The organism is Streptomyces sp. NPDC007025 (genome assembly GCF_042869455.1).
GTDB lineage: Bacteria > Actinomycetota > Actinomycetes > Streptomycetales > Streptomycetaceae > Streptomyces.
On record NZ_JBIAFT010000006.1, the window covers coordinates 114,063 to 165,802 of the forward strand.

Annotated in this window: 5 protein-coding genes (1 of these 5 only partly in view); all 5 read left to right on the top strand. The window is 77.0% G+C overall.

Features of this window, described 5'->3' with window-relative positions; translation table 11 throughout:
- Positions 1-1,154: the 3' portion of a nitric oxide synthase oxygenase gene (locus tag ACFYMO_RS13705; protein WP_388546311.1), read on the top strand. It extends 163 nt beyond the left edge of the window; only the last 1,154 of its 1,317 coding nucleotides appear in the window; the start codon falls outside the window, past its left edge; its stop codon occupies positions 1,152-1,154.
- The gene (locus ACFYMO_RS13710; protein WP_388546314.1) at positions 1,151-8,650 is read left to right on the top strand and encodes an SDR family NAD(P)-dependent oxidoreductase; all 7,500 of its coding nucleotides are present in this window, start codon (positions 1,151-1,153) and stop codon (positions 8,648-8,650) included. The genes ACFYMO_RS13705 and ACFYMO_RS13710 overlap by 4 nt, the downstream gene beginning before the upstream one ends.
- Positions 8,640-23,804: an SDR family NAD(P)-dependent oxidoreductase gene (locus ACFYMO_RS13715; RefSeq protein WP_388546317.1), complete on the top strand. Its 15,165-nt coding sequence runs from the start codon at positions 8,640-8,642 to the stop codon at positions 23,802-23,804. Before ACFYMO_RS13710 ends, ACFYMO_RS13715 begins: the two co-directional genes overlap by 11 nt.
- Positions 23,801-48,589: an amino acid adenylation domain-containing protein gene (locus ACFYMO_RS13720; protein WP_388546320.1), complete on the top strand. Its 24,789-nt coding sequence runs from the start codon at positions 23,801-23,803 to the stop codon at positions 48,587-48,589. Before ACFYMO_RS13715 ends, ACFYMO_RS13720 begins: the two co-directional genes overlap by 4 nt.
- Positions 48,586-51,740: beta-ketoacyl synthase N-terminal-like domain-containing protein (locus tag ACFYMO_RS13725; RefSeq protein WP_388546323.1), on the top strand; the 3,155-nt coding region annotated here is incomplete at its 3' end. The genes ACFYMO_RS13720 and ACFYMO_RS13725, both read left to right, overlap by 4 nt.

Here is a 51,740-nt window from a genome sequence, read left to right on the forward strand (position 1 = left end):
GCGGTTCGGCCGCCCGGCGGCTGGCCGACATCCGCGCCGAGGTGGACGCCACCGGCACATACACCCACACCCAGGCGGAACTCGCCTTCGGGGCGCGGGTGGCCTGGCGCAACAGCAACCGCTGCATCGGCAGGCTGTACTGGCGCAGCCTGCGGGTGCGCGACCGGCGCGCCACCCGGGACGCGGCGGACATCGCGGCCGAGTCGGTCAAGCATCTGACGGAGGCGGGCGGCGGCGGCCGGATCCGGCCCACCATCACCGTGTTCGCCCCGGACGGGCCCGAAGCGCCCGGACCGCGCTTCCACAACGAGCAGCTCATCCGGTACGCCGGATACCGGCAGCCGGACGGCACGGTCCTCGGCGACCCGATGAACACCGGCCTGACCGAACTGGCGCTGCGGCACGGCTGGCCCGGCGGCCCCGGCACCCGGTTCGACGTGCTGCCGCTGGTCATCGAGACCCCGCAGGACGGGGTCGAGGTGTTCGAACTCCCCCCGGAGGCGGTGCTGGAGGTCGAGCTGTCCCACCCGCGGTACCCCTGGTTCGCCGGGCTGGGGCTGCGCTGGCACGCGGTGCCCGTGATCTCCGCCATGGACCTGGAGATCGGCGGCATCCGCTACCCGGCGGCGCCGTTCAACGGCTGGTACATGGGCACCGAGATCGGCGCACGCAACTTCGGGGACACCGACCGCTACGACATGCTGCCCGTCGTCGCGGCGAAGATGGCGCTGGACACCAGTTCCGACACCTCGCTGTGGCGGGACCGGGCGATGGTCGAGCTGAACGTCGCCGTCCTGCACTCCTTCGCCCGGGCCGGCGTCAAGATCACCGACCACCACACCGAGGCCAAGCGCTTCCTCACCCACGTCGAGCGCGAGGAGGAGGCGGGCCGCAGCTGCCCGGCGGACTGGTCGTGGATCGTGCCGCCGCTCTCCGGCTCGGCCACCCTCGTCTTCCACCGCTACTACGACGAGGGCGATCTGCGCCCCAACTACCTGCACCGGACCTGCCCCGTCACCCAGGAGCAGGCCCCGGCCCCCGGCGGCCGCGCCGACGGTCCGCAGCCGCCCCCCGGCCCGCGCCCGGGGCCGGCCCCGGGCGCCGACCGGGGGGCGGCGGACGGTCCGCCGCACCCAGGAGGGATCACCGGATGACGCGGGAGAACGCACCCGTCGACCGGATCGCGGTCGTCGGGGTGGGGTGCCGTGTGCCCGGAGCCGCCGGCCCGGCACAGTTCTGGGACAACCTGGCGGCCGGAACCGACAGCGTGGCCCGTCCGTCGGCGCGCCGCCGCACCGCGCCGGTCCCGGCCGGGCCCGGGCTGCCGGACGAGGGCGGCTTCCTGGACACCGTCGACGAGTTCGACGCGGACTTCTTCGGGATCCCCGACCGCGAGGCGGCGGCCATGGACCCGCAGCAGCGCCTGGCGCTGGAGCTGGCCTGGGAGGCGATGGAGGACGCCGGGGTCGTGCCCGGCGCACTGCGCCACCGGCCGGTCGGCGTGTTCGTCGGCTCGCTGTCCGACGACTACGCGCTGCTGGCCTCCCGGCACGGCTCGGCGGGGCTGTCCCACCACGCCATGACCGGACTGCAGCGCGGCGTGATCGCCAACCGGATCTCGCACCACCTGGGGGTGCGCGGCCCCAGCCTGCTGGTGGACACCGGGCAGTCCTCCTCGCTGGTCTCGGTCCAGTTGGCGTGCGCGAGTCTGCGCGCCGGGGAGTGCGAACTGGCACTGGCCGGCGGGGTGAACCTGGCCCTGGCGCCGGACACCCAACTGGCGGCCGCCCGGTTGGGCGTGCTCTCCCCGCGGGGCCGCTGCCGGGTCTTCGACCGGGACGCCGACGGGTTCGTCCGCGGCGAGGGCGGCGCACTCGTCGTGCTCAAGCCGCTCGCCGCCGCGCTCGCCGACGGCGACCGGGTGTACTGCGTGATCCGCGCCGCCGCGGTCAACCACGACGGCGCGGGCCGGGAGATGGCCGCGCCCGACCCGCGGGCCCAGGGAGAACTCATCAGGGCCGCGCACCGGGCCGCCGGGACGGACCCCGCGGACGTGCAGTACGTGGAACTGCACGGCACCGGGACACCGGCCGGCGACGCGGCCGAGGCGGACGCGCTCGGCGCGGTCTTCGCCGACCGCCCCGGCGGTCCCCTGGCCGTGGGCTCGGTGAAGACGAACATCGGCCACCTGGAGGGCGCCGCCGGGATCGCGGGGCTGGTCAAGACGGCCCTGGCGCTCCACCACCGAGAACTGCCCGCCAGCCTGCACTTCACCGCGCCCGCCGACCGGCTCCCGCTGGATGCGCACGGCCTGCGGGTGCAGACGGCGACCTCTCAGTGGCCCCGTCCCGAAGCGCCGCTGGTGGCGGGCGTCAGCGCGTTCGGCATGGGCGGCACCAACTGCCATGTCGTCCTCGCCGCGCACGCCGGGGACGCCCCGCCCGTCCCCGGCGGCGACGACGGCGACGCCGCGGAGTCGCTGCCCTTCCCGCTGTCCGCGCGGACGCCCGCGGCCCTTGCCGCCGCGGCCCGCGCACTGCGCGCCCACCTGACCGCCCGCCCCGGGCTGCGCCGGGTGGACGTGGCCGGCACACTCGCCACAGCCCGCACCGCGCACCCCTGCCGCGCGGTCGTCCTCGCCCACGACCGAGCGGCCCTGCTGGCCGGACTGGACGAACTGGCCGGTGCCGCCGACCCGGTCGGTGCCGCCGTCGGCGACGGCGCTCCCGCCGCCCCGCCCGTCCAGGAGTGCGCCGACCGCTTCCTGGCCGGTGAACAGGCCGACTGGCGTGCAGTGTTCGAGCAGTACGCACCGGTCCGGGTGCCGCTGCCGGGCTATCCGTTCCAGCGCCGCCGCCACTGGCCCGCCGGGCTGGGCGCAACCGTGCCCGGAGCCGAGGACGCCACGGCGGCGCGGCCCGCGCCGACGCGGGCCGCCGGAGCCGCGTCCGGCGCCCAGGACCCGCCGCTGGCCGCGGTACTGGAGCTGGCAGCCGGAGTGCTGGGCGCGGCGGTCGCGCCCGACATCCCCTTCCGGGACCAGGGCTTCGACTCGATGATGGGCCTGGAGTTGCGCGATCTCGTCGAGGAGCGGATCGGCGCCGACCTGTCAGTCGCCCTGCTCTACGACCACCCCACCCCCGCCGCGCTGGCGGAGCATCTCGCCGGCCCCCCGGACCAGGATCCGGCCGCGGCCGCCCCGGCGACGACGGGACCGACGAGCGGACCGGTGACGGGACCGACGAGCGGACCGGCGGCAGCGGCGGCCGACCCGGCCGCGCCCGAGGAGGTTGCCGACCCGGTGGTGGTCGTCGGCATGGGCTGCCGCTTCCCCGGCGGAGTGGAGAACCCGGAGGACCTGTGGCGGCTGCTGGCCGACCGCGTCGACGCGATCACCCCGCCGCCCGCCGAACGCGGCTGGCAGCGGATGGACGTCAGCGGCCTGCGTCCCGGCGGATTCCTCACCGGCATCGACCGGTTCGACGCGGAGTTCTTCGGCATCTCCCCCCGGGAGGCGGCCGCGATGGACCCGCAGCAGCGGCTGTTCCTCGAAGTGGCCTGGGAGGCCGTCGAACGCGCGGGCCTCGTCCCCGGTACGCTGCGCGCCACCCGCACCGCGGTCTTCGCGGGCGCCACGGCCCAGGACTACGGCGCCCGGCTGCACGAACAGGCCGACGCGGCGGGCGGCTTCCTCCTCACCGGCGGCACCCCGAGCGTGCTGTCCGGACGGCTCGCCTATGTGCTCGGCCTCTCGGGCCCCGCGCTCACCGTCGACACCGCCTGCTCCTCGTCGCTGGCCGCGGTTCACCTGGCCTGCCGGTCGCTGCGCACCGGGGAGTCCAGTCTCGCCCTCGCCGGCGGGGTCACCGTGATGCCGCTGCCGGGAATGTTCACCGAGTTCGCCCGCCAGGGCGGGCTGTCGGCGGACGGCCGCTGCCGGGCGTTCGGCGCCGCGGCCGACGGCACCGGCTGGGCCGAGGGCGCGGGAGCCGTGCTGCTGGAGAGGCTCTCCGACGCGCGCCGCAACGGTCACCCGGTACTGGCGGTGGTGCGCGGTACGGCGCTGAACTCCGACGGTGCCAGCAACGGGCTCACCGCCCCCAGCGGACTGGCCCAGCGGCAGGTGATCGCCGACGCGCTCGCCGACGCGGGAGTGCTCCCGCACGAGGTGGACGCCGTCGAGGCGCACGGCACCGGTACCGCGCTCGGCGACCCCGTCGAGGCATCCGCGCTGCTGGCCGCCTACGGGACCGGCCGGCCCGCCGGCCGGCCGCTGCTGCTCGGCTCGGTCAAGTCCAACATCGGGCACACCCAGGCCGCCGCCGGACTGGCCGGGCTGATCAAGATGGTGCTGGCGCTCCGGTACGGCGAACTCCCCGCCACCCTGCACGCCGAGGACCCCTCGCCGCACATCGACTGGACGTCCGGCGGCCTGGAACTGCTCACCCGGGCCGTGCCCTGGCCGTCCGCCGACCGGCCCCGGCGGGCCGGGATCTCGTCCTTCGGCATCAGCGGCACCAACGCGCACATCGTCCTGGAGCAGCCGCCCCGCGCCGAGCCGTCCCCGCCCGACCCGCAGCAGCCCGGCCCCGGCCACCCCGTGGCGTTCGCGCTCTCCGGCCGCACCGAGCAGGCGCTGCGCGACCAGGCCGCCCGGCTGCACACCGAACTGGCCGCCCGCACCGACTGGCGGCCGGCCGATGTCGCCCACTCGCTGCTGACCACCCGCACCCGGTTCCGGCAGCGCGCCGCGGTCACCGGCACCGGCCGGGACGCGCTGCTGCGCGGCCTGACCGCCGTCGCCGAGGGCACCGCCGACCCCTCCGTCGTGCTGGGCAGCGCCACCGAGGAGCACCGTCCCGTCCTCGTCTTCGGCGGCCAGGGCGCGCAGTGGGCCGGCATGGGCCGCGAACTGCTCGACACGAAGCCGCCCTTCGCCGCCTCCATCGCCCGCTGCGAGCAGGCCCTGGCCCCCCATGTGGACTGGAGCCTGACCGGAGTGCTGCGCGGCGAACCGGGGCAGCCCGGACTGGACCGGGTCGACGTGGTGCAGCCCGTGCTGTTCGCCACCATGGTCGCGCTCGCCGAACTGTGGCGCGCGCACGGCGTGGAACCGGCCGCCGTGGTCGGCAACAGCCAGGGCGAGATCGCCGCCGCGTGCACCGCCGGGGCGCTGAGCCTGGAGGACGCCGCGCTGATCGTCGCCCGCCGCTCGCAGGCCCTGGTGGCACTGGCCGGGCGGGGCGCCATGGCCTCCGTAGCGCTGCCGACCGACCGGGTGCGCGCGCTGCTGTCGCCCTGGGGGGAGCGGGTGTCGGTCGCCGTGCGCAACGGTCCCGGCGCCACCACCGTCTCCGGGGAGCCCGAAGCGGTCGCCGAGGTCGTGGAGCGCTGCGTCGCCGACGGCCACCGCGCCAAGCTCGTCGCGGTCGACTATGCCTCGCACTCCGCGCAGGTGGCCGAGTTGGAGGAGCGGCTGCGCACCGACCTGGCCGACATCCGCCCGGCCACCCCCCGGATTCCGCTGATGTCCACCGTGGACGCCGCCTTCGTGCGGGACGCCGGCCTCGACTCCGGCTACTGGTACCGCAATCTGCGCGAGACGGTCCGCTTCGACGAGGCCGTCGGCGCCCTCCTCGACGCCGGGCACCGCGCCTTCGTCGAGGTCAGCCCGCACCCGGTGGCGCTCTCCGGAATCGCCGAGTGCGCCGACGAAGCAGCCGCGGATGTCGCCCTCGTGGAGACGTTGACCCGTGACGAGGGCGGGCCGGAGCGGTTCCTGCGGTCACTGGCCAAGGCGGACGCGCACGGCCTTCCGGTGGACTGGTCCGAGACCGTGCGGGGCACCGCGGTCCCGCTGCCGACCTACCCCTTCCAGCGGGAGTCCCACTGGCTCCCGGTCCCGGCGGGCGCCGGCGACCTGTCGGCCGCCGGACTGGAGCCCGCGGCGCACCCCCTGCTGGGAGCCGCCGTGGAACTCGCCGACAGCGGCACCCTCGTGCTGACCGGGACCCTCTCGGTCGAGGATGCGCCCTGGCTGGCCGACCACGCGGTGCTCGACACCGTGGTGCTGCCCGGTACGGCCTGCCTGGAACTGGTACTGTGCGCCGCCCGCCGCTCCGGCTGCCCCACGGTCACCGAACTGGTCCTGGACCAGCCGGTCGTGCTGCCCGCCGAAGGCGCGCTGACCACCCAGCTGGTGGTGGCCGAGCCCGACGCGGAGGGCCGCCGCCCGGTCACCCTGCACACCCGCGCCGACGCCGCGGGCGCGCAGTGGATCCGGCACGCCACCGCGGTCGCCGCACCGGACACCGCGGACACCCCGGACGCGGCGGCCCCGCCCGCCGCGTGGCCGCCGCCGGAGGCCACCCCGGTACCGGTGGCCGGGCACTACCCGCGGCTCCGAACCCTCGGGCTGGACTACGGACCGGTCTTCCGCGGCCTGCGCTCGGCCTGGTCCCGAGACGGGGACCTGTGGCTGGAGGTCGCCCTGCCCGAGACCCCGCAGGGCGCGCCGCACGGGTTCGCCGTGCACCCGGCGCTGCTGGACGCGGCGCTGCACGGGATCTGGCTGCGCGACGGCGACGAGGGGACCTGCCGGCTGCCCTTCTCCTGGAGCGGGGTGCGACTGTCCACGACCGCCGCCACCACCCTGCGGGTGCGGCTCGCAGCCGCGGACCAGGACGGCGCGGTGGCGCTGTCCGCCTGGGACGAGGACGGGGCCCCGGTGCTCACCGTCGAGGCCCTCGCGCTGCGCCCGGTCTCCCCGGAACTGCTCACCGCGGACGCCGGACTGTACTCCCCGGGCTGGACGCGGGCCGCCGAGCCGGACACCGCCCCCGCCACCGGCGCGGGGGAGGAGGCCCCCGTCGTCCTCGGGGCGGAACTGCCCGCCGCGGCGCCTGCCGTCGCCGTCCTGACCTGCCCGGCCGGGGAGGACCCCGCGGCCGCGGCCGCCCGCGTGCTGGAGCGGGTGCGCGCCTGGACGGGCGACGAACGGTTCGCGGCGTCCCGGCTCGCCGTGCTGACCACCGGCGGCGACGGCGAGCTGTCCGATCCCGGCCACGCCGCCGTGTGGGGACTGATGCGGTCGGCCCAGACCGAACACCCGGGCCGCTTCGTGCTGCTGGACACCCCCCAAGCAGCGCCCGATCCGGCACGGGTCACCGCCGCGCTGGCCACCGGTGAGGCCCAGCTGCGCGACCGCGACGGCCGGTTCGAGACCCCGGTGCTGCGCCGCAGCACGGCGTCGCAGCAGTCGTCCCCGGCCCCGACGCTCGGCGGCACCGCGCTGATCACCGGCGGGACCGGCGGGCTCGGCGCGCTCGTCGCCCGCGAACTCGTCACCGCGCACGGCGTGCACCGGCTCCTGCTGCTCAGCAGGCGCGGCCCGGACGCACCCGGCGCGACCGGACTCGTCGCCGAACTGGCCGCGCTGGGCGCCGACGCCGAGGCGGTGGCCTGCGACGCCGCGGACCGCGACGCGCTGGCCCGGGTGCTGGCAGCCGTCCCGGACGGCTGCCCGCTCACCACGGTGGTGCACGCCGCGGGCGTGCTGGAGGACGGTCTGGTGTCCGCCATGGACACCGACGCACTGCACCGCGTGATGCGGCCCAAGGCGGCGGCAGCGCAGGCCCTGCACGAGCTGACCGCGCAGCTCCCCTCGGTCACCGCGTTCGTGCTGTTCTCCTCGGTCGCGGGCCTGCTGGGCACCGCCGGGCAGGCCAACTACGCGGCGGCCAACGGCGCGCTCGACGCGCTGGCCAGGACCCGGCACGCCGCCGGGCTGCCCGCGACGTCGATCGCCTGGGGGCTGTGGTCCCGGCGCAGCGGCATGACCGGTCAATTGGACGACACCGCCGTGCGCCGGCTGGCGGCCGCGGGCATCGGAGAGCTGGAGACCGACGCCGGACTGCGGCTGTTCGGCGCCGCGCTGCGGGGTTCCGCACCGCTGGTGGTGGCCGCCCGGCTGCACGGCTCGGGCACCTCCGGCCTGCTGCGCGGCATCGCGCCCGCGCGGCCCCGCCCGGCCGCGCGCCAGGAACCGGTCCGCTCGGTCACCGAGGAGCTGGCCGGACTGCCCGCGGCGCAGCGGCGCTCCCGGATGGTGGCGCTCGTCGGCACGCACACCGCTGCGGCGCTCGGGCACAGCGCCTCGCACACCGTCGACGCCGACACCTCGTTCAAGGCGCTCGGCTGCGACTCCCTGATCGCCGTCGAGGTGCGCAACCGGCTCGCCGCGGCGACCGGGCTGCGGCTGCCCGCCACCGTCGTCTTCAGCCACCCCACGCCCGCCCAGCTCGCCGACTGGCTGCTCGACCAGTTGGCGCCACCCGCGGACGACGCACAGCCCGCACGCCCCGCGGAGGACACCCCGCCGGCCCCGGACGCACCGGCCGCCGCACCGGAGGGCACCGCCGGGCCCGGCCCGGCGTCCGCGCCCGGCGGCCCCGCTCCGACCGGCGCGGCCGCGCCGCCGCGCACCGGCGCCGAGGAGATCGCGCACATCCTGACCGACGCCGACGTCGGCGAGCTCTTCGCACTGATCGACGCCGACCCCGACCCCGGGCCCGGCGAACCCGCTGCCCTCGACGACTCCGGCGCCCTCGACGGCGCGGTCTCCCCCGGAAGGAGCCCCGATGGCCGATGAGCAGGAACTCGTCGCCTACCTGCGCCGGGCGACGGCCAAGCTCCAGCAGACCAGGCAGCGGCTGCACGCGGTCACCGAGGCGGCGCACGAGCCCGTCGCGATCGTCTCCATGGGCTGCCGCTACCCCGGCGGGGTGCGCGGTCCCGAGGACCTGTGGCGGCTGGTGGCCGAGGAGAGCGACGCCGTCGGCCCGCTGCCCGACGACCGCGGCTGGGACCTGGACGCGCTGGTCGACCCGGAGCCCGGAACACCCGGCCGGACCTACGCGTCGGCGGGCGGCTTCCTCGACGACCCCTACCTGTTCGACCCGGTGTTCTTCGGCATCAGCCCGCGCGAGGCGGCGGCCATGGACCCGCAGCAGCGGCTGCTGCTGGAAGTCTCCTGGGAGGTCCTGGAACGTGCGGCCGTGGACCCGGACTCGCTGCGCTCCAGCGCCACGGCCGTGTTCGTCGGCGCCATGGGCGGCGAGTACGGGCCGCGGCTGAGCGACGCGGACGGCGACGCCGCCGGATACCTGCTCACCGGCACCTCGCTCAGCATCGCCTCCGGACGGCTGGCGTTCCGCTACGGGCTGCACGGCCAGGCCGTCACCGTGGACACGGCCTGCTCCTCGTCGCTGGTCGCGGTGCACCAGGCGGTACGCGCGCTGCGGCTGGGCGAGTGCGACCTGGCCCTGGCCGGTGGCGCCACGGTGCTGACCTCACCGGGCGTGTTCGTCGAATTCGCCCAGCAGCGGGGCCTGTCCCGGGACGGGCGGTGCAAGTCCTACGCGGCGGCGGCCGACGGCACCGGCTGGGCGGAGGGCGCCGGTCTGCTGCTGCTGGAGCGGCTCTCCGACGCCCGGCAAAACGGCCATCCGGTGCTGGCCGTGGTGCGCGGCGGCGCCGTCAACTCCGACGGCGCCAGCAACGGGCTCACCGCACCGAGCGGACCCGCGCAGCAGCGTCTGATCGCCGACGCGCTCGCCGACGCGCGGCTGGGCCCCGGCGACGTCGAACTGGTCGAGGGGCACGGCACCGGCACCACCCTCGGCGACCCGATCGAAGTGGAGGCGCTGCGCGCCGGATACGCGGACCGCCCCACCGACCGGCCGCTGTGGCTGGGCTCCCTGAAGTCCAACATAGGCCACGCCCAGGCGGCGGCCGGCGTCGGCGGCGTGATCAAGACGGTGATGGCGCTGCGGCACGGAGTGCTGCCGCGCACCCTGCACGTCGACCGGCCCACGCCGGAGGTGGAGTGGGCGGACGGCCCGGTGCGGCTGCTGACCGAGGCGCGGCCGTGGCCGGAGACCGGGGGACCCCGCCGGGCCGCTGTCTCGGCTTTCGGCATCAGCGGCACCAACGCCCATCTGATCCTGGAGCAGGCCGACGAGCAACAGGACGGGCCCGAGGAGGGGCACCCCGACGCGCCGGCGCGGGCGGCCGGGCCGGTGCCGGTCGTGCTGTCCGCCGCGACCCCCTCCGCGCTGCGGCGTACGGCCGCGGACCTCGCCGCGCACCTGCGCAGCCACCCGGAGACCGGCCTGGCCGACACGGCCCGCACCCTGGCCTGCGGCCGGGCCGCGCACCGCAACCGGCGCGCCGTCCTGGCCGCGGACCGCGAGGACCTGCTGCGGCAACTGTCCGCACCGCAGGAGCCGGGCACCGCGGCACCGGTGGTGTTCGCCTTCGACGCCCGCGTCCCGGAGCCGGAGGCGCGGCTGGCCGCGCTGCTGGCGTCCGAGCCCGCCGCCGAGGCGTTCGCCGCCGAATGCGGCGCCGACGCGCCCGCCGCCTTCACCCTGCTGCACACCCTGGCCCGGCTGCGGCTGAGCTGGGGCCTGCTGCCGGAGGCCGGCTACGCGTGCCCCGTCTCGGCCGGCCTCGCCCACGCCGCCGCCGGCGGGTGCGACCTGGCGACGGCGCGCCGGGTGTGGGACGAGCCCGCCGCCGCCGACGGGCTCACCGGTGCGTCCTTCCCCGTCCGTCCGCTGGCCGAACTGCCGCCGGACGCGGTCGCGCTGGCCGACGAGCCGCCGGTGGAGTCGCTGTGCCGTGCCTGGGAGGCCGGGGCCGCCCCGGACTGGACGGCCGTCTTCGCCCAGCGGCCGGGACGCGGCGTCGTCCTGCCGACATACCCGTTCGAGACCGCGCCCTACCGGCTCGACGCCGGCGGCGCCGCCGGGCCGGCACGCCGCGGGGACGCCGGGGAGCCGGGCACGGTCGCCGCGCAGACCCGCGAGATCGCCGTCACCGGTACCGAGCCGTTCCTCGCCGACCATGTGGTCCGGGGGGTGCCGACCCTGTCGGCCGCCGCGGGCAGCCTGCTGGGCCTCGCCGCCCTCCGCGCGCTCGACCCCGGCGTCACCGGACTGCACCGGGTCCGGTTCGACCATCCGTTGGAGGTGCCGGGGCCGCGGACGCTGACGGTGACCGCGCGGGCGGCCGACGGCGGCCGGTTCGCGCTCGGCGCCGACGGCGTCACCTGCAGCGCGGGCAGCGCGCTCACCGGGCCCGCCCCCGCACCGGGGGAACCCGCACGCGCCGACGGCGGGACCGTCCTCGACCACGACCGCTGCTACGCGCTGCTGGGCGCGGGCGGGCTGGAGTACGGTCCCGGACTGCGCGGCCTGCGCACGGTCACCGTCGGGGACGGCACCGCCGTCGCCGGCCTCGCGCCCCCCGCGGGCGCCTCCCGGTTCGACCGCGAGGCGGCCGTGCTGGACCTGGCGATCCAGGCCGCGGCCGTGTCCGTCCTGCACACCGCCGAGCCGGGCACCCTGCTGCTGCCCGTCGCCGTGGACACCCTCGTGATCGAGGCCCCCGTCGCCGCCGCCCGCACCGTGGCCCTGCGCACCACGGAGGACGAGGGACTGGCCCGGGCCGACATCCAAGTGCTGGACCGGCACGGGTCGGCCGTGGCCCGGCTGGGAGGCGTCGCGCTCCGCACCGCACCGAGCCGCGGCGCCGCCCTGGTCGCCCGGCACTGGGAGACCGCTCCGGCGGTGCCGGAGCCCGGACAACTGACCGGCACCTGCCTGCTGTTCGCCGGGTCCGCGGCCGCCGGGGACGCCGCAGCCCTGCGGACGCTGGGCACCCAGGTGGTCACGGTCACCGAAGGCGCCGCCTTCCGGCGGGTGGACCGGCTGCGCTACGAGATCGCACCCGGCCGCGCCGAGCACTGCACCCGGCTGCTGGCCGCCCTCGCCGAGGACGGCCTCACCCCCGACCGGATCCTGCACACCTGGGCGCGGGGCGCGGACCCGGACACCGCCCGGGACGGCGACCTGGACCGCGGCGTCCGCTCGCTGCTGCACCTGTGCCGCGCCCTGCTCGCCACCGCGCCACCCGGACCGATCCGGATCGTGGTGGCGCACGACGGCGCCCCGTCCGCGCTCGGCCTGGACGGACTCGCCCGCACCGCCGCCGCCGAGGACCCCCGGCTGCGGATCAGCCTGGTCGAGGGGCCGGACGCGGTGCTGCCCGCTGAGTTCGCCGCGAGCGACCCGGTGGTGCGCCACCGGGACGGAGTGCGGCAGGTGCGCCGCCACCGGCAGGCCGCGGCGGACGGCACCCCGTGGGCGCCGCGGGACGGTGGGGTGTACCTGATCACCGGCGGCGCGGGCGGTGTCGGACTGCGCATCGCCGCAAGCCTCGCCGAACGGGCCCGCGTCCACCTGGTGCTGACGGGCCGCTCGGCCGAGCCGCGCGCGGAGGCCGGCGCGGCGCTCGACGCGCTGGCGGACAGCGCCCTGTCGGTGACCTACCGGGCCGTCGATGTCACCGACCGGGCCCGGGTGGCGGAACTGGTCGCGCAGGTGCGGGCGGAGCACGGCGGGATCACCGGAGTGGTGCACGCCGCCGGGGTGCTGCGCGACGCACTGCTGGCCGACACCACCGACGCCGATCTCGACGCCGTGCTGGCCCCCAAGGTGCGCGGCGCCGAGGCCCTGCACGCGGCGACGCTGGACGAGCCGCTGGAGTTCTTCGCGCTGTTCACCTCGGTCGCCGGCGTCGTCGGCAACCCCGGCCAGGCCGGCTACGCCTACGCCAACGCGGTGCTGGACGCGCTGGCCGAGCGGCGTGCCGCGACCGGTGCACCCGGCCGCACGGTGGCGCTGGCCTGGCCGCGCTGGCGGGACGCCGGGATGCGGCAGGCGGAGCGGTCCGCCGCGCGGCTGCGGGCGCGCTACGGCCTCGGCGACCTGTCCGGCCGGGAGGCGGCGGCGGCGTTCGCCGCCGCGCTCGACGGTGCTCCCGGCGCGCTGCTGGTGGTACCGGGCGATCCGGCGGCCACCCGCACCGCGCTGGACGCCGTCCGGGTCGAGCCGTCGCCCGCGAGCGGGCAGCACGCACCGGGCGGCGACCCCGCCGGGCTCGCGGACCCGGCGCATCCCGCGGACCCGGCCGGCACGTCCGCCGAGGGGGCCGACGGCGCCGGACGGCACGAAACGGACCGGGACCCGGCGGAAGCGGCCCGGGTGCTGCTGCGCGCCCTGGTCGCCGAGCAGACCAGGCTGGCACCCGACCAGGTCGAGGACACCGTGCCGCTGGAGCGCTACGGGCTGGACTCGCTGATGGTCACCCAGCTCTCCGCCGAACTGGAGATCAGGCTGGCCACCGGGTTCGACAAGACGCTCTTCTACGCGCACCCCACCCTCGCCGAACTCGCCGACCACCTGGCCGTCGCGTACCCGGACGCGCTCACCCGCCTGCGGCCGGAGCCGTCCGAGCACTCCGCCGCCGTCCCCGAACCGCCCGCAGCCGCCGGGCCGATGGAGCCGCTCGCGCCGTCCGAGTCGTCCGCGCCGGGCGGCGGGCACCGGTCCCCGGCGACGACCGCACCGCGCTCCGCGCAGGCCGGGGCCTTCCCCGTCGCGGTCATCGGACTCAGCGGACGCTATCCGGGCGCCGCGGACCTGGACGCCTTCTGGGCCAACCTGGTGGCGGGCCGCGACGCCGTCACCGAGATCCCCGCCCGACGCTGGGACCCGGACCGGGACTTCCACCCCGAGCGGGGCACCCCCGGGGCCAGCTACTCGCGGTGGGGTGCCTTCCTCGACGGCGCCGACCTGTTCGACCCGCTGTTCTTCGACATCTCCCCGCGCGAGGCCGCGCTGATGGATCCGCAGGAGCGGCTGTTCCTGCAGACCGCCTGGCACGCGGTGGAGGAGGCCGGGTACCGGGCGGCCGACCTGGCCCGACGCCCGGTCGGGGTGTTCGCCGGAGTGATGCACGGCCATTACCAGCTCTACGGCGTCGACGCGATGCGCGCGGGCAAGCCCGTGCCGGGCTCCTCGCACGCGGGCGTCGCCAACCGGGTCTCGTACACGCTCGACCTGCGCGGCCCCAGCGTCGGGGTCGACACGATGTGCTCCTCGTCGCTGACCGCGCTCCACCTGGCCTGCGCGTCGCTGCGCTCGGGGGAGTCGGAGCTCGCGCTGGCCGGCGGGGTCAACCTCTCGCCGCACCCGTACAAGTACGTCTTCCTCAGCCAGGGCAGGTTCCTGTCCACCGACGGCAGATGCCGCGCCTTCGGGGCGGGCGGCGACGGCTACGTGCCCGGCGAGGGCGTCGGAGCCGTCCTGCTCAAGCCGCTGGACCGGGCGCTCGCCGACGGGGACCACATCCACGGGGTGATCACCGGGCACGCGGCGGCACACGGCGGCCGCACCAACGGCTACACCGTGCCCAGCCCGGAGGCCCAGCACCGGGTCGTGGCCGCGGCGCTGGAGTCCGCGGGCGTCGACCCCGCCGCCGTCTCCTACGTGGAGGCCCACGGCACCGGTACCGGGCTCGGCGACCCGATCGAGGTCTCCGGCCTGGCCAAGGCGTACGCGGGCGCGGAGAGCATCGCCCTCGGGTCGGTCAAGTCGGGTGTCGGTCACCTGGAGTCCGCCGCCGGGATCGCCGGTCTGACCAAGGTGCTGCTCCAGATGCGGCACCGCAGGCTGGTGCCCTCGCTGCACGCCGATCCCCCCAACCCGGACATCGACCTCTCGCGCACCCCGTTCGCCGTCCAGCGCGCGGCAGCCGAGTGGCCGGCTGCGCAGGACGGGCCGCGCCGGGCCGGGCTCAGCAGCTTCGGCGCGGGCGGCGTCAACTGCCATCTCGTCGTCGAGGAGGCGGACCCGGTACCCGCGGCCGCGGAGCCGGCCGGACGGCAGCGCCGGGAGCCCCTGCTGTTCGTGCTCTCGGCCCGCGAGGAGGACCGGCTGCGCGCCTACGCCGCCCGGCTGGCGGCGTTTCTGCGCACCTCCCGCACCGAACTGGCGGACATCGCCCACACCCTGCGGGCCGGCCGGGAGCCGATGGAGCACCGGCTCGCCGTCGTGACCGGCAGCGGCGCCGAACTGGTCGCCGCACTGGAGGCGTTCGCCGCGAGCCGGGACGGTGCGGACGGGCTGCTGACCGGCCGCGCTCCGCGTACCGGGGCCCCGCGCACGGGTGCCGCCCCGGCCGCCGCAGCCGGACCGGACCCGGGAACCGGACCGGACTCCGCCGCCGAACTGTCCGCGCAGGCCCGCGCCTGGGTCGGCGGGGCCGAACTGCCCGTACGGCGCCCCGGCGGACGCCGGGTGTCGCTGCCGCTGTACCCGTTCGCCGAGGAGCGCTACTGGGTCGACCTGCCGCAGCACGCCGACGCACCGACCGCAGCGCACGGCACCGAGCATGTCGTGCGTACCGACGACCCGCTGCTGCGCGACCACCTCATCCGCGGAGTACGGCTGCTGCCCGGCAGCGCCTGTCTGGAACTGGTGCGCGCCGCAGCCGGGGCGCAACGCCGCGGGCCGGTACGCGGACTGTCCTCGATCACCTGGGGCAGCCCGATCACCGCGGAGGACGGCGAGCACCGGATCCGGGTGGTCCTCGGCGCCGGAACCGGGTCCGGAGCCGAGGAGCGGACGGCTTTCGAAGTCGTCGGCGAGGACGGCGGCGTGCACGTACGCGGCACCGTCGACTTCGGCCCGCCCGAGCCCGCCCCCGCGCCGCTCGACCTCGCTGCGGTCCGCGGCCGCTGCGCCGAGCGCCGGACCCGCTCCGAGGTGCACGCCTGGTACCGGGCCGCCGGGTTCCGCTACGGGCCCGCGTTCGACGTGGTCGAGGAGGTGCGCAGCGGGCCGCACGAGGCACTGCTGCGGCTCGTGGCGCCGGGGGACGGCACGCCCGGGGGTGCCGGGCTGCTGGACCCGGCCCGGCTCGACGGGGCGCTGCGGGTGTGCCACTGGGTCGGCGGCCCGCCCGAGGGCGAGCCCGCCGTCCCGTTCAGCACCGGTGCCGTGCACTTCCGCGGCCCGCTGCCGGAGGTCTGCTGGGCGCACGCGGTCGTGCGGCCGGGTACGGACCCGGCGCAGTTGCGTTACGACGTGACGGTCACCGGCGCGGACGGCCACGAGGTGCTGCACGTGGCGGACTTCGCCCTCCGCACGCTGAACCGGCCGGTGCCGGTGCCGGTGCCGGTGACAGGACCGGACAGCACCGGGCCGGACCTGAGGCAGCCCGCCGTGCGGGAACGCGACCCCCGGGAGAGCGACCGGATGGAACCGGCTCCCGCGGTGAGCGGCCCGCCGGGTGCCGCCGACCGTCCGCGGCCGGCGACCGCCTGGTACCGGCCGGTGTGGCGGCCCGCGGAACCGGCGGCACCCGTGGATCCCGCGCCGACCCTGCTGCTGTGCACCGCCGACCCCGACCGCACCGTCGACGGGCCGTGGCCGCGGGTGGAGCGGGTCGCCGAGCCCGCGGACCTGGCGGCTGCCGTGCGGCACACCGAGGGCCCGCTGGACGTGCTGCTGGCATGGGGGCTGGAGGACGGCTCCGGCGCCGAGCACGGGGCGCTCGCCGCACTCGGACTGGCCCAGGCCGCTGCCGGCCGGCGGGTGCGCTGCCTGGCGGTGGCCCCGGAGGACGGCCGGCCCGAGCAGGAGGCCGTCGCCGGGTTCGCCCGGTCCAGCGGCCGGCACTTCCCCACCTTCCGGCTGGCCACCCTGCGGGTCGGCCCGGGAGTCGACGCCGCCCGGGTCGCCGTCGAGGAGTTCGGCGCTCCGCACGGCGCCGAGCTGCTCCGCCGTACGGACGGTCGGTTCGTGCGGTCCGTGGAGCGGTTGGCCGAACTGCCCGCCGTCCGGCCCGCACCGCTGCGGCCCGGCGGCAGCTATCTGATCACCGGTGCCACCGGGGCGCTCGGCCGCTGGCTGGCCGGCGAGCTCGCCCGGCGGTACGCCGCCCGCCTGGTGCTGGTCTCGCGCGGTGCCGAACGGCACCCCGAACTGGCCCGCCGGGTGGCCGAGCTGGGCGGTGCGGCGGAGCTGGTCTCCGCCGACGTGGGCGACCCGGCGGGAGCACGGCGCGCGGTGGCCGAGGCCACGGCGCGGTTCGGCCCGCCGGACGGGGTCTTCCACCTCGCCGGGGTCTCCGACGGCACGCCGCCCACCGAAGTGGACCCGGGTCGCTTCGCCGCCGGGATGGCGGCCAAGGCCGAGGGGACCGCGCAGCTCGCCGCCGCGACCGCGGACCTGCCGTCCGCGCTGTTCGTCGTCTTCTCCTCGCTGGCCTCGCTGCTGGGCGACTTCGGCGGCGCCGGCTACGGCACCGCCAACCGGTTCGCGGACGCCTGCGCCCTGCGCCGGCCCGGCGCGCTCTCGCTGGCCTGGCCGCTGTGGACGGTCGGCGGGCTGGACGAGCGGCTGGACGAGGCGCAGTGGGCGGCCTACCGGGCGCTGGGCTTCGTCCCGTTCGATCCGGACACCGGCTGGGCGGCGCTGGAGCAGGCGCTGGCCGCCGACGAGCCGTGGCTGGTACCCGCGGTGGGCGACCAGGACCGGATCGCCCGTACCCTGAGCGCCCCCGGCACCACCGCGCCGCCGCCCGAGGCGCCCGCGGGCGCCGGGCCCGCGCCGGACTCCGGGCGCGCGACCACCGGCCCCGAACTGCGCGCCGTCGCGGTCGGGATGCTGCGCACCCGGCTGTCGGCCGTCCTGAAGGTGCCGGCGGAGCGGATCACCGAGACCGAGACCCTGGACCGGTTCGGCATCGACTCCGTGATGATCATGGAGCTGAACGCGGCCCTGGCCGACTCGCTGCCGGACCTGCCGCAGACGCTGTTCTTCGAGCACCGCACCCTCGGCGCACTCGCCGACCACCTGACCGCACACCACTCCGCGGAGCTGCGGCGGCTGCTGCCGACGCCGAGCCCGGCACCGGTCCCGGAGCCGGCGGTGGATCCGGCGGCACCGGACCCGGCCGCGCCCGGCACCCCGGCCCCCACCCCGGTCCCCACGGCAGCCGCCGCGCCCGCGCCGCCGCACTCGTCCGCGCGTGCCGCCGAAGCGGACGACATCGCGATCGTCGGCCTCAGCGGCCGCTATCCCGGCGCCGACGACCTCGACGCGTTCTGGTCCCGGCTGCGGGCCGGATCCGACGAGATCACCGAGATCCCCGGCGACCGCTGGGACGCCTGGGCCCACCACGACCCCGAAGGCCGCGCGCCGGACTCGGTCACCGGCCGCTGGGGCGGTTTCCTGTCCGCCGTCGACACCTTCGACTCGCGGTTCTTCCGGATGTCCCCGCCGCAGGCCCGCGCGATGGACCCCCAGGAGCGGCTGTTCCTGGAGACCGCCTGGGCGGCGCTGGAGGACGCCGGATACCCGCCGAGCCGGCTGCCCGCGGCCCACCACGCGGACTCCGGCCTGGACGTCGGCGTGTTCGCCGGGGTGATGTGGGGCGACTACGCCACCCTCGCCGCCGAGGAGTCCTTCCGCGGCAACCCCGTCTCCGTGCCCGCGAACCGCGCCTCCGTCGCCAACCAGGTCTCCTACTTCGGCGACTTCCGCGGCCCCAGCCTCACCGTCGACACGGCCTGCTCCTCCTCGCTGGTCGCCGTCCATCTGGCGGCGGAGAGCCTGCGCCGCGGCGAGTGCGCCTACGCGCTGGCCGGCGGGGTCAACGTCCTGGCGCACCCGCTGAAATACGTGAACCTCAGCCGGATGAACATGCTCGCCGCCGACGGACGGTGCCGCTCCTTCGGCGCGGGCGGCACCGGATACGTGCCCGGCGAGGGCGTGGGCGCCGTGCTGCTCAAGCCGCTCGCGGCGGCGCGCGCCGACGGCGACCGCATCCACGCGGTCATCCGGGGCGACGCCGTCAACCACGGCGGCCGCACCAACGGCTACACCGTGCCCAACCCGGCCGCCCAGCAGGCGCTGATCGAGCGGGCCTGGCACGCGGCGGGACTCGACCCGGCCGACGCCGGCTACGTCGAGGCGCACGGCACCGGCACCGCGCTCGGCGACCCGATCGAGCACGCGGCGCTGGAGCGCGCCGTCGCCGGGCGCGGACTGGCCCCCGGCAGCCGCGCGCTGGGCTCGGTCAAGTCCAACGTCGGCCACCTGGAGGGCGCTGCGGGCATCGCGGCGCTCACCAAGGTGGTGCTGCAACTGCGGCACCGGACCCTGGTGCCCTCGCTGCACTCGGCCGCCACCAACCCGAACATCGACTTCACCCGGTCGGTGTTCGCCGTGCAGCAGGAGTCGGCGGCCTGGCCGCGGACCGCACCGGGCCGGCCGCGGCGCGCCGGGATCAGCTCCTTCGGCGCGGGCGGCGCCAACGCGCACCTGGTCGTCGAGGAGTACCGCGACGACCGGGTGCCGCCCGCGCCCCGCGACCAGCCCGAGGTCCTGGTGCTCTCCGCACTCACCGAGGAGCGGCTGCGCGTGTACGCCGGGCGGCTGGCAGCCGCGCTGTCCACCGACGACCCGCCCCCGCTCGCGGACGTGGCCCACACCCTGACCGCCGGCCGGACCGCGATGCGCCACCGGTTGGCGCTGACCGCCCGGGACACCGCACGGGCCGCGGCGCTGCTGCGCGCCTTCGCGGCGGGGGAGCAGCCCGAGGACGTCTTCACCGGCGACGCGGACGCGCCGCACGCGCTCGGGGACGTGCTGGCCGGCACCGCGGCCGGAGCGGAGTTCGTCCGGGGGCTGCTGCGCGAGGGGCACCCTGATCGGCTGGCGCGGCTGTGGGCCTCCGGCGCCGACCTGGACTGGTCGGCGCTGCCCACCGGTCCGGTGCCGCCGCGCATCGTGTCGCTGCCGACCTACCCCTTCGAGCCCGAGCGCCACTGGCTGACCACCGCCGCCACCACCGCCGCCACCCCTGCCGACACCGCGCCCCGCGCCGCCGCGCCCGGCTCCCTCGCGCCCCGGGCCGCCGCGGAGGTGCCGCCGCTGGTGGTACCGCCCGCCGAACCGGTCGTCGCCGAGCACGAGGTGGCGGGGGAGCGGGTGCTGCCCGGCGCCGCGCATCTCGCCCTGGCCGCACAGGCCCTCGCGCCGGGCCGGACCGCGTTCGCGGTGAGCGCGGTGCGCTGGCAGGCACCCGTGGTGGTCGGCGACCGGGCCGCGCGGCTGGAGCTGTCGGCCGCGCCCGCGGACGACGGGATCGCCTACGAACTGCGCGAAGGGGACGGCGTCCGCTCCCGCGGCGTGCTGCACACCGAGCCGTCCCCCGAGCCGGCCCGGGTCGACCGCGCGGCGCTCACCGCCCGGTGCGCCACCGAGGTGGACCCGGCGGGGATGTATGCGCGGCTGCGCCGGGACGGGCTGCGCTACGGGCCGTTCTTCCGGCTCGCCGAGTCCGTCCGCACCGGCGACGGCGAAGTGCTGGCCCGGCTGCGCGCCGAGGCGCCGACGCCGCCCGGGTACGCCGTGCACCCCGGGCTGCTGGACGCGGCGCTGCACGTACTGGCCGCGGTGGTGGCCACCGAGGACGCGCCGCCGATGCCGTTCGCCGCCGACCGGGTGACCGTCCACCGGCCGCTGCCGCACGCCTGCCACGTGCACGCGGCCGTGCGCGACGGAAGGTGCGACGTCACAGTGTTCGACGACGAGGGCACCGTCTGCCTGACCGTCGCCGGGCTGGTGCTGCGCGCCCGCGCCGCGGCCGGACCCGACTTCCTGCACGTGCCGGCCTGGACGGTGGCACCGCACGACCCGGCGGCGCAGCACCCGGTGCACGAGGACCCGGCGCACGGGCGGCCGGTGCTGATCGTCGCCGGGGCGGCCGACAACGCGCTCGCCGACCGGATCGCCGCCGCGCACCCGGACGCCGAAGTGCTGCGCCGCGCACCGGGCGAGTCGGCCGCGGACTTCTGCGGACTGCCGGGCGCGCACCGGGGCCTGGTCTACTTCCTCGGCTCGGTGACCGGCCCCGACGACCGGCGGGACGAGTCGGTGCTGGCGCTCTACGGGCTCCTCGCCCAGCTGCACGGCAGCGGCCTGCTGCCGGGGCCGCTGCGGCTGAAGGTGATCACCGGGGACGCCTGCCCGCTGGGCGAGCGGGACGCCGCCCGGCCCGGCGCCGCGGGCCTGGCCGGGCTGGCGATGACCGTGGACAGCGAGTTCGGCGAGCTGGGTACCGCGCTGCTGGACGTGCGCGGCACCGAGGCGGTGGCCGCACCGGAGCGGGTGGCGGCGGCGATCGTCGCCGAACCGTGCGCGCCGCGGGTGCGCCAGGTGCTGCTGCGGGACGGGGTCCGCTGGACCCGCAGGCTGCGCAGGGCCCGGCTGACCGCACCCGAGCGGCCCGCGTTCCGCGAGGGCGGGGTGTATCTGCTGGTGGGCGGGCTCGGCACCGTCGGCTTCGACACCGCCCTGCACCTGGCCGGCCGCTACGCCGCCCGCCTCGTGCTGGTCGGCCGCGGTCCGCTCGACGACCGCAGGCGGGCGCAGCTGGAGCGGATCGCACAGGCCGGTGGCGAAGCGGTGTACCTGACCGCCGACATCACCGACCCCGCGCAGACGGCCGCCGCCGTGGCCGAGGCCAAACGCCGGTTCGGCGCCCTGCACGGCGTGCTCGACGCCGCCATGGTGCTGGTCACCACCCCCTTCGGGGAGCTGGACGCGGAGCGCTTCGGCGCCGCGCTGCGCGTCAAGTCCGAGGGCACCCGGGTGCTGTGCGACGTGATCGCCGGCGAGCCGCTGGACCTGGCGCTCTTCCACTCCTCGGGCATCTCCTTCGGCGGGAACCAGGGCCAGGCCGGGTACGCGGCGGGCAGCGGCTACCAGGACGCGTACGCGCTGGCCTTCGGCCGCACCGCGCCCTTCCCGGTGCGGGTGGTCAACTGGGGCTTCTGGCACGACGGCGGCGACCCGGACCGGCAGCGCGCCCTGGAGCGGCTGTCGGCCTCCGGCGTCACCCCGATCGGCGCCGCCGAGGGCATGCGGGCGCTGGAGCTGGTCGCGGGCGGTTCGCTGCCGCAGGTGGTGGCCAGCAAGGCCGAGCAGCGGGTGCTGGCGGGGATCGGGGTCGAACCCGGCCCGGGCGTGGAGCAGATCGGGCACGCCGAGGCGGCCCCGCTGCCCGTGCCGCCGGTGGCCTCCGACCCGGTCCGGGCCGGGCGGGCCGCGGCGCATCTGCGCGCCGACCGAGCGCTCGACACGCTGGCGGCCCAGCTGCTGACCGGTGCGCTGCGCGACCTCGGCGCCCGCCTCGACCCCGGGCACCCGGAGGACCGGCACGCGCTCGCCGGCCGGCTCGGCGTGGTGCCCGGGCACCACGCGCTGTTCGACGCAGCCCTGGAGATGCTGACCGCGGCGGGCCTCGCCCGGCTGACCGGCGGCCTGTTCGAGGGCACCGCGCAGGCGCAGACCGAGGACGTCGCCGCGGCCTGCGCCGACCCCGACCGGGCCGCCGCTGCCCTGGTGGCCGGTCATCCCGGTGCGCGGCCGGCCGCCGAACTGCTGGTGCGCTGCGTACGGGCGCTGCCCGAGGTGCTCACCGGCCGCCGCGACGGGGTCGACGTGCTCTTCCCCGACGGCTCCTCCGACCTGGTCTCCCGCTTCTACCAGGCGGACCCCGTCATGGAGCAGTACAACGAACTGCTGGGCCTGCTGCTGGCCGAAGTGGTCCGGACCGTACCGCGGGAGCGGGCGGGCGATCCGGTCCGCGTCCTGGAGGTCGGCGCGGGCACCGGTGCCACCACGCGTGCCGCACTGGCCGCGCTGGCACCGTTCGGCGACCGGGTGCACTACACGTTCACCGACCTGTCGTCCGCCTTCGTCCGGCACGGCCGCCGCGTGTTCGGCGACCGGGAGGGCACCTCCTTCCGTGTCCTCGACATCGAACGTCCGCCCGGCGAGCAGGGGTTCGACGACGAGGCGGGCTACGACGTCGTGCTGGCCGCCAACGTGCTGCACGCGACACGGCGGATCGGGACGACCCTCGACCACGTCAAGGACCTGTTGGTGCCCGGTGGTCTGCTCGTGGTCGACGAGGGCGTCCGGCCCGCCGCCTATCTGACCCTCGTCTTCGGTCTGACCAGCGGCTGGTGGCTGCCCGAGGACACCGCGCTGCGGCTGCCCGCCGCGCCCGTGCTCAGCGCGCCCCGCTGGCTGGACGCGCTGACCGCGGCCGGATTCGCGCCCACCGCCGAACTGGCGCTGCCCGACGAACCCGCCGACCAGCGCCTGATCGTCGGCCGCGCCGACGGGCTGCGGACGCGCCCGGCCCCGCCCGATGGAGCCGCGCAGCATACCGGAGCACCGGGGCACACCGGAGCACCGGAGCAGCCCGGGCCGCAGCAGCAGACCGGAGCGGCGGATCACACGGAGCACACCGGACCGCGCCGCGCCGAGGCGTCCGCCGCACCGGCCCGCACGTCGCGGGAGGCGACCGAGCGGCAGGTGACCGAGGTCTTCGCCCGCGTACTGGAACTGCCCCCCGACCGGCTCGCCCCCGACGCGGCCTTCGCCGACCTGGGGGTCGACTCCCTGGTGGCCCTGGAACTCACCAAGGCACTGGAGGCCGACCACGGTTCGCTGCCCGCGACGCTGCTGTTCGAGCGGACGACGATCCGGCGGCTCGCGGACCATCTGCACTCCCGCGCGGGCGGCCCGGCGGCCGCAGCACCGGAGCCGCCCGCGCCCGCACGGCCCGCCCCGGCCGAAACCGCCGCCGCGCCGCCCCGGGCCGCGCACACCGCCGCTCCCGCGCCGGCTGCCGCGCCCCCGCCCGCACCGCGGCCGGACCCGCGGCCCGCCGCCCCGGCAGCGGTCCCCGCGCCGGTGGAGGGCCCGCTGCGGGCCGCCGTTGACCGACTGTCCGACGCCGAGGTCGACCGGATGCTCACGCTCCTGGGCGCTCTCGCCACCACGACCGACGAGAAGGGCGATACCGCATGACAGCGCCGTCCGAGCCCGGCCGCCCCGACACCGGACAGGCCCCGGCCGACCGCCGCGAACTGCTCGCGCGGATCCTCGCCGACCTCGGCCTCGCCGCCGCGCCCGCGACCGAGGTCGCGATCATCGGCGTCGCGGGCCGCTACCCGCTGGCCGACGACCCCGGCCAGTTCTGGCACAACCTGCGCGCCGGACGCGACTGCATACGCGAGGTCCCCGCCGACCGGTGGTCGGCGGCCGACCACTACGACCCGGCGGGCGGGCCCGGCCGCAGCTACAGCAAGTGGGCCGGATTCCTCGACGACGTGGACGCCTTCGACCCGCTGCTGTTCCAGATCTCGCCGAGCGACGCCGAGGACATGGACCCCCAGGAGCGGCTGTTCCTGGAGACCGCCTGGGCCGCCGCCGAGGACGCCGGATACCCGCCGCGGTCCCTGGGGGACGGCGGCCCGGTCGGCGTGTTCGCCGGGGTCATGAACAACGACTACGAGTGGATCGGGGGCGAGGCGGAAGCCCGGGGCGTGTTCACCCACGCGCGCTCCAACCACTGGTCGGTGGCCAACCGGGTGTCCTACACGCTCGACCTGCACGGCCCCAGCCTGACCGTGGACACCGCCTGCTCCTCGTCGCTCACCGCCCTCCACCTCGCCGTGCAGAGCCTGCGCAGCGGCGAGTCGGCGCTCGCCCTCGCGGGCGGCGTCAACCTGATCCTGCACCCCTCCCACCTGTGGCACCTCTCCGACCGGCGGATGATCTCCCCCGGACGGCACAACCGCGCCTTCGGGGCCGGTGCCGACGGCTTCGTCGACGGGGAGGGCGTCGGAGTCGTGCTGCTCAAACCGCTGGCTGCCGCGGTCGCCGACGGCGACCGGGTGCTCGGCGTGATCCGCGGCAGCGCGCTCAACGCCGGGGGACGCACCAGCGGTTACACCGTCCCCGACCCCGGCAGCCAGGCCGCCGTGATCTCCGAGGCGCTGCGCCGCGCCGGGGTGGACCCGGCCGAGGTCGGCTGCCTGGAGGCGCACGGCACCGGCACCCCGCTCGGCGACCCGCTGGAGATCGCCGGACTGCGCGAGGTCTTCGGCGGGCTGCCCGCGGGGAGCTGCGCGCTCGGCTCGGTCAAGTCCACCATCGGCCACCTGGAGTCGGCCGCGGGCATCGCCGCGCTCACCAAGGTGCTGCTCCAGTTCCGGCATCGCACCCTGGCGCCGTCGCCGCACGCCGAACCGCTCAACCCGGAGATCGACCTGCGGGACACCCCCTTCCACATCCCCCGCGAGGCGCAGCCGTGGCCGTCCCCCGTCGTCGGCGGCATCGCCCGGCCCCGGGTGGCCGGGATCAGCTCCTTCGGCGGGGGCGGCGCCAACGCGCACCTCGTCGTGGCCGAGTACGTGCCGGAGCCGGCCGCCGCAGCCGGGGCGCCGCCCGCCGAACGCCCGGACCGCGCCCCGCAGCTCGTGGTGGTCTCCGCACGCACCGGCGAGCAGCTCCGGCAGTCCGCCGGCCGGCTCGCGGACTTCCTCGACGACGGCGAGCCGCACCCCGTCAACGGCGCGGCCGAACGCAGCTGCGCGGCCGCGGTGGCCGAGGTGCTCGGCGTCGCCTCCGAGGACATCGACCCCGGCGCCGAACTGCGCGACCTGGGGCTGACCGCGGCCGAATGGCCGCGGCTGCGCCGGCTGCTGGCCGACCGGCTGCCGCTGCCCGCCGCGCCCCCCGCGGACGGCACCGTCGCCGCACTGGCCGCACAGGCCGCGCGGCAGGCGGACGAGCTGCCGCGCACCAAGGCCGAACTCGCCGACATCGCCCACACCCTGCGGGTCGGCCGCGCCCCGATGGACGTCCGGCTGGCCCTCCTGGTCGCCGACACCGGCGCGCTCTACCGGGCGCTGCGCGCCGCCGCCGAGGGCCGGGAACCCGCCTGCCCGCACTGGTCCGGTGACCGGGCCGCGGCCCTGCACGGTCCGCAGGGCGCGGGCACCGGACCGGGGGCCGGAGACGGTGCCGGACCGGGCGCCGGGGACGACGCCGAGCTGGAACGGGCGCTGGGGGACGCCGACCTGGCCGCGCTGGGCGCGCTGTGGGCCCGCGGAGCGACCGTGGACTGGAGCCGGCTGCCCGGCCCCGCCGCGGGATGCCGGGCACCCCGCCGGATCGCGCTGCCGACCTACCCGTTCGCCCGCAAGCGCTGCTGGATACCCGCCCTCCCCCCGGGGCCGGTGCGCCCCGGAACCGGCCCGGCGGCCGCAGCCGAGCCGTCCGCCGCCGACGGGTCCGCCGCGGAACAGCGCGATCAGCTCGGCCGGTTCGTGCCGCGCTGGCAGCCCGCGGGCCCGGTGTCCGCCGCCGCGCCGCCCGAGGGGCCCGTCCTGGTGCTGGCCACCGAAGCGGCGCGGGACCTCGCCGCCGCCCTCGCGGCGACCGCCGGGGACGTCCGGCTCGTGTGGCTGGACCAGCCGGACCCGCTGCCCGCCCCGCTGCCGGACCGGGCCGGGACCGTGATCCATCTCGGCGGGGTGCGCGACGGCGCGGAACCTCCCGGCGCTGCCGACCTGGAGCGGGGCGCGGCCTCGCTGTTCGACGTACTGACCCGGGTGCGGGCGCACGAGCTGCGCGTGGTCACCTCGGACGTGCACCCCGTCGCCGGCGGCCCCGGCGACAACCCGATGGGGGCCGCGCTGCACGGGCTGGCGCAGGTCGCCTCCGCCGAGTTCCCCGACACCCGGGTGGTCTGCGTGGACGTCGGCCGCCTCGATCCGGTCGCCGACCGGGCCGCCGCGGTCCTCGCGGAGCGCCCGCACCCCAAGGGCCGGGCCGTCGCGGTGCGCTCCGGGCACCGGTACACGCGCACCCTGGTCCCGGCCTCCGGCACCGCCGCGCCGCCCTACCGGGAGGGCGGGGTGTACGTGCTCGCCGGGGGGACCGGCGGCATCGGCACCCTGCTCACCCGGCACCTCACCGAACGGTTCCGGGCCACCGTCGTCGTGCTCGGCCGCACCGAACCCGGCCCCGCGCACCACGCGGAGCGGGAGCGGGCCCGGCGGCACGGCGGCGAGCTGGTGCAGTTGCGCGCCGACGTCTCCGACCCCGCGGCTGTTGCTGCCGCGTTCGACCGGGTCAGGGACCGGTTCGGCGCCGTGCACGGGGTGTTCCACCTCGCGATGACCTTCGACGACCGGCCGATGGCCGAACTCACCCGCGCGGAGTTCCGTTCCGCGCTCGCCGCCAAGGCCGACGGCACCCTCGCCCTCGACGCGGCGGCCGCCGCCGCGGACCCCGACTTCCTGGTGCTGTTCTCCTCCACCGGGTCGTTCGGCTCCAGCTCCGGCAACAGCGGCTACACCGCGGCCTCGGCCTGCCAGGACGCGCTGGGCCGGTACCTGGACGCCACCCGCCGCTACCCGGTGCGCGTCGTCAACTGGGGCTACTGGGGCGCGGTCGGCTCCGGAGCCCGGGCCGGACTGCCCGCGATCTTCCGCGCGCTGGGCATCGGCGAGCTCGCCCCGGACGAGGGCCTCGCGGAACTCGCCGGCGTACTGGCCGGATCCGAGCCGCAGGTCATGGTGATCCGCGCCGAACCCGGCGCACTGGCCGCGCTGGCGGACACCGCGGAGACCGCGGACGCGGCGGACCCCGCGGGGACGGCCGGCCCGGCGGGCAGCGCCGGCCCGGCGACGGTCACGGGCCGTGCGGAAGCACCGGGCGGCATCCCGCACCAGTCCGGCGCCTCCGACGCCCGCTCGTCGTCCGGCACCGGCGTCCCGGTGTCCGGGGGCGGCGGGCTCGCGGCCGTCCGCAGCCTGCTCGACGCCGCACCGCGGAACCGCGCCGGTGTCGACCGGGTACGGGCCGCCTACGCGGCGCTGGAACCCCTCGTCGCCCGCGGTCTGGTCGTCGCGCTGCGCCGGATGGGCGCGTTCGGCACGGACGAGCCGGTCGCCCGCGCCGAGCTGGCGGAGCGGCTCGGCATCGTGCCTGCGCACGTCCGGCAGACCGACGCGCTGCTCACCCTGCTGGTGCGGGCCGGCTATCTGGCCGAGGAGGGCTCCTCGGTGCGGGCGCTGCCCGCCTTCGGTGCCACGGCGGACGCCTGGGACAGCGCCGGGATCGACGCCGCGCTCGACCGGCTGCGCGCCGAGCACCCCGAGGTCGCCTCAACGATCCTCCCGGTCCAGCGGTTCCTCGCCGCCTACCCCGAGGTGCTGCGCGGCCGGGCCAACGCGACCGAGATCCTCTTCCCCGACGCCTCGCTCGACCTGGCCGTCGGCTTCTACCAGGGCAACCCGCTCACCGACCACTACAACGACCTGGTGCGGGAAGCGGTCGCCGAGCGGCTGCGCGCCCGGCTGCCGCACCTGACGCCGGGCGAGAAGGTGTCCGTCGTCGAACTGGGCGCCGGGACCGGCGCGACCACCGAGCGAGTGCTGCCCGCGCTGGACGCCGAGGCCGCCCGGGTCGAGTACGTCTACACCGACGTCTCGCCGCGGTTCCTGGAGCACGGTCGCACCCGGTTCGGCGCGCACCGTCCGCACCTGGGCTTCCGCCTGCTGGATCTGCGCGCCGACGCCGCGCAGCAGGGCTTCACGCCCGGCGGCCACGACGTGGTCGTGGCGACCAACGTCGTGCACGCCACGCCCGACCTGGCCGAGACGCTCCGCTCGGTGCGCTCGCTGCTGCGTCCCGGCGGATGGCTCGTGCTCAACGAACTCACCGAGCCCCGCGGTTCGGTCACCGTGGCAGGCGGTGTGCTGGACGGCTGGTGGTCCTTCCGCGACGGCGGGGTGCGGATCCCCGACTCGCCGCTGGCCGAGCCCGCCACCTGGACCCGGCTGCTGCGCGAGGCCGGATTCGCCGAGGTGGCCGCCGCCTCCGGCGGCCCGGACCTGGGACAGACCGTGCTGGTCGCCGAGGCGGGCACCGGCCCGGTCTCCATGCCGGCACCGGCCCGGCCCAGGACGAACCCCGCGGCCGCCAGCACCGACGAGGTGCCCGCCGGCCTGCGGGCACTGGTGGAGGGCCGGCTCAAGCTGGACGAGCACATCGACCCGGACCGCCCGCTCGCCGAGTACGGGTTCGACTCCCTCACCGGGATGCAGGTCGTCACCGGGATCGCCGAGACCTACGGCGCCGAGGTGCGGCTGGTCGACATCCTGGAGCACACCACCCTGCGCCGCCTGGCGGCCCACCTGTCCGAGGCGGGCGTCCTGCCTGCCGGAACCCCGCCCTCCGGCTCCTCCGCCGAGCCGTCCGACGCCGCGCCCCGGGAACCGGCGGCGGTTCCGGAGCCGGCGCCGAACCCCGAACCAGCCCCGGCCCCGTCCGCAGCATCCGCCCCGGCACCGGACCAGGAACCGCCGGCCGCGCCCGGCTCCGCACCGGCTCCGGTCGCGCCCCGCGGCGGCGAGGAGCGGCGCGCCGTGTCCGAGGGGCAGCGGGCGCTGTGGGTGATCGAGCAGACCGCGCCCGGCAACGCGGCCTACAACCTGCCCGTGGCGGTGTGGCTGGACGCGGACACCGACCTCGCGACCCTGCGCGCGGCGCTGGAGATCGTGGTGGCGCGGCACCCCGCGCTGCGCACGGTGCTCGCGGACGAGGACGGCACCCCGGTGCAGATCGTGCGCCCGGAGGCCGCGTTCGCCTTCAGCCACGAGCGGGTACCCGCCGCCGAGGCGGACGCGCCGGCCCGTCGGCTGCGCGCCCGGGTGCGGGAGCCGTTCGACCTGGCCGAGGGGCCGCTGCTGCGGGCCGAGGTGCACACCGTCCCCGACGGGCGGCACGCGCTGCTGCTCACCCTGCACCATGCGGTGTTCGACGGAACCTCCATATCCGTCCTGCTCGACGAGCTCACCGACGCCTACCTGGCCCTGCGCGACGGCCGCCCCGTCCCACAGCCGCAACCGGCGGCCGACTACGCCGACTTCGCGGACTGGCAGCGCGGCATGCTCGCCGGGCCGGGCGGTGACCGGCTGCGGGATTTCTGGCGCGAGCGGACGGCGGGAGCCGAACTGCTCCGGCTGCCGACCGACCGGCCGCGTACCGAGGCCCCTTCGCTGGACGGGGCCAGCACCGAGCACCAGCTGGACGCTGAGCTGATCGCAGCTGCCGAGCGGTACTCGGCCGAGGCGGGAGTGTCGCTGTTCGCGGTGCTGTTCACCGCCTGGATCGCGATGCTCGACCGGCACGTCGAACAGCGCCGGATCACCGTCGGCACCCCGGTCGCCGGGCGGCCCGAGGGACGGTTCGCGGGCACCGTCGGCTACTTCGTGAACCTCGTCCCGGTCACCGTGGAGCCCGGCCCCCGGGACACCTTCGGCACCCTGCTGCGCCAGGTGCGGGCCGAGACGCTGGACGCGGTCGAGCACGGCGACCACCCGTTCCTCCGCATCGCCGAGGACCACGGCGGGCCGCTGGTCAGCACCGCGTTCTACTTCCAGAACTGGCTCGCGGAGCGCTCCGGACCCGCCCTGGTGCGCGGGCTGGTGGACGGCGTACACCAGGAGGGCGAGTTCGAGCTGACCGCGGACGTGGTGCGGTCGGCCGACGGCTGCAAACTGACGCTCAAGTACGACCCGCAGCTCTTCGACCGGGCCACGGTGGACGACTTCGCCGAGCGGTTCCGCACCCTGCTGGCCGGATGCCTGGCCGACCCCGGCCGCCCGCTCGCGGACCTGGACCCGCGCACCGCCGCCGAGCGGGAGCTGGCCGCCGCCGAGCGGCGGGCCGCGCGCCGCGACTACCCGCACGAACACACGGTCGTCGACCTGGTCGCCGAGCAGGCCGCACTGCACCCCGACCGGACCGCTGTGGTCTGCGGGGGAGAGGAAGTCGGCTACCGCGAACTGCACACCCGGGCCTCGGCGCTGGCGGTCCGGCTGCGCTCCCGCGGGGTGCGGCGCGGCGACACCGTCGCCGTCCTCCTGGACCGGGGCCCCGACCTGGTGGCCGCGCTGCTCGGCGTGCTGGCCTCCGGCGCCGCCTACGTCCCCCTGGACCCCGGCTACCCGGCCGAGCGGCTGCGGCACATGACCGACGACGCGGCCGTCCGGCTGGTGGTCGCCCAGCGGGGGACGAGCGAGGCGGCCGACGGCGTCGACGCGCCCGTGCTGCGGCTCGACTCCGACCCGCACGACGCCCCGTCCGACGGGACCGATCCGTCCGGCTTGTCCGCGGCGGCGGCGCCCGACGCGGGCCCCGGCCCCGACGACGACGCGTATGTCATCTACACCTCCGGCTCCACCGGGCGCCCCAAGGGGGTGCGGGTCGGGCACCGGGCGCTGGTCAACCTGCTGTGGTCGATGCGGCACGAGCCCGGCTTCACCGACCGCGACCGGATCCTGGCCGTCACCACCGTCTCGTTCGACATCGCGGCGCTGGAACTCTTCCTGCCGCTGGTCACCGGCGGCAGCGTGGAGATCGCGCCGTCGGCCGTCACCCGGAACGGCCTCGCGCTGCGGCGGACGCTGGAAGCCGGCGGTGCGACGGTCATGCAGGCGACCCCGGCGACCTGGCGGATGCTGGTGGCCGCGGGATGGGACGGCGGCCGCGGGCTGCGCGCGTTCTGCGGCGGCGAGGCACTGGACCGGGAGACGGCCCGCGCGCTGCTGGCCCGTACCGCCGAGGTGTGGAACCTCTACGGCCCCACCGAGACCACCATCTGGTCCTCTGTGGCCCGGGTCCGGGACGGCGAACCGATCACCCTGGGCCGGCCCGTCGCCAACACCGTCCTGCGGCTGCTGGACGGCGCGGGGCGTGCGGTGCCCGCCGGAGTCCCCGCCGAACTGCACATCGGCGGCGACGGGCTGGCAGCCGGCTATCTGGGCCGGCCGGAGCTGACCGCCGAGCGGTTCGTGGCCAACCCGGTCGACCCGCAGACCGCGCCGCTGCTCTACCGCACCGGCGACCTGGTGCGGCGCACCGCCGACGGGATGCTGGAGTACCTCGGACGGATCGACGCCCAGCTCAAGATCCGCGGCCACCGCGTCGAGCCCGGCGAGATCGAGCAGGCGGCGCGGGAGCTGCCGGGGGTGGCCGACGCGGCCGTCGTCCTGGCCCGGACCGGTGCGGGGGCCGCGGTACTGCGCTGCTTCTACACCCCGGCGCCCGGCGGGCCGCGCCCCGAACGCGCGGACCTGGGCACCCGGTTGCCGGACTACATGGTTCCGGACGAACTGATCGAGCTGGCCGAACTGCCCAGAACCGCCAACGACAAGCTCGACCGCGGCCGGCTGGCCGCGCTGCCCCGCCCGTCCAGGGCGCGGCAGGACCCCGCGGCACCGGCAGGGCCGGCGTCCTCCGCACCGGCGGACGGCGACACCCCGGCCGCAGCCGTCGAGGCGCTCGCCGGGCAGCTCGCCGACCTCGTCGCCGAGCTGCTCGGCGTCCCCGCCGACGAGGTGGAGGTCACCGACCGGTTCGGCGCGCTGGGTGTGGACTCGGTGCGGCTGACCGAGCTGAGCGTCCGCATCCGGCGCACCTGGGGGGTGGAGCTGGCGCCGCCCGCGTTCTTCACGCACCCCACCCCGCGGGCCGCCGCCGCGCACCTGCTGGAGACCCACCCCGACGTCTTCGCCGCGGCCGGACCCGAACAGCCCGCGCGGCACCCGGCGGAGCTCTCCGGGGCCGCCGCGCCGGACGCGCACCGGGCGGCGGAGACCGCGGTGATCGGCATGGCCGGGCGGCTGCCCGGCTCGCCCGACCTGGACGCGTTCTGGCGGCACCTGGCCGCCGGGGACGACCTGATCAGCGAGACCCCCGCCGACCGGTGGGACTGGCGCGCACTGGGCCGCGCACACGGCGAGCGGACCGGCCGGGCCGCCCGCTGGGGCGGCTACCTCGACGACGTCGACCGGTTCGACGCGGCGTTCTTCGGGATCTCACCGCGCGAGGCCGAACTGATGGACCCGCAGCAGCGGCTGGTGCTGGAGGCGGTGTGGACCGCGCTGGAGGACGCCGGGCTGCGGCCCTCCGCGCTCGCGGGAACCCGGGTCGGCGTGTTCATCGGCGTCTCCGGCGTGGAGTACGCGCAGCTCCAGCGGGACGGCGGACGGCACCTCGAAGGACACGCGGGGACCGGCGTGGCCCAGTCCCTGGTGCCCAACCGGGTCTCCTACTTCTTCGACTTCCGCGGCCCCAGCGTGGCCGTCGACACGGCGTGCTCCTCCTCGCTGACCGCGGTCGCGCAGGCGGCCGCCGCGCTGCGGACCGGCGCCTGCGACCTGGCCGTAGCGGGCGGGGTGAACCTGCTGCTGTCGCCCGAGGTGTACCCCGCGATGGCCGACGGCCGGATGCTCAGCGAGGACGGCCGCTGCAAGACCTTCGACAGCGGCGCCGACGGCTATGTGCGCGGCGAGGGCGTCGGCGTGGTCGTGCTGCGCGACCGCGCCGAGGCCGAGCGCCGCGGAGACGTCGTGCACGCCGTGCTCAAGGGGATCGCGACCAACCACGGCGGGCTCAGCTCGTCGCTGACCGCGCCCAACACCGAGGCGCAGAGCGCCCTGCTGGTGGACGCCTACACCGCCGCCGGTGTCGACCCCGCCGAGGTGGACTACCTGGAGGCGCACGGCACGGGCACCGAACTGGGCGACCCCGTCGAGGTGTCGGGCATGCGCGCGGCGTTCGCGGAGCTCGCCCGGCGGCGCGGCGCACCGCTGCCCGCCGAGCCGTACTGCCGCATCGGCTCCGTCAAGTCGAACATCGGCCACCTGGAGACCGCGGCGGGCATGGCCGGGCTGTTCAAGGTCGTCCTGGCCATGCGGCACGAACTGCTCCCCGGCAACCTGCACTACACGGAGCAGAACCCGTATCTGGAGCTGGACGGCGGGCCGTTCCGGGTGCTCGACACCCCGACGCCGTGGCCGCGGCGGGCCGGGCGGCCGCGGATCGCCGGGCTCAGCTCGTTCGGCGTGGGCGGCGCCAACGCCCACCTCGTCCTCCAGGAACCGGCCGGGCGCCACGCACCGGCACCCGGGACCACCGGACCGCTGGCGTTCCCGCTGTCGGCGCGCACCGCGGATGCGCTCGCCGGCCGGGCCCGCGCGCTCGCCGCGTACCTGGAGCGCCCGGACGCCGCGGACGTGCGGCTCCTCGACATCGCGCACACCCTGCTGACCGGACGCGAGGAGATGGCCGAGCGCGCCGTCGCCGTCGCCGCGGACCGCGCGGAGCTGATCGGGGCGCTGCGGGCCCTCGCCGACGGCGAGGAGCGAGCCGGGCTGGTGCGCGGCCGCGCCCGCAAGCGCGGCAGGCGGGCGGCGGCAGCCGCCCCGGCCGCACCCCCGGACCCCACCACCGGCACCCTGCCCGACCGTGCCCGCCGCTGGGTCGAAGCCGGCCCGGCCGATCTGACCTGCGCGGAAGGGGGACAGCGCGTGCCGCTGCCCACATATCCGTTCGAGCGCGTCCGGCACTGGGCGTCCGCCGCGGCACCCGCGCCGGGGAAGCCGCACCCCGCGCCGCTGCACCCGACCCTGCTGGACACGGAGGTCTCCACCGCGGACGGCCCGGCCTTCGAGAAGCATCTGCTGCCGGACGCCTTCTACCTCGCCGACCACCAGGTCGGGGGAGAGCCCGTGCTGCCCGGTGTCGTCCACCTGGAGCTGGCCCGGCTGGCGGGCGAACTCTCCGGCCGGGGGCCGGTGCACGCCATCGGCGGCCTGGTGTGGGGCAGCCCCGTGCGCCCGGGACCGGGCGGACTGCGGCTGCGGGTCCGGCTGGACGAGAGCATCGCGGACGACGGGGGCGTGCCGTTCGAGGTCGTCTCCACCGGGGACGGGAACGGCGAAGGGAACCACGAAGGGAACGAGGACGCGCCGGGCGGCGGCGCGGTGCGGCACGCCGGCGGGGTGCTGCGCCCCGGCGCCCCGGCGCCGCAGCCCGGGGTGGATGTGGCCGCTGTGCGGGCCCGCTGCGACACCGTGCGCACCCGCCAGGAGTGCTACGACCGGTTCGGGGCGCTCGGGTTCGACTACGGGCCGAGCCTGCGCGCGGTCCAGGAGGTGCGGCACTCCGCCGACGAGGCGCTGGCCACTCTCGAACTGCCCGCGCCCCGGCGCACCGACACCGCCGGCTACCGCTTCGAGCCCGCGCTGCTGGACGGCGCGCTCCAGGTCGTCGGCTGGATCGTGGACACCGCGGCGGCCCGCGCCGAGGACGGGCGGCCGGTGCCCTATCTGCCCTTCTCCGTGGAGGAGATACGGCTGCTGGACGCGCTGCCCGACCGCTGCCTGGTGCACGCCGTCCGGGTGCGCTCGGCCGCCGGAGTGCAGGTGTTCGACCTGACGCTGACCGACGAGGGCGGCCGGGTGGTGTGCCGGGTCGACGGCTTCGCGCTGCGCGCCCGCACTCCGGGCGCCGGCCGTGCCGCCGACGAGGGCCGCGTCTCCACCGGTGGCCGGCCCTCCGACAGCGCCGCCGAGGCGCCGCACGCCTTCGTCCCCGTCTGGAAGCCCGCCGCCGAGGAGCCCGCACCGGCCCCGGGCACCGTGGTCTTCCTCGGCGAGGCCCCCGCCGGGCTCGCCGCCGCCGCGGCCCCGGCCGAGGTGGTCACCCGCCGCCCGGGCGAACCGGTCGCCGCGCTGGTCGCACGGCTGGCGCCCGCGCCCGCGCCGCTCGTCCTGGTGCAGACGCCGCCCGGCCGCGCCGACCTGGAGGACGCGCTGGACGACGGCTTCCACCTGGCCCGGGAGACGGCGGCCGCCTGGGTCGCCGCACGCCGGGGGAGCGCCCGCTGGCTGTACCTGTACGACAGCGCCGCCGACCACCCCGAACTCCACGGCGCCATGGCCGGCTTCGCCCGCTCGCTGGGCTGGGAACATCCGGACCTGGCGATGCGCGTGATCGGTTACGCGGGTCCGGACCCCGCGGCCGTGCTGAGCGCCGAGCTGACCCAGGCCGGGCCCGCCGAGGTCCTGGTGGAGCCCGGGGCGCGGCTGGTCCGCGGCTGGGAGCCCGTCGAACTCCCGGCGGGCCCCGGGGCGCTCACCGGCGGTCCGGGCGTCCACCTGGTCACCGGCGGCACCGGTGCCCTCGGAGTGGCCTTCGCCGCCCGGCTGGCCGAGCGGGACCCGGCCGCCACCGTGCTGCTGGCCGGCCGGACCGCGCCCGAGCCCGCCGTACTGGACCGGCTGCGCGGCACCGGCGCCGACGTCCGGTTCGTCCGCGCCGATCTCGCCACCCGCGACGGCGTCCGCAGCGCGGTCGAGCAGGCCCGCGAGGCGGGCGAGCTGGTGGGCGTCGCCCATCTGGCCGGCACCCTGCACGACTCCTTCCTGTTGCGGAAGAGCCGCGCCGAGGCCGACGCCGTGCTGCGGCCCAAGGTGCTGGGCGCCGCCTGGCTGGACCAGGCCACCCGGCACGACCCGCTGCGCTACTTCCTGGCCTACTCCTCGACCGCCGCCGCGTTCGGCAACGTCGGCCAGGCCGACCACGCCACCGCCAGCGGCTACCTGGACCGGCTCGCGGCCCGCCGCGCCGCACGCGCGGCGGCCGGTGAGCGGTCCGGAGCGAGCCTGTCGGTGCAGTGGCCGCTGTGGACCGACGGCGGAGTGGCGGCCGAGCCCGCCGTCGTCAGCGCGATGGCCGACCGGTTCGGCATGCGCCCCGTCCGCACCGGGCCCGCGATGGCGGCCCTGGAGCGGGCCCTGGCCGGTGCGGCGCCGTCGGTCCTGCTGGCACCCGGCGACGCCGGCCGGATCGCCGCCGCCCTCGGCGGCACCGCGGCGCCGCTCCCCGGGACGGAGCGCCCGGCTCACGCGGCGCACGCCCGCTCCGCGGGCCGTGCCGGCTCCCCCGAGGTGCAGGCGGCCGGGATCCAGCAGCCCGGGGCCGGGCCCGACGACCTGCGGGCGCGGGCCCGGGGGTTCCTCGCCGGTCTGCTGGCCGAGCAGCTCCGGATGCCCGCGGACGACATCGACCCCGAGGAGGACTTCGACAGCTACGGGGTCGACTCGCTGATCGTGATGAGCGCCACCACGGCCCTGGAGAAGCACTTCGGGCCGCTGTCCAAGACGCTGTTCTTCGAGTACGTCACCCTGGGCGAACTGGCCGACCACTTCGCCGCGGAACACGCGGGCGCGCTGGCCGCGGCGCTCGGCGACGGCGGGGCGGCGCAGGCCCCCGCGGCCGCGGCACCGTCCGGGCCCCCCGCGGCCGCGGCGGTACCCGCAACCCCGGCGGTGACGGCGTCCTCCGGCACCCCCGCGGTCGCCGAGGTGCCGAACGCGCCCACCGGCACGGCGGATTCCGCCGCACCCGCAGCCGCCGCGGGCCCCGGCGCGCGCGCCGAGGAGGACATCGCGATCATCGGCGTCGCCGGGCGCTACCCGCAGGCCGAGGACCTGTGGGAGTTCTGGGAGAACCTGCGCGCCGGCCGCGACTGCGTCGAGGAGGTGCCCGCCGACCGCTGGGACCACGACCGCTGGTACGACCCCGAGCCCGGTACACCGGGCCGCACCGCGACCCGCACCGGCGGATTCCTGCGTGACATCGACAAGTTCGACCCGATGTTCTTCCGGATGTCCCCGGTCGAGGCCCGGCATCTCGATCCGCAGGAGCGGATCTTCCTGGAGACCGTCTGGCACCTGCTGGAGGACGCCGGCCGCACCCGCGCCGACCTGGCGGCCGTCCGCACCGGCGTGTTCGTCGGCATGATGTACGGCCACTACCAGCTCTACGGCGTGGACGCGGCGCTGCACCGCGGGGGAGCCGCCACCTCCTCCTCGTACGCCGCGGTGGCCAACCGGGTCTCCTACTTCTACGGACTCGACGGGCCGAGCATCGCGGTGGACACCATGTGCTCCTCGTCGCTCGCCTCCATCCACCTCGGCTGCCAGGCCATCCGCACCGGGGACTGCGACGTCGCCATCGCGGGCGGGGTCAACATCACCAGCCACCCGGTGAAGTACCTCCAACTGTCCCGCAGCGGCTTCCTGGCGCCCTCCGGCGCGTGCCGCAGCTTCGGCGACGGCGGCGACGGCTTCGTCCCGGCCGACGGTGCAGGTGCCGTGCTGCTCAAGCGGCTGTCCGCGGCGGAGGCCGACGGGGACCGGATCCTGGCCGTCGTCCGCGGCTCGGCCGTCAACCACGGCGGCGCGAGCAAGGGCTACAGCGTGCCCAACCCGCGGGCGCAGGGCACGCTCGTCTCCGAAGCGCTGGCCAGGGCCGGGGTGCGGCCCGGTGAACTCGACTACCTGGAGGCGCACGGCACCGGCACCTCGCTCGGCGACCCGATCGAGATCAACGGCCTGTCCCGGGCCTTCGCGGACGACGCCGCGGCAGCGGCGCGTACCGTCCCGATCGGCTCGGTCAAGTCCAACATCGGGCACGCCGAGTCGGCCGCCGGTATCGCCGCGGTGACCAAGGTGCTGCTCCAGTTCCGGCACCGCACCCTGGTGCCCTCGCTGCACTCCGACCCGCCGAACCCCGACATCGACTTCGCGGGCACCCCGTTCCGGGTGCAGCGCGAGTCGGCCCGCTGGCCCGCACGCACCGGCCCGGACGGCCGGGAACTGCCCCGGCTCGCCGGGGTCAGCGCGTTCGGCGCGGGCGGCAGCAACGCCCACGTCGTCCTCCAGGAGTACGTGCCGGCCGAGCGCCCCGCACCCGTGCACCGCCCGCCGTACCGGGCGGTGCTCTCGGCCCGGAGCGCGGAGCGGCTCACCGAGTCCGCGCGCCGGCTGGCCGACTTCCTCGACGGAGTCGGCCGCGACACCGACCCGGCGGCGCTGGCCTACACGCTGCAGGCCGGCCGGGAGCATCTGCCGCACCGGCTCACCGCCGAGTTCGCCGACACCGCCGAGCTGGTGCGGGCCCTGCGCGGCCACCTCGACGGCTCGCACCTGTTGGCCGCGGGCGTGGCGGACCGCAAGCGCGCGGCCGAGACCGACCCCGCCGCCTGGGTGCACGGCGCCGCGGTGGACTGGCGGGCCGCCTGGGGCGCCCGTCCGCCCGCCCCGGTCCCGCTGCCGGGCTACCCGTTCGAGCGGGACCGCTGCTGGCTGCCGGAGGCCGCCGAGGACCTGGCGGGCCCGCGCCACACCACCGGGACCGCGGACGCCGCGTCCGCGGAACCCGGGACCACGGACACCGCGGCCGGACCGGTGCCCTCCGCGCCGCCCGCGGCCGGACCTGCCCCGGTCGTGCCGACGGACGCCGCGCCGCCCGCGGCCGGGCCCGCCTCCGGCGGGGCCGCAGGGGCCCGCGCCGCGGAGAACGGACGGTCCGGCGGAGTGCTGCGCGGCGAGACCGTGCTGTCCATGGACACGCCCTGCATCGCCGGACACCGCGTCGACGGCCGGGCGCTGATGCCCGCGCTCGGGTACGTGGACCTCATCCACGAGGTGTTCGCCGCGCACGGACACCCGGCCGGCACCCTGCGGATGTCCGATCTGACGGCCCTGCGCCCGCTGGAGGTCACCGACGACCGCCCGGTGCGGCTGACCGTCGAGGGCGTCCCCCAGGCAGACGGCCGCCGCTGGAACGTCACCGTCGCCGACGCGACCGGCAGCTTCGCCACCGCCGAACTTGCCGCCGAGCCGGCCGCGCTCACCGGCACGCTCGACGTGCCGGCGGCGCGGGCGGCGGCGACCCGGCGGCTGCCGCTGGCCGACGTCTACGCCGCCGACGAGGGAGCGGGCCAGGTCTACACCGGTGCCGCGCGCGCCGAGGGCGAGGTCTGGGAGTGCCCGGATGGGCTGGTCGCCGAACTCGTCGCGCCCCGAGTGGCGGGACGGGACCGGGTCCCCGACTTCGACCCGGCGCTGCTGCTGGCGAGCGCCGTGGCACCGGGCCTGCTGATGACCGACGGGCCCGGACCCTATCTGCCGGTGCACGTGGCCGCGTTCCGCGCCGCCGGCCCGCTGCCCGCGCGCTGCTTCGCCCGGATCGACACCGCCGCCGTGCGCCGCGGTCCGGAGCTGGTCACCCTCGACGTGCAGCTCTTCGACGCGCTCGGCCGCCAGGTGGCCGAGATCAGCGGGCTGTCCAGCAAGCTGGTCGACCGTGCGGACCGGAGCCCCGCGGCCGGCGCCGCACCGGAGGCGCCCGGGTCCGTGAGCGCCGACGAGGCGCTGCTGCGCGGGGTGTTCGCGGCCCGGCTGGACCGCGAGCCCGAGTCCCTCGACGTCCGGTCCGGATACTTCGATCTCGGCATCGAGTCGGCACAGGTCCTCGAACTCGTCGCCGCGGTGGGGGAACTCGTCGGCGAGAGCCAGCCGCCGACCCTGCTGTTCGAGTACACGAGCGTCCGCGCCCTCGCGGCACACCTCGCGCCCCGCTATCCGCACGTGTTCGACGGGACAGCCCCCCGCACACCCGCCGCGGAAGCGGCCGCCGTACCGGTGACGCACTCTGCCGGCGCACCGGCGGCGTCCGGCACCGCGGCCCCCGACTGGGCGGACGGGCTGACGCCCGACGACGCCGACCGGTGGGTGGCCCGCGAAGTGCTGGTGCGGCTGCGGGAGCTCGGCCTGTTCGCGGACGGGCCCGAGCCCCGGGCCGGGCTCGCCGCCCGGTACGCGGTCGTGGAGAAGTACCACCGGTGGCTGGAGGAGGCGCTGCGGCTGCTGGCGGCCGCCGGGTTCACCGACGACGCCGACCCGGTCGCCCTGCGGGAGGCCGGCCGCCGCGCCGCCGACCCGGCCGCCGACCCGGAGTGGGCGCAGCTGCGTTCCCGGCTGGCGGCCGACCCGTACTGGCAGGCGCAGCTCGCGCTCGTCGAGGACTGCGTCGCCGGACTGCCCGCCGTCCTCACAGGAGTCCGGCCGGTCACCGAGATCCTCTTCCCCGGCGGTTCGCTGGACCGGATGACGGCCGCCTATCAGGGCAACGCCATCGCCGACGGGCTGAACCGGACCGTCGCCGAGACCGTCGCCGCGTTCGTCCGGGACAGCGCCGACCCGGTGCGGATCGCCGAGATCGGCGCCGGGACGGGTGGGACCACCGCGGTCGTGCTGCCCGAGCTGGACGCCGTCGGCGGACCGGCCGAGTACTGGTTCACCGACCTGTCACCGGCGTTCCTGAGCAAGGCCGAGGACCGGTTCGGCCCCGGCCGCGGCTATCTGCGCTACGGCCGCTGGAACGTGGAGGAGCCGGGCGCCGGCGAGAAGCTGGCGGGCGGCAGGTTCGACGTCGTCGTCGCCTCGAACGTGCTGCACGCCACGGGTGATCTGCGCACCGTCGCCGCCAACCTGGCCGGCGCGCTGCGGCCCGGCGGACTGCTGGTGATCAACGAAGTGACCCGCAAGTCCGCGCTGCTCACCTTGACCTTCGGACTCCTGGACGGATGGTGGCTGTACCACGACGAGGAGCTGCGCATCCCCGGTGCGCCGCTGCTGACAGCGGACGGCTGGCAGCGGCTGCTGCACGAGCACGGGTTCGGCGCGGTCGCCCGGCCCACGGCGCGCGACGAGGCGTTCGCCGAGGTCGTCGTGGCGACGGCGGGGGCGGCCGAGGACTCTCCGGTGCGGCTGCTGACCGAGGACTGGCAGTCCGCACCCCTGCCGGCGCCCGGCCCGGCCGCCGCCGACGCGGGCCGGATCGCCGTACTGACCGCTCCCGGCACCGCGGCGCTGGCCGACCGCCTGCTGCGGGAACTGCCCGGCGCCACCGCGCTGGACGTGACCGCGCCGGAGGTGACCGGGGTCGCCGGGGCCGAGCCCGCGGCGGACACCGTCGTCGACCTGACCGGATGCTCCCCGGACGGCGACCCCGGCGACCTCCTGGAGGCCTGGCTGCCGTGGCTGCAACGCGCCTGCGCCGGTGCGCGCCGGGTGCTCGGCGTCACCCGCGGCCCCGGCAGGTCCGGTCCGCAGGCCTCCCGGGTGGCCGGGCTGTACGGAATGCTCGGGCACGAGCTGCGCCGGCTGCGCGCCACCCACCTCGAACTCGACCCGGCCGAACCGGAAGCGGCAGCGGCCGCCCGGGTGCTGGCCGAACTGCCGGCCGCCGAGGGGCCGGGCCGGGTGCGGTACCGCGGCGGCGACCGGCAGTCCCCGGTGCTGCGCGAGCACACTCCGCCCGGTACCCCGGCGACGCCGGTCTTCGGCCCGGACGAGGTGCTGCTGGTGACCGGCGGCACCCGGGGCGTGGGCCTGGCCGCCGCCCGGCACGCGGTGACCGCCTGGGGCGTGCGCGACCTGCTGCTGGTCGGCCGCGAGGAACTCCCGGACCGGGCCCGGTGGGCCGAGCGCGCCCGGCAGGACGACGCGCTCGGCCGCAAGCTGCGCGGGCTGCTCGACCTCGCCGCGACCGGTGCCCGGATCCGGACCGCCGCCGTCGCGCTGGGCGAACCCGGCGCCGAGGCGGCGCTGGCCGCGCTGCTGCGCGAGAGCGGCCCCGTCGGCGGTGTGCTGCACGCTGCGGGCACGGTGGACGAGGAGACCCTCTCCTTCGCCCGCAAGACCCCGGCGAGCGCCCGCCGGGTGCTGGCGCCCAAGGCCGAGGGCGCCGAGGCGGTGCTGGGCGCGGTCGCCGGGCAGCCGGTGCGGTTCGTCGTGCTGTTCTCCTCGGTGGCCTCCGCGCTGCCCGCGCTGGCCGTGGGCCAGAGCGACTACGCCATGGCCAACACCCACCTCGACGACCTCGCCCGCAGGGGCGCGGCGGTGCCGGTGGTCAGCGTGCAGTGGCCCAGCTGGGACGGGATCGGCATGGGCGCGGCGGGCACCGGGCCCGCCTACCGGGCCGCCGGACTGGCACCGCTGCCCGCGCAGGACGGTCTGCGGGTGCTCGACGTGGTGGTCTCCGGCGGTACGGGACCGGTGGTGCTGCCCGTGGTCCCCGCCGACGACCGGCCGCTCGGCCAACTGGGCACGGTGCCCGGGAAGGAGCCGGGCACCGCCGGGCCCACCGGCACCGCCGGGGCGCAGGCGCCGTCCGCAGTGCCGGCCGCGGCCGCGCCGCACCCGGCGTCCGCGACCGCCCGCACCGCGGAGGCCGGGCAGCCGGGCGGCCCCGACCGGTCCGCCGCCGGATGGCTGCTCGATCTGATCGCCGAGCAGCTGGAGTTCGACCGCGACCGGCTCGACCCCGACACGCCCGTCCACGACTACGGCACGGACTCGATCACGCTGGTCGAGCTCACCCGCACCGCTTCCACGCGGCTCGGCGTCGAACTGGACCCTTCCGTGCTGATCGAGCACCCGACCGCGAACGAGTTCGCCACCTGGCTGACGGAGCACCACCCCAAGGCCGCACGCTCCGCGTTCGGACCCGCCGCGCCCGAGGCGACCGCGGTGTCGGAGGCGACGACCGCCGCGACCGCTCCGGCACCCGCCCCCGAGCCGGGCGGCGGGACCGCCGACCCCGTCCCGGACGGCGAGCAGCAGACCGTCGTGCCGGAGAGCGGAACCCCGGTGGCCGCCGAGCGCTCGGACACCCCCGGCGGCCCCGCCGCCGGGGGCGGGGCACGGGACGGCGACCTGGCCGTGATCGGGCTGTCCTGCCGGTTCCCCGGCGCCTCCGACCCGGAGGCGTACTGGCGGCTGCTGGCCGAGGGCCGGTCGGCCATCGCGCGGGTGCCCGAGGACCGCTGGCCCGGCGAGGGCGGCGGCTTCCACGCGGGACTGCTGGCCGACGCCGACCGTGAACTGGACCCCGGCCACTTCCGGATCGGCGACGCGGACGCCGCGGCCATGGACCCGCAGTCCCTGCTGCTCCTGGAGGAGACGCTGTTCGCCTGGTGCGCGGCCGGATACCGCGCCGAGGAGCTCAGGGGCCGGGACATCGGTGTCTACATCGGCGGCCGCACCGCGCGGCTGCCCGCCCGAGAGACGGTGCTGGCCAGCCGGAACCCGGTGGTGCTGGGGCAGAACTACCTGGCCGCCAACATCTCCCGCCACTTCGACCTGCGCGGGCCCAGCGTGGTGGTCGACACCGCGTGCTCGTCGGCGCTGGTGGCGCTCAACCTGGCCGCGCAGGCGCTGCGCGCCGGGGAGGCCGAGGCGGCGGTGGTCGGCGGCGTCACGCTCATCGAAGGGGCTGCCGCACACCAGGTGTTCGAGCAGCGCGGGCTGCTCACCGCCGAACCGGAGTTCCACGCCTTCGACCGGCGCGCCGGAGGGTTCGTCCCCGCCGAGGGCGCGGGCGTCGTGGTGGTGAAGCCGCTGGCCGCGGCCCGCGCGGACGGCGACCGGATCATGGCCGTCGTCAAGGGGATCGCCGTCAACAACGACGGTCGCACCGCCGGTCCCGCCACCCCGAACCTGGCGACCCAGCAGCAGGTCCTCTCCCGCGCCCTGGCCGCCAGCGGCCACCGCCCCGAGGAGATCGGCTACCTGGAGGCCAACGCCTCGGGCTCGCCGGTGACCGACCTGATCGAACTCAAGGCAGTCCGGGAGGTGTACCGCTCCGGATCCGCGGCCGAGTGCGCGCTCGGTTCGGTCAAGCCCAACATCGGCCACCCCCAGTGCGCCGAGGGCATCGCGGGATTCATCAAGGTGGCGCTGATGCTGGAGCGCGGGCGGCGGGTGCCGTATCTGAGCGGGCAGCAGCCGCCGGAGCACTTCGACCTCGCCGCCTCGCCGTTCCGCTTCGACCGTGAACAGGCGCCGTGGCCGGGGCCGCGGGTCGCCGCGCTCAACAGCTTCGGCGACGGCGGCACCAACGCGCACGTGGTCATGGCCGCCTGGATGGGGGACCGGGGCAGCCGCACCCCGCTGCCCCGGCCCGTCCTGGACCGGCGCCGCGTGGAGTCGACCGGCACACCGGTGGGTCCGGCACCCGAGCCGGTGCGGGCCGCCGCCGTTCCGGGGCGGTCCGGGGCGCCCGCCGGGTCCGCCGCCGTACCCGCCGGCCGGGCCGAACCGGTCGCCGTGATCGGCATGGCGGGGCGCTATCCGGGCGCCGCCGACCTCGACGGGTTCTGGACCAACCTGCTCGGCGCCGTGGACAGCGTCGTCGAGGTGCCGGGCGACCGCTGGGACCACCGCGAGTTCGCCCACCTGCGCAGCGCCTCCGGCCGTCCGCTCTCCTCCTGGGGCGGCTTCCTGGAGGACGTGGACGCCTTCGACGCGGCGCTGTTCCGCATCTCCGCCGCCGAGGCCGCCGTGCTGGACCCGCAGGAGCGGCTGTTCCTGCAGACCTGCTGGGCGGCGATCGAGGACGCCGGGCACACCCCGCAGTCGCTGTGCCCGCCGACCGGACCGGGCGGCCGCCGCCGCGGCGGGGTGTTCGCCGGGGTGATGCACAAGGACTATCCGCTGCTGGGCGTCGAGCACGCCGCACGCGGTGGCGACCCCGTACCGCTGGGGCTGAGCCAGGGCCAGATCGCCAACCGGGTGTCGTTCTTCTGTGACTTCCACGGCCCCAGCGTCGCCGTGGACACGCTGTGCTCCTCGTCGCTGACCGCCGTGCACATGGCCGTGCGCAGCCTGCGGGACGGCGAGTGCGCGGTGGCGGTGGCCGGCGGCGTGAACCTGTCCCTGCACCCGGCCAAGTACGTCGGCTACGGGCTGGTCAACATGCACTCCACCGACGGCCGCTGCCGCTCCTTCGGCGAGGGGGGCGACGGCTACGTGTCCGCCGAGGGCGTGGGCGCCGTCGTCCTCAAACCGCTCTCGGCGGCCGAGCGCGACGGCGACCACATCTACGCGGTCGTCCGCGGCAGTGCCGTCAACCACGGCGGCGCCGCGGGCGGGTTCAGTGTGCCCAGCCCGCCCGCGCAGGCCGCGGTGCTCACCGAGGCGCTGGCGGACGCGGCCACCGACCCGGCCACCATCGGGGTGCTGGAGGCCCACGGCACCGGCACCTCGCTCGGCGACCCGATCGAACTGCGCGCCCTGGCGACCGCCTTCGGGGACGCGGCGAAGCCCGAGTCGTGCGCGCTGGGTTCGGTGAAGTCCAACATCGGCCACGCGGAGGGCGCGGCGGGCATCTCCGGACTCACCAAGGCGGTGCTGCAACTCCACCACCGCACGCTGGCACCGACCCTGCACGCCGACCCGGCCAATCCGCTGCTGGAGCTGGACGGTTCCCCGTTCCGCATCCAGTACGCCGCCGAGGAGTGGACGGTGCCCGACGGCGGGCCGCGCCGCGCCGGGGTCAGCTCGTTCGGCGCGACCGGCGCCAACGCGCACGTGGTGCTGGAGGAGTACACCGGCCGGCGGGAGGCCGCGGCGGCCACCGCGGCCCCGGGGCCCGTGGTGGTACCGCTGTCGGCCCGCACGGCGCCGGCACTGCGGGCGGTCGCCGCGCGGCTGCTGGACCGGCTGCGCGGCGGCGCCGCGGACCCGGCCCGCGAGGTCACCACCCGGCTCGCCCGGGTGCTGGGCACCGACCCGGCCGACCTCGACCCCCGGCAGCCGTGGCACGAGTACGGCATCACGGCCGCCGAGGTCACCCAGGTCGCCCGGTCACTGGCCGAGCTGCTGCCGTCGGGCCGACCGCCCCGGCTCACCGCCGGGCACACCGTCGCCGAGGCCGCCGCCCTGGTGCCGGCGGGCACCGGGGACCTCGCGCTCGCCGATGTGGCCCACACGCTGCAGCACGGCCGGGTGGAACTGGCCGAGCGGGCCGCGTTCGCCGTGCCGGACCTGGCCGGACTCGTCCGGGCCCTCGGCGACTTCCTCGCCGACGACCGGGTGCGGGTGCACGGCACGGAAACGGCGCTGCGCCCGCTGGCCGAACGGTGGGTGGAGGGTGCCGCCGTCGACTGGACGGACCGGCCGGGCGCCGCCCGCGGCCGCCGGGTCAGCCTGCCCGGCTACCCCTTCGCGCAGGACCGCTACTGGTTCACCGACCACTCCGGCGCGCCGGCCCCGGACCGCCCCGCTGCGAACACGGCTTCCCCGGCGGAGGCCGTACCCGGCTCCGCCGGGCAGTCGCAGGAGCCGGAACGTGGTCGTGTTGGTGGACAGGGACAGGGACAGGGACAGGGACAGGACGCGGAGGGCGCGTTGGCCGCGCTCACCGCACCCTCTCGCGGGATGCTGCGGGTGCCCAGCTGGGAAGTCCGCTCACCGGCGCCCGAACCGGCCGCCGCCGGGGGCCGGGTACTGGTCGTCGAATCCGGGGCCGGTGCCCTGGCCGAGGCCGTCGGAGCCCACCACCGCGCCGCCGGGGCCACCGTGGTGCCGGTGACGACGGGCGCCGGCACCGTCGGCACGGGTGCGCTGCGCACGGTCTCGCCCGGCGACCCCGATGCCTTCCGCACGGTCCTCGCCGACGTCGGCCCGGTGGACCGGGTGCACCTCCTCGTCGGTGCCGAGGACCCGCACGCCCGGGTGGACGCGGACGTCCAACTCCTCGCCCTGCGGCTGCTGCGCGCCCTGTCCGAGCGGAACGGCGGTGAGCGAATCGACTGCCACCTCACCACCCACGACACCCACGGCACGGACGGCCGTGCCGCCAACGCCACCGGTGCCGGACTGACCGGGCTCGCCTACTTCCTGGCCCAGCAGCGGCAGCGGTTCGCGGTGCGCAACGTGGACGTCTCCGCGCGGGAGACCGATCTGCCGGCGCTGGCCGCTGCGCTGGTCGCCGAACCGGCCAGCCCGGCGGGCGAACTGACCCTGCTGCGCGAGGGCAGGCGCTACCGGCAGCGGTTCGACGAGGTCGAGCCGCCCGGCGGCGAGCCGGGGCTGCGGACGGACGGTGCCTACCTGGTGATCGGCGGTGCGGGAGTGGTCGGCCAGGCCGTCACCCGGCACCTGCACGAGCACTACCGGGCCCGGGTCGCCTGGGTGGGCCGCAGGCCCGGCGACGACGCGGCGGTCCGCGCTGCGCTCGACGCCGCGACCGTCGGGGACCGCGCCCCCGCCTACCTGCGTGCCGATGTGACGGACCCCGAGCAGGTGCGTGCCGCGGTCGCCGAGGCCAAGGAGGCACTGGGCGCCCTGCACGGCGTCGTGTTCGCGGGCGCTTCGACCATCACCGAGCAGGCCCGGGAGGTGACCGCGCTCGACGACGCCGAGTTCCGCCACCACTACGAGGTGAAGGCCCGGGGCGCCGTCCATGTGGCGGGCGCGCTGGTGGACGAGCCACTGGACTTCCTGTACTTCTTCTCCTCGGCGCAGGCGTTCGCGTTCGGCGGCGCCGGGACCCACCCGGCGTACGCGGCGGGCATCACGTTCGCGGACGCGTTCGCCCGTGCCATCGCCGTGGCCGCGCCGTTCCCGGTCGGGGTGCTCAACTGGGGCGCTTGGGCCTCCTCGTTCGGCGCGGCGGCCGCCGAGCACCCCGGGGTCGGCTTCCTCGGCGACGATGAGGGCGCGGCCTGCTTTGACGCGGCCGTACGGCTGCTGACCTCGGGCGGCGCCACCCAGACCGTCGGCCTGCGCCCCGGCGGCGCCGCACCGGCACGCGGAACGGGATCCGCGGGGACCGCCGGGTCCGCTGCGGCCCGGGATGCCGCGCAGTCCGTGGAGGCCCGGCCGTCCCGTACCGCTGAGCCAGGGCTCGCCGAGTCCACACGATCCGCGGAACCCGTGCCCGCGCCCCAGCCCCTGGCTCAGCAGACGCCGCCGGAGCCTGCCGCCCCCGGGACGGCAGCCGCGGGCGAGGGGCAGGGCCGGGAGCAGGAGCCCCCCGCACAAGGGGCCGACCGGGACCGGATCAGGTCGCTGACCACTCAGCGGCTCGCCCGGGCACTGCGCGTGCCGCCCGAGGAGCTGTCGTCCCGCCGCGCCTTCGCGGAACTCGGCGTCGACTCGATCACCGGGATGTCCTTCGTCTCCGAGCTCGGCGAGGAGCTGGGCCTCGAACTGGACGCCGCGCTCCTCTACGACCACACCACCATCGACCGGTTGACCGACCATCTCACCGATCTTGTCGACAACGCCTCCGGAGGGCAGCGATGACGAGTACCGAGTTCCGATCCGTCGTGGATCGCTACCTCACCGCCGGCCCGGCCGCCGCAGCGGAGCCGCCGCCCGCCCCGACCTCCGCACTGGACATCGCGGTGGTCGGGATGGCGGGCAGGTTCCCCGGGGCCGACGACGTCCGCACGTTCTGGGAGAATCTGGCCGCGGGGCGCAAGAGCGTCGGCGAGCTGCCTGCCGAGATCCTCGGCGAGGGCGCCCGGGGCTATCGCTGGGGCGGGGTGATCGCCGACCGGGACTGCTTCGACCCGGAGTTCTTCGGGATCGACCCGCGCGAGGCCGATTCCATGAACCTGCACCAGCGGCTGCTGCTCCAGGAGGCGTGGCACGCCGTCGAGGACGCGGGCATCGACCCGTTCTCGCTCTACGGCTCCGACACCGGGATGTTCGTGGGCGCCGAGCCCGCCGGGTATCTGCACGAGTCGTTCACCGGCGCCTCCGACGCGCTGGTCGCGGCCCGGCTGTCCTACTTCCTGGACTGGCACGGCCCGGCGCTGGTCGTCAACACCGCCTGCTCCTCGTCCGTCGTCGCCCTCCACATGGCCTGCCGCAGCCTGCTGGCCGGCGACTGCGGGATCGCGCTGGCGGGCGGTGCCAACGTGGGCCTGGACCACAGCTCGCTGAACCTGCTCGCGGACATGGGGGTGCTCTCGCCGTCCGGTGAGTGCCGCACCTTCGACAACTCCGCCAACGGCACCGTGTTCGCCGAGGGGGTGGCGGTGCTGGTGCTCAAGCGGCTCGCCGACGCCGAAGCGGCCGGCGACGACATCCGCGGCGTCATCCGCGCCACCGGCGTCAACCACGACGGTGCCAGCAACGGCCTCACCGCGCCGAGCGGACCGGCCCAGGAGAAGCTGGTCGAGTCGGTGTACCGGCGGCACGGCATCGACACCTCCCGGGTCGGCTACGTCGAGGCGCACGGCACCGGCACCGTGCTCGGTGACCCGGTGGAGGCCGGAGCGCTGGCCCGCGCGTTCAGCAGGCAGCAGCCGAACCCGGACGGGTGCGTGCTCGGCAGCGCCAAGGCGAACGTCGGTCACACCGGCGCGGCCGCCGGCGCGATCGGCCTGGTGAAGGTGCTGCTGAGCATGCGCAACGAGCGCTTCCCCGGCATGCCCACCTTCCGCACCCTGAACCCGATGATCAAGCTGGACGGTTCGGGTATCACCATCGACGCCGTCGGCAGGCCGTGGCCCGCGGTCCCGGGCGCACCGCGGCTCGCGGCAGTCAACTCCATGGGCCACAGCGGCACCAACGCGCACCTGGTGGTGGAGGAGTACCAGCCCGCGCCGCGGCCGGCGGCCGCGGACCGCACACCAAGCCCGGTGGCGGTGCCGCTCTCGGCCCGCGACCGCGAGCGGCTCGGCGTACTGGCCGGGGAACTGGCCGACCATCTCGAACGGGTCTGCACGACAGGCGGGGAGAGCGGCCAGGACACCCTCCGCCGGCTCATCGCCGACCTGCTGGGAATCGACCCCGGCGGACTGCGCGGCGACCGGAATCTGGAGAGCCACGGCGCCGAGCCCCACCAGCTCGCCCAACTCGCCAACCTGCTGACGCGGCAGACCGGCCGTCAGGTGACGGTCGACACGCTCTACGAGGCGCCCACCGTGGACAGCCTGGTCGCCTCACTGGCCCCGGCCGCCCGGCCGGACGAGCGGCAGCCGGTGTGGGCGCCGCCGACGCTCACCGATGTGGCGGCGACCCTCCAGCAGGGGCGCGCCGCGCTGGACGAGCGGGCCGTGGTGGTGGCCGGTTCGGTGCCCGAACTGGTGGCCGCGCTCCGGGCGCTCGCCGCGGGCCGCCCCACCGCGGACACGGCCGTGGGCCGGGCCCGCTCCGGGGCGCCCCGCGCGACCGGCGGCACCCCGGCGGAACTGGCCGCGGCCTGGTGCCGGGGTGGGGAGGTCTCCTGGCCCGCCACCGGCGGGCGGCGCGTCTCGCTTCCCGGGTATCCGTTCGCGCGCAACCGTCACGGCAGGGACCGGCTGGCCCCCCGCCCGGCTGCTGGAGCCGCCGCCCCGGCCGCCCGCCCGCAGCCCGCCGGGCAGCCGGGCCCCGCGCCGCGGCCGGCCGCCGAGCCCCGGACCGCCCCGGCAGCCCCCGCGGCGCCGGTGGCTCCTGCCGCGGCCCCGGCTCCCGCCGCTCCGTTGGCTCCTGCTGCGACGGTGGCTCCGCCAGCCGCTCCGGTGGCTCCCGCCGGGCCGCCAGTCCCGGCCACTGCCACGGCCCCCGCGGCCCCAGCAGCACCCGCAGCCCCCGTGTCACCAGCCGCTCCTGACGCTCCCGCCGCGACGGCCTACGCACCGGCGGACACCGTGCCGCAGGCCGCTGCCGGGCCCGGCGGGCTGCGGGAGGACGTCGCGCTGTGGCTGACCCGGGTGATCGCCGACGAGGTGGGTGTCGACCCGGCGGCCGTCGACCGCTGGGAGCGGTTCGACGCGTTCGGCGTGGACTCGGTGGTCCGGACCCGGGTGAACCAGTACCTCGCCCAGCGGTTCCCGGCCGCGTCCCGGACCCTGCTGTTCGAGTTCCCCACCATCGACGAGGTCGCCGACCTTCTGACCACGGACTTCCCCGCCGACTGCCGGACTGCTCTGCACGGCGCGGACCCGGTTCCCGGCGTGCAGCTCCCCGGTGGTGCGGGGGCGGTTGGTGTGGAGCCGGCTGTGGTGCCGTCCGGGGCTGCGGTTGGTGTTCCGGCCTCTGGTGGGGGCGATGTGGTGGGTTGGTTGTCGGGTGTGGTGGGGGAAGAGGCGGGGGTTGCTGTGGGGGAGGTGGATCCGTGGCGGTCGTGGGATGCGTTCGGGATTGATTCGGTGGTGCGTACGCGGGTGAATCACCGGATCGCGGAGGTGTTTCCGGATGCGTCGCGGACGTTGTTGTTCGAGTTCGGCTGTGTGGCCGAGGTCGCCGAGAGCCTGGCGGCGGACTTCCCCGCCGACAGCAGCGCACTCCCCGGTGGTGCGGGGGCGGTTGGTGTGGAGCCGGCTGTGGTGCCGTCCGGGGCTGCGGTTGGTGTTCCGGCCTCTGGCGGGGGCGATGTGGTGGGTTGGTTGTCGGGTGTGGTGGGGGAAGAGGCGGGGGTTGCTGTGGGGGAGGTGGATCCGTGGCGGTCGTGGGATGCGTT

Coding starts and splice junctions, on each gene's coding strand:
- ACFYMO_RS13710 (WP_388546314.1), top strand. CDS start 1,151: ATGACGCGGGAGAACGCACCCGTCGACCGGATCGCGGTCGTCGGGGTG.
- ACFYMO_RS13715 (WP_388546317.1), top strand. CDS start 8,640: ATGGCCGATGAGCAGGAACTCGTCGCCTACCTGCGCCGGGCGACGGCC.
- ACFYMO_RS13720 (WP_388546320.1), top strand. CDS start 23,801: ATGACAGCGCCGTCCGAGCCCGGCCGCCCCGACACCGGACAGGCCCCG.